Origin of the sequence: Kordiimonas pumila (assembly GCF_015240255.1) — a bacterium.
GTDB lineage: Bacteria > Pseudomonadota > Alphaproteobacteria > Sphingomonadales > Kordiimonadaceae > Kordiimonas > Kordiimonas pumila.
This window is the reverse complement of sequence record NZ_CP061205.1, coordinates 2,406,272-2,463,942: the sequence shown is the minus strand read 5'-3', so window position 1 is coordinate 2,463,942 and position 57,671 is coordinate 2,406,272. Positions and strand designations below refer to the sequence as shown.

Sequence of the window (57,671 nt, the reverse complement as noted above, 5' to 3'; positions counted from 1 at the left end):
TTATACGCAATGGTATATGCTAGCCCATCTGGAAAACTTTTGGACAGTTTTTCCATAAGAGTGACTACATTGTTTGCTGTTTCTAGCGCGTTTGATCCTGGGCGCTGGAAAATCACGATAGGTAGGGCTTGATCAAGGCCTAAATAACCATTTGTAGAATAATCTTGAGCACCTAGCTCCACATGACCAACATCCCTAACTCGGGTGGTGCGCCCTTCAGAATCGGTTTTAATAACAATATTTTCAAACTCACTAGGGCTTGATAACCGCCCAAGAGTGCGAACACCTAGTTCAAAATCCCCTTGCTTAGGTACAGGCATCTGATCAATGACCCCCGAGGCAACTTGAAGGTTATTTTTCCTCAAAGCTTCCACAACCTCACCCGCGGTCATGTTATATAACGCTATTTTTTCTGGATTAAGCCATACACGCATTGAATAAGCGCGCTCTGCAATAATCCTTGCTTCTCCGATTCCATCAAGACGAGCCAGCTGATCTAGTATCTGCGTTTTTACATAGTTTGATATATAAAGCGCATCCCGGCTTTTGTCTGGTGAAAGCAAATGTACTACCATCATAAGGTCTGGCGAGTTTTTCTTGGTGGTTACACCTAAGCGCCTAACCGTTTCAGGAAGCCTTGGTTCGGCGATTGCAACTCGGTTTTGTACTAAAACCTGAGCCTCATCTAAATCTGTTCCAAGAGCAAAAGTTATAGTTAAGGACAAACGACCATCACCAGTAGACTGTGAAAGCATATATAACATGCCTTCAACACCATTAATTTCCTGTTCAATAGGTGTTGCAACTGTATTTGCAACAATTTCAGCAGATGCACCTGGATAAGAAGCACTCACCTGTATTGTGGGAGGTGCAATCTCTGGATACTGAGCCACAGGCAATTCAAAATAACTGATAGCCCCAATTAAAACGATCAAAATCGATATCACTGTAGCAAAGATTGGCCGATCAATAAATGTATGGGTAAATCGCATTTTTATACTCCAAATACAGCCAATTACTCAGCACTAATAATGACAGTGTTAGGCTTCACCTTCACACCGGGGCGAACACGCAGCAATCCATTTACAATGATGTTATCATTAGCATTAATGCCCGTTCTTATGACACGCAGGCCGTCAATGACAGGCCCAAGCTCAACTTCTGTTACCTTTACAGAGCCATCGGCCAATACAACATAGACAGTTTTGCGACCCTGATCCGAGACAATGGCCCGGTCTGGCAACATAAACACAGAATGAGGGCCAAAAGCAGGGAGCTGTAACCTGCCAAAATAGCCGGGCAGGAGCAGGTTTTCAGTGTTTTCAAGATAAGCCCGTGCCCGAATTGTCCCCGCATTTGTATCAATTTTACTGTCTAGAAAATCTAAAACTCCTTCATGTGGCCAACCATCTTCATCGCTAAGCTGTACCTGCACGGGCTTAACTTCATAGCGAGCAGATTTTCGCTCGCCTGCACGGTCCATACGAATGAAATGTAAATAATCAGCTTCAGGGGCATCAAAATAAAAGTAAATTGGGCCTGTGCTCACAATCGTTGTCAGTATTGTTGACTGCTCACTACCACCAGAAACAAGCGTTCCTACATCAACCTGCCGGTCACTTAATCTACCATCGAACGGCGCTTTAACTTCAGTAAACTCAAGATCTAATAAAGCAAGTTGCAGGCTTGCTTCTGCACTTTCCACAGTTGCGTCGGCGCCGATAACATCGGCCCTCCGTTTATCAACTTCATCTGTTGAAATATTCCCCCTCGACAACAAGCTTTCCCCGCGCTGCACTTCAAGTTTTGCGAGTGCGAGTGCTGATTGTGCATGCTTAAGGTTTGCTTCTGCCTGCTTTACAGCTGCTATATAAGGGCGCTTGTCGATGATAAATAAGGTATCACCTTTTTTGACATCCTGACCGTCTTTGAAGCTAATTTCTTTTAGGTACCCAGAAACACGGGCTCTTAGTTCAACTTCCTGCGTTGCCCTAAAGCGGCCCGTATATTCATAATATTCCGTAATTTCTTTGGTTATTGGTATGGCAATATCAACCTCTGGGGTGTCCATATGCTGTGCATTGGCGGTCCCGGAAACAGAGATCACCCCTGCAAGCAATGACAGGATTATGTAAAAAAATCGTGAATTAACCATTTGAAACCCCTTCGGCAACGGCACACAAGAAAGTCATAAATTTTCATACTAAAATAAGCCAGCAGATGACGGGCTGGCTTACTGTTATATATTCAACCATGTTTAGGAATTCTCCAACAAAGAAGTTTTAACCTTTGACATTAGTACAAATGATACAGGCCTATAATCTTCGTAAACTGGCTATGTAATAATGATGCTATGGAGGATATGAAATATTCTCGTAAAATAACTTTTAATATTTCCCATAATATAAATTATGCGAATCAATTGACTCCTTTGTTCACGGTACATTTGATTTAAAACATTATTGTTGATAATGAAGTAGGCACTTTGAGTAAAAGTGCCTACTTAGAGCAGCTTAGCTACTATTTATTGAACAGATAAAGTGCCGAATCTGTTAGTGTCTCTACACCCGTTTTAATGGTTGGTTTTGGCATTGGTGCAAAATATGCGGAATGAAGTGACGGTAGCGCAGCGCCACTCTTTTGCGCCTTGTCATATGTATCAGGGGCAACGGCACCAAGCCACATAAAGACGCTTGGAATAGCAGGTTCTACACGCCCATATTCAGAAAAATCTTCGCCAGCCATTACTGGATCAATTTTCAAGAGATGCTGTTCACCAAGCTCGCCCTCCAGCATAGCAATCACACCTGCAGTGACTTCTGGGGTATTATAAACAGCCGGAGTTCTTTCTTTACTAATTTTCACAATCGGCATTTTATCTTCAGGCAAACCCATTGAGACGGCCTGCCCTTTAGCAATACGCTCTATACCCCTTAATAAGGTTTCCCTTGCCTTATCGGAATAAGATCGCACAGTAAGCTGAAGATCAACCTGCCCTGAGATAATGTTATGTTTTGTACCGCCGTGTATTGAGCCAACAGTGACAACACCGGGGTCTGTAGGGTTAAGCTCGCGTGAAACCAGCGTTTGCAGAGAAGTTACTACTTGAGCTGCTAAAACAACCGGGTCTTTTGTGGTATGCGGTGCTGCACCGTGCCCGCCAATACCAAACAAAGTAATATCAACCGTATCTACATTGGCCATGGCATAGCCTGGCGTATATCCGATCACACCTGCAGGCAACCCTGCACTAACATGCAAGCCAAGAGCATAATCAGGGCGAGGAAAACGCTCATAAAGACTATCGGAAAGCATCGCTCTTGCACCAGAGCCACGTTCTTCAGCTGGCTGAGCAATAAGCACTAAAGTGCCTTTCCACTTATCTTTTTTTGCAGCAAGCAGGCGCGCAGTACCGGTAAATACCGTCATATGCATATCGTGACCGCATGCGTGCATCACTGAAACTGTTTTGCCTACATCATCAATTGTTTTAACTGTGCTACTATAAGGAACGCCTGTTTTTTCATCTACAGGCAATGCATCCATATCAGTACGGACCAAAATAGTTGGTCCTTCACCATTTTTTAGCACACCAACAACGCCGTAACCGCCCACCTTTTCTGTGACTGTGTAACCTGCATTACGGAGCTCTTCTGCCATCCTAACCGATGTTTTATCTTCTTTAAAAGAAAGCTCCGGAGTTTGGTGGAGATGTTTATAAAGGTTTTCCAGATAATCATAATCTGCATCTATATCTTTACTGATAGATGTTTCTGCTGCCACTGTTCCAGACAGACATAGCCCACCAATAAGACCTATAACCAAACCCTTCATTGAATGCTCCCTAAAATAATATTAATCAGCTTTGCTATTAGCACAGGCTATTGCATAACCACACAAGACACTGGTCTAATCGTTACTTTTTTCTAAATCCCATTTCTGTAAGGCACTCTGTACACAGTCTTCGTCCTGCACTTCTGTGCTACCACTTGCCGCAAACCCACCGATAACATCATCCCCATCCATTATGGGAAGCCCTCCCCGTATCATAATCATATCCGGAATTGTTAGATAGCTGAGTTTACCGTTATCCACCAGCTCCTGAAGCGCTGCACTTGGAACTCCTAAAAGCGCCGCAGTTTTGGCTTTGCCGGTTGCAACCTCGAGTGTTTTATAACTGGCGCCATCCATGCGCTTTATCATCACCGGATTTCCTGTATAATCTACTACACTCAATGACATACTGAGCTTTTTTGATCTTGCAGCTATTTCACATGCCGTTATCAACCTTTCGGCAAGTTTAAGACTGACAGTTTTTGTAGTAACAACCTGTGCCCATGATTTCTGACTAATAAACGCCGCTCCTGTCAAGACAAGCAAAAGGGTCAAAACCACAGTAATTGGCTTAAAAGCCTTTAGAGCTACCATGTTATTGCTCCTCAATCTCTTTTGGCTGGTGTGGCTTCGCCTCATTGCTCGAACTTTCATAGGTGCTCCACGCAAGATCTATAAGGTACATGTGGATTGCTTCCACTTCTTCTGGTGTGAGCAGCTCGCTAAAGTTCCCCATGCCCTGCTCTTCACGTATACCTTTAAGAAGAATATCAGTGAACTCGCCGTGCACCTGTTCGGTCATTCGGCGCAGATCAGGAATGCCTGAACCGCTGTCAGCGTCATTCATATGGCACTTGCTACAATTGCGCTCAAATAGTTCGCCGCCATTTTTTACCTGAAATGGCGCACCGCGCCGCATAACAGGCGGCATAGGGAAGCCATCCGGCTGGTCATACTGTTTTTCAGGCCGCAGTGGCACAAGACCACCATTCAACTTAAAGGCAACAATACGCCCTTTGTTTCCATATTTATAAGCTGCCGTACCTGGCAGATAACTTTGGCCAATCGCACCACCAAGACCTGCCATAACAGCAACATACTGCTCTCCGTCTATCTTATATGTCATAGGCGCTGCCATTATGCTTGTACCCACATTAATACTGGCAAGTTCAGCCCCTGTTTTGGCATCGAGCATAACAAGATCACCCGTTGCACGGCCCTGAAACACAAGGTCACTCGCCGTTGTCATCACACCGCCACCATTCCAGATAGCAAAGATATGCCCGCGCCATACATCCGAGGTCTCGACCTCCCACGCCACTTTATTCTGCACAGGGTCCCATGCGCGTAAATAGCCACGGATAACAGGATCTGGTTGGCCTTTCGCCAGCTCTGTAAGCGGCGGCAGACCTTTTGCACCTTCACTGTCCAACCCCCAACTGCCTGCACTTGGAAAAAAATACTGAGACGTCGTATTGAGGCCGCCTTTTTGATATACAAATGGCTCTTTAGGCATTCGCCAAACGGCACTTGCTTCAAGTACAGGAATATAGACAAGCCCAGTTTCACGATTGAAAGCCATTGGCTGCCAGTTGTGCCCGCCAGCTGGGCTAGGAAACACCAGCTTTGGCTCGTCAAAATACTCCCCCTGCCCGGTTTCAACCGGCTTTCCTGTAGCAAGGTCAACGTGGGACGCCCAGTTCACGGGCACATAAGGTTCTGCAGATAATAATTCGCCACTTTGCCGGTCAAGCACATAGAAAAAGCCATTTTTTGGTGCCTGCATCAACACCTTACGTTCAGAACCATTGATAGTGAGATCTGCCAAAATGAGTTTCTGGGTTGAAGTAAAATCCCAGTTATCAGCCGGAGTTGTCTGATAGTACCAAACCAAACGGCCTGTATCAGGATTAATTGCCAGAATAGAAGACAGAAACAGATTATCGCCGCCACTTGGGCTACGCAGCTTTCGCGGGTAAGGAGCCGCATTACCAGTGCCAATATAAAGCAGGTTTAATGCCGGATCATAGGCCATGGCATCCCACACTGTACCGCCAAGGCCCACTTCCCACAGACTGTTCTGGTCCCAGGTTTTTGCGGCCATTTCAAGTTCGGGGTTTTCTTGCACACCGTCATAGCTTTTCGGCACTGTATAAAAGCGCCAAGCTTGTTTACCTGTCTTGGTATCATACGCCGTTACATAACCACGTGCATCCAGCTCAGCACCACTATTACCAATAACGACAATATCCTTCGCAACATACGGGGCACCTGTAATGGTATAACCACGGTCACGCTCTGTTATTGTATCCTGCTGCCACAGCACATCACCAGTTGCGGCATCAAGCGCATATAAATAACCATCAAGAGAGGCAACAAAAACACTGCCTTCCCACACAGAAATGCCGCGATTGATCATGCCGCAGCAAACCTTACGCACTATATTTGGGTCTATCTCGGGCTCGAACATCCATTTTTCAGCACCGGTTTTGGCATCAACCGCATACACAGCCCCCTTGGGGCCGCTACTATACATAACACCATCAACAACGATGGGGGTGGCCTCAAAACCATGCGTGGTATCAATTTCATATTGCCATGCAAAACCCAGCTCACTGGCATTACCCTTGTTAATATCAGTGAGTGGCGAAAAGTAGCTTTGCTGGTAATCACGTCCACCAGTAAGCCAAGAACCAGGCTCATTCTCTATATTGAGTAAACGCTCTGTCGTAATGTTGCCAGAGACTGTGCTCACCATCTCTGTCGTATTGATAGTTGTATCACCGGCATTTTCGCCGCAACCCGCGATACTTAAAGTGCCGATAATAGACAGTAACTTTAAGTGATTATTGATTCTGGAACGCATGATTTTTCCCCGAGAAAATATTTTAAAGGCTTATTTTGTACCCCAATATGGCAGAGGGCAAACCACTAGCCTGCCCTCTGAAGCGCTTAGAATCTGGTACTAATATCAATACCAATGGTGCGAGGCCGCAGTGTTGTAGCGTTCAACGCATCATTTAACCCATAATCCAGATAAGGCGTGCTATTGAAAATATTTTTAACATACAAACGATAGTCCCAAAGATCATTACTGAACAGAACGTAAGCGTTTGCTACATCGTAGGAATCCTGCACCTGCGCAATATTCGCTACCTGAATAGCCGTACCATTTAGAGAGGTAGTATGCAGGGCATCAAATGACCTGTAATTTGATCCATGATATTGATAGTCAGCCTGTATCGTCATTGTCCATTCACTGGATATTGACGCTGTGTAGGTAGAGCTTAGATTAAACATCCACTCTGGTACATCAAGCACATTCTGGCCGCTTTGTGCCGAAACACCGACGTTACTTTCAGTGATTTTGGCATCTGTATATGTGAGAGAGCCTGTAAGTAAAAGGCTATCAAGTGGCCTTAACTGAGCCTCAAGTTCAAGGCCTTTAATTTCAGCAGAGCCTACATTACCCGTGAAGTTAAACCCACAGCCTGTCAATTCTACAGTTTGCTGAATTTGCGACCACTCTGTCAGAAAAACCGAACCGTTAAGTGTTACTTTGCCATCAGCAAGTCGGTTTTTACTACCCAGTTCATAACTCCAGATAGAATCTGAATCAAACCCTTCAGGCGCATCATCAATCCCTAGCCTATCCAGGTCTGCGCGGCACAGGTCAGGGTCAAACTGAAACCTGTTAGGGCCACCCTGACGGAACCCTTTTGATGCTGTTGCATATGCCATACTGTCTTCTGTTACACGGTACACCAATGAAAATTTAGGGTTCAGACCAGATTCAGTCCTCTTCTGATTTTCAACCATTGTTTGGCCACCGTTTAAGACACCGTCATATAAGGCGTCAACTGTTTGCTCAACACCAAATGCTCTCAAGCCCACGACAGCATCAAAGTCTGGTGTGATCGAATAGGTAACCTCACCAAATGCCGCATATTCATCTGTTTTTGTGTCTGTATCACCCACATAAACTATATCTGTACCGGTGCCAAAAAAGGTACCTGCACCAGAAGTGTCTACAGCTTGATAAAGATTGTCTTTCTGGTGGGAATAAAACAACCCTATGGTCCAATGCCAAGCACTATCTGTATAGCCGGAATCAAGCCTAAGTTCCTGTGTCAAGTTTTTGGTAGAACTATTGGACACGTTATAGCTGTCAGAACTATATAGCGGAGATACAAGGCTTCCAATAAAGAAAGAATAGTCTCTGTCCCAACCAACACTACGATCAACGTACCCTGTTAAAGAGGTAAGCTCCAAATCACCAAAGTTTTTGGTGATGGAAAGGCTAAACACATCAAGTTTATCCTCACTAGGCTCTTCATAACGCTTAGATGTCTGTAGGCCTGGCAGGTTAGGATAAAAACTACTCGTATTATCTAGCTCATACCGCTGAATAAATAGAGATGGCAAAATGGTTAAGCTATCATCTGGTGTCCAAAGCGCCGAAAAACGCGCTACATACATGGTAGCATCATTATGGTTTTTCTCACTTTTCGTGCCGAGCGACGTTTTGGTGGACGGTGTAAAATCATCCGCTGAAGTACCTGTACTATAGCGCCAATCAACTATTTCACCGTCCGGCACTTGATCAATGTATCCACCTAACTCGCGGTACAAAAACCCTGTCCTAATGGCAAGTTTGTCTTCAACTACGTTATAATTCAAAACAGCCTGACCTTCATAAGAAACATCACCACCCTTTGTAGTGGACAAGCCGGCAGATGTAGAAACTTCTGTTTCATTCATATTCGGTTTGCGGCTCACATACTTAATAGCGCCGCCCATAGCGTTACCACCATATAGAGTACCTTGAGGGCCTTTTAGAACTTCCAATCGTTCAAAATCAAAGAATATCGGGTCAGTTGCACCGTTAAAGTTGGTTGCAATGGTCAGGAGTGAAATATCATCCAAGTAAACCCCAACGGTTGGGCTTGTCGATGTGGTACTAACGCCGCGTATATTATACTTACTTTGGCCTAGTTCCACGCCTGAAAAAGACACACCAGGTATCCTGCGCAGCACATCCTTAAAATCAGACGCTCCCAACTTTTGGAGCTGCGATCCTGTCATGGCACTAACTGCAACCGGTACATCCTGCAAAAGTGCTGACCGTTTCTGTGCGGTGACCGTAATTTCTTCAAATTGGTGATTTTTTACTTCGTCAATGCTCTCATCATCGGATGAAACGGCAATGCCGCTCATATAGTTGTATCCTGTTGCATAAGAGATATTTTGAGCACCACTCACGCCCAGCGGTACAATCGCTATTGTACTTTCATCGATTTGACTAAACGTAAGGTTTGTGCCCAGTAACAATGCCTCAAGTGCTTCACGGTGAGTGTAAGTGCCTGCTTTAAGACTTGCTTGCACACCGCGCACATCATCTGACTGGATAAGCAACTGCAAACCCAACTTTTGGGCAAGCACATTCAGTGCTCGGTCCAGGCGCTGTTCGCCAATTTGAATATTATAGGTTTTTGGTTGAGAAACTTGCATCGCTTGAACAGGTGCCCATGCCAAACATGTAGAAAGAGCAAGTGCACTAATGGTGGCTGTATATTTCATTTGTTTTCCCTGTGCCTCTATATGGAATTCTGGGAATATTCCTCCCGGCCGCATCGGTGCGGTTAGAGGTAAAGACTTGAGCCACGTAATAATGTGTATATTTTTTTACACTCACTTCAAGTGAGACTTCTGCTATAGATAATTTTATAGAAAATATCATACACATTTTGGCATAAAATCAGTCTTTAGTAGAACGGCCCTATTGATGGTGAAAAAGGCACAAGACATTGAAGGTAAAAGACCGGCCACATAATATGACTAACTTGCAAAAGGTGATCGATAATTATCGACCGCATCTGCATCGATATTTAAGGTCTAAGCTACAAAACCCTGAGGATGTTGAAGACATTGCGCAAGAATCGTATCTGCGACTTTTACGTGTTGAGTTCCCGGAATTGATAAAACGACCACAAGATTATCTTTTTCGAATTGCCTCAAACGTTGTGCACGACTTTTATCTAAAAAAAAGCAAGCAGCCCGATTTTATTGACTATGACAATATTGTTGATACCGGCAACGATAAAGACCAACATGACCTACAAGATGATATTGAACGGCGGTCTTCCATCAAGCACCTGGAAACATTTATTAAGGATTTGCCTTCAACACAAAAAGCGGCGTTCCTTTTAAAAAAACGAGATGGCCTCAGCCATGAAGAAATTGCAGAAAAGCTTGGTATTTCTGAGCACTCATCCCGTGCTTATGTCAGCCGAACTGTGGCTCATTGCCGATTAATGTACGAAGAATGAAAACATGAGCAATATACCAATTAAAAATTCCAGCATTGTAGAACAAGCTGCATATTGGGCAACATGCCTAGATGACGGCGACCTAAATGCGCATGAAAGAGATGAGCTAGCACGCTGGTTGAATAAGTCGCCCGAGCATGTCAAAGAGCTACTCCTTGCTCAAGCCATTCTTGTTGACGCTGCTTATATAGACGCTGAAAAACAGATTTCTATTGAAACATTACTCGAACAACCAGAAGACAATATTGTCGACATTCACACAGCTACTAAAACCAAAAAGAATGAAAGCAACCACGCAAAACCAACCTTTTGGCGCCACTTTAACACACCAGCGCGAGCAGTCATGGCCTTGTGTGCTTGTCTTATAATTGCCATCCTATCCATGAGCATAATGCCTTCTCCTTCTGGCAAAGATAAAGGACTGTATACTACTGATATTGGTGAGCAACGCAGTTTTTCCCTGTCTGATGGCTCTGTAATACATCTCAACACTCAATCTGAGGTACGTGTCCAGTATGAAAAAAATGAGCGTGCAATATATCTCCTTAAGGGGGAAGCAATGTTTACTGTTGCTCATAATATAAACCGCCCCTTTAGAGTTCATGCAGGCCCCACTGTGGCTCAGGCTCTTGGCACAAGCTTCAATGTATACCTGAAAGACAGAGACACTGAAGTAGCGGTACTCGAAGGAACAGTAGCTGTCAGTAACGACCCTGAAAATACAGAAAGTGATACAAAAACAAGCCAGCAAACCACACCTCTTGCCACCCTTACAAAAGGGCAAAAAGCCTCTGTCACTTCAGACGGAACTGTTGTTACGACAATGGTCGCTGATGTACAAAAGATAGCATTTTGGAGACAGCGAAAGCTGGTTTTTGAAGACGCACCGGTTAGTGAAATCATTAGCGAGTTTAACCGCTATAATGAAATACAGATAATAATTGAAAATATAGGCCTGCAAGAACCACAATTCTCAGGTGTATTTGACGTAAATAACCCGAACGCCTTTATTAAAACCCTTGAAGTGTCAGGCGCCAATGTTAGGAGGCCTGCCGGACAGAAAAGAGTTATAATTAACTTCGCCGCCTTTAATTCAAATGGAACTGCACGCCGCAATATATAGCAAACATTAACCAGTCTACTATAGTAGTGAAACTGTATGAAAAACCATACATGGGTACAAAGTCTTTTTATTATAAAGTAAAGTCGCTAGAGTACCCTTAAAATATAATATATTCAGGGTGGGTTGCTGTGCAAAAAGGATGGGTAAAACTTCCATTCCTACTTTTACATCTGGTTATTTGGGGTACTGCCAGCGTTCAATCTTCAGACCAAATAAAGTGGACTGAAGAGAAGGTAGGCTATTACGCTGTAAAAGCTGATCAGGCAGCAAGCCAAAAGCATTGGTCAAAAGCAATTGAGTACGGTGAACATATGCTGAGAGGCAGTTCATTTCTGTATAAAGAAGATGATATTGAATATTTGAATCGCCTCAAAACACTGAATAGATATTACGACAAAGCTGGAAAGTTAGGAGAAGTTGCCGATAGAGTACAAAAAGCTTACGAGCTTTCCTATGCAACCTTAGGGCCTCGTCATCACATCTCTGAGTTAAGCCGCCTTTTATATTATAAATTGCTTATAGCCGAAAAGAATTACAGGACAGCAATCCCCCTTGTGCAAGAAAATATTAAAAACCTCTCCCTGAGCAAAGATGATGCTTTTCAAAGGCTCCATTATCTGGAGCAATTATTCTCACTTTATGGATTAACCGGTCAATTAGAAGAGGAAGCCCAAACAATTCTTAGGTTTTTAGCTCTTGATAGGCAGCTTGTAGCTAGTCCTTTGGAAGAAAACTTGCCTATCATTATCACTTTGGCCAAAAACTATTGTCAGCGCAAAAAAATTGCATTATTTCAAGAACTTATGCAAACTTATGGACTAGAATACGAGTGTGAGACCAAATAAATACTCAACCTCGCTGTCTCAAAATATCTCTCAACAACAAATTACATCAGTCGTTTACTGATCATGTCATCAAATGCCTTTGATGCAGCGATCAATGTTGGGCGAGTATACGGAAATGCTCCCGCATGGTCAAAGTTATGGCGCATCGCAGCATTACATTCAAAAATATAAGGCCTACCGTCCGGCAAAAGGGTGAAATCCACACCAAAAAAATCGAGCTTCATAACATCTTTCAATGCGTTAAAAGCGTTTAGCGCTGTTGCTCCAAGAAAAGCAGGCATATCAGCCAAAAAGCGTTTTTCCATATCCTGTAAAAACAGGTTTTTATCCATAACACTATATCGATCACCTGAATGGACATTCCACTCATTGTGCATCAAATGAGCGATCGGATAATATCGACCATCAATGCATAATATTCTGATTTTGTTATAAAGGCCCCGTTCGTCAGCATGATCATGCCACTGAATCCCGTAAAAATGGATGGATTTATGATTTTGATACAAATATTCAACAAGCTCATCAAAGGAACGCACCAACGCCATGCCACTGCCTGTGTGAGTAAATTGTGGCCGCATAATTATAGGCAATGTCAAACCTGCCCCTAAAATATTTTCTTGAGCTTGTACCTCAATTTTGTTGCGATCAATTGTCACTGCAATCGTTTTTGGGAATACAAGTGCATCCAAATCTTTTAAACGTTCATAATTACCTACACGAGAAGCGGCTATTACATGCTTGGGGTGGTTAATTACTGGGATATTGTTATATTTTTTTACCAAAACATCAATGGCTTGCAGGCTTTCTTTCATGCGATCTCCACATGAAACGGTATTTAATATCAAATCAATAGTGGGCAGCTTTTTTGTCTCCTGTATAGTTTCATCATAACCATTATGTTGAATACAATTATACCGCCTATCATCAAGAAGGCTGGATAGAGAGAAATGGCCCCGCTGTAAGCTTTCATGATAATAGCCCTTGCTACCTTTCTGGAGGCTATACTTTATATTTTTTAAGCTTCTAACTCGTAATATAGTTTTTCGGCCGCTATTCTGTTTACCAATAGGCACAAAAGGGTGTTGCTCAGCAATAATCCGCCTGCGTTCCTCTGCCATTGCCAGCATACCTAATTTGTATTCTAGTGCCGACATAGCTAACAAGCATCTATAATCCTCAGGTTCATGTTCTAATGCGCCCTTATAGGCCGCCATTGCTTCCTTAAACCTGCCTACCTTTACAAGCTTTTTTCCCTCAGCTACACACTCTTTAAATCCGACGGAAAGCTTGCCAGAGTTGACATCAGGCGCCAGCGTTGGCTCTGCATTGCTTTCTTCACTAACAAGCTCCTTTGAGCGGGACAATAGGAAGCCGAAGATACCTTTTTTAGCAGGAGAAAATGTTTCAAGATTTAAGTGATGACGAATTCGGTAAATCAAGCGATCACTTGTTTCTGTAAAGCCTGTGCGTCCATGCATAACCCGTTTATTATTCATCATAACGGCCTCTCCAGCGAGAAGCTTGAAATGAAATGCATTACTCGGTTCAGCTAATATTGCGTCAAGTTCCTTCAGGGCTTCACACGCGCTAGCATTTAACGTACTGCCATCTCGCTCCATAACATGGCTCAATTGCTCACGATAATATCGTATTTCATAATAGGTGTTTTTTGTTTTACCAATAGTGCCCTTGGTATCTAAAATGGCATGTATATTTCTACCAAAATTAAATTGGCTTTCCTCAAGGACGCTGCGGCTTTTAGTACTAAGCCTACTTATCACTGTGTCCACAGGGACTAGAAAAGTCTCCCCGCCGTTCGTATCATGCTGTTCACACTGAAATGTAACAAGGTCATGCGGATTTGGCATATAGCTTGAGTCAGTATGCGCGGGCAGAGCCAAATGTGTCCTGCTATATGCAGTAACCACACGATCACGGTTTGCTTGATCCGGATTTATGCGTACTTTTGTAAAGGAAACTGGTTTTTTATTGCTCGAATTTGTCTCTACCGCCAACCGCTCCACAATTGAAATCAAGGGTAAAGCCTCATGATTTAAGGGGAAGCCCGTTAACCGAATGAAATACGGAAATGTGACAAGTGATTTTAAAATTTGTTGCGTCAAGCGTTCCGGTAACACGCCAGAATTCCATGACAGATACTCTATATCTAAAATGGGGTATTGCACTCAGCCCCGCCCTTATGCCCGCCTAACTATTACAGCAAGCTATCCCCCATATGTACAAAAATCAATCATACACAGCAGCATAGTCACACAAGCGTTTGCTATCTATGTCTGAATAGTAATATGGAGTGTGTCCCGAAGCGCGAGTATTTTTTCAACTTGTAAAAAGTCACTGCGGGAATCAACGTCAATTGCAGCTTCTGCAAATGGCAGCCTAATAGCACGCGCATCAACGCCAAGCCTGTTAGAAGCACGCTCAAAGGCTTCATCAACAGTACACCGTTTACAAATAAGCGCGGCAAGGTTAGACCACCCAAACGCCGAGAATAGCTTCCACGGCTTTTTTCTTTCTTTTTCAATACTTTGCCAAAACCTTATCGCTTTAAAAGAGGTAGGTCCCATGAAAGCAAAAAGATTAGCCCCGGATAACTTAGACCCCTTAAATGGTAAATAAGTACGTTTTGACTGGGGGTGTTCCCGGTCCAGATACTTTTTCTCGACCAAACCAACAGCCATATCACTTTTGAGCCACAAAGCTTTTTGGCAAAACTCATCAACCATTGCCGGGGTTAAAAGCGCATGATCCGCTGTAGTAACCAGATAAGGCCACATATCATCTGCAGCCTGTAACGCGCTTGTCAAACTCTCACAAATAGATTTGGCACATGGCACAACTTTAATATCAATTGTGCCAGAGTATTCTTTCAACTCTGGGCAGCTTTCATAGAGTGAGACTGGACAATCAAAAACAATAACAATGCGTTTAATGTATGGCGATTGACGGAGCGCGCCAACTACACGCGAGATCATTGCTTGGCCATAAATAGGCACTAAAGCTTTGTACTGATGTCCAAAAACTGATGCAACGGGGTCATTGTTACAACGTGTACCGGCTAAAATGACTGCAGTGAAGGGAGATGTTACCTGCTTAAGCTCTGGAGAAACTGTTGGAAGATAATCTACCACAGATGTGGCGTAATCAAATGGCCTGACTTCACACTCGTTCATTACTAACCCTTTTATAGAATAGGCTCGAGGATGTTGTCATTGCCTTTCATGCCCCCACACGATTAGCTAATCCCCTTGTCCATCTCTGCTCTATAACCCAGAACAGCGACCCTCACCTATTCATCAATACTCTACAAATGTTAGCAAAGCAATCACCACAAAGAATAGGAAATAATGCAAGTCATTAGTGATTTAGTGTTTTTTGAACAAATGAATACATTAATACCAGCCATAACGCAGCAATACCCCAACCTGCTATAACATCCGTAGGCCAGTGTACCCCAAGGTAAACACGACTAAACCCAATCAAGCCAACCAATAGGCAAGCAATTGTAAAATATACATTTTTACCTTTGTATTTAGCGCTTAAAATCATCGCTATAACAAAATAAACAACAGCAGACCTTAAAGCATGGCCGCTGGGGAAACTTGCACTACTGGCATGAGCCAAATGCTCAATAATATTGGGCCTGTCTCTGCCAAAAATTACTTTTAATAATGGTGCAAGGATAAAAACACCTACATAAACTGCCAAAACTGCCTTTGCAGACCTTTTTTCGCCTCGCCAATAAAGCCAAGCAACAGAGAGCAAAGCCAATGGTATCAAAGTAAGAGACCCACCTATGTTGGTGATAAAAATCATTATAGCCGGCAGTATTGCAGGACCAATAGGTACAGCAGATTCATGACCCACAGTCACCTCACCTCGCATAGCCACAAGGATATCAGTATCAAATGAACTTAAATATCCAGAGAATGTCAAAAAGCTCCATAATATCAAAGCAAGAAGCAATATGATTACTAACAAAGTCTTCTTATTTAGGAGCATGACATACTTTCATGTTTCATAGTTTCAGTTTGATTGTTTTAGATAATTAGGGGCTTTTATAAACATAAATATGTTAGGCGGAAAAAGATATTTCCTGATTTGCTCTTGCACCACCTGATAGCGGTCTGTTGCTATAATATCAACACCCTGATTATATAGCTCAACATAACCATCTTCATCACTGGACAGCATAAACTGGCTATCCAAGGAGATGCCCTCCTGCCCTAGTGTTCCCATGATCACACGCCATCCTTCCATATGAACTTGGCGGTAAAACTCAGAAGAAAGCCTCTTTAGACCAGTCCATGCAATAATTAAGTGAGAAGGAATACCACTATTTTTAACAGCTTCTATATCTTGCTCATTTGACATGCTAATCGTCAAAGGCATATTGGGTGCAATTTCATGATAAGCTTGCGCCTGTTTTACACTGTACGTTATTGCAACCACATAATCTTGCACACCTGCATCCATTACTTCTGCCGCAACATTAGTAAACGAAACGCCCCGCTTTATATCAAGTGTTAGGACAGCCCTGTTTTTTGTCCATAACAATGCCTGCTTTAGAGTTGGCACTTTGTATTTGGTAACCATTCCAGTTTCATCACGGAGATAGAGCCGCTTAATATCATCAACTTTTAATGATGCAAGCTTTCCAGTTCCCGTTGTTGTCCGGTCAAGACTATCATCGTGCATTAAAATCAATGTGCCATCTGAGAGCTGGGCAACATCAACTTCCATCAGACCAGGGCCATATTTCAGTGCATGGTCCATCGTTTCTATAGCATTTTCAGGAAAGCCGGGCACAGGTCCACCACGATGATGGCTTACAAGAGGGATGCGCGCAGGGTGCCATTTAAAAAAGTCTGCCAGCCTGCCCGGCTGAATATGTAATTCATACTGAGGAGTTGAAACATTGTCCGCGGGAGCAATTGCAAAGCAATTCGTGCCTATTGAAATATATAAAGAAATTAAGATACTGAGCATTCTAATCATTTTATACCTTTCATAGCTTGACGCCCGGATTTCACCCCATACAGTTACAGTATACAGTAAGGTCAGGTGCAGGTGTATGACATTAAATAGCTTAAACAAAAAATATGACATCCAAGACTTGCTCAAAATCATGGCACAATTACGCAGTCCTGATGAAGGCTGCCCTTGGGATATTGAGCAAACATTTGAAACCATAGCCCCCTACACGATTGAAGAGGCCTATGAAGTGGATGATGCAATTCGCAAAAAAGATATGCCAGCCCTAAACGATGAATTGGGTGATCTATTGTTACAGGTTGTCTTTCATAGCCAAATCGCAGCAGAAAAGAATCTTTTTAACTTTGACAATGTGGTCTCTGCCATCTGTGACAAAATGATCAGAAGACACCCCCATGTCTTTGCAGATGCTCATTACCGCAGCGCAGAAGAACAAACCAGCGCTTGGGAAGCACAAAAAGCCGTTGAACGCAGCACCAAGGCTGATCACGTACCATCTGCCCTGGATGGGGTACCTACAAACCTTCCTGCCCTCCTAAGGGCATTCAAGCTACAAAAGCGAGCGGCCAGAGTTGGGTTCGATTGGCCTGAAACCATTCAAGTGCTTGATAAAATTCAGGAAGAGTCTATCGAACTTGTTGAGGAGTACCAAAAAGGTACTAACCGCGCCGCCTTAAAAGAAGAATTTGGAGATCTGCTTTTTGTCATGGCGAATTTAGGTCGACACATGAAGCTTGACCCAGAAGAATGCCTTCGCAGTGCAAATATAAAGTTTGAAAGGCGCTTCAAAGAAGTCGAATCCAAACTCCAAGAAAAAGGCATAAAACCAGAAAATTCAAACTTAGCTGAAATGGACGCCTTATGGAATATCGTTAAAGCTGAAGAAAAACAAGATGTTATAGCCGAAAATTAATCTTATATATTATGTTTTGAGTATTTACTCCAAACAACTGGGTCAACTGAAAAGCGATAGTAAATACCATCTTCCATATGCTTTTCTTCAAGTATTTTAGTATTGGCGTGTAGCCACGCTTGCTTACTACCGTCACTATAAGAAACAGTGATTTCACCGCGATAATCTTGCTCACCCAATAAAGTATCAATTGTTTTGATAAGGGTATCGCAGCCCTCACCTGTAAGGCCAGATAAAACAACGGAGCGCTCTGTTCTACTTGCAATACCCCTTAAGGTATCAGCTCGTTCTTCAGGCACCATGTCAATTTTATTGTAAACATCAAGTATTGGCGCACCATCATCTTCCTGATTGATATCAATACCTAACTCTGCCAATACCTCCAGTACATCCTGCTTTTGCACTTCACTATCTTTATGGGCTGCATCTCTAACATGTAATATAATATCAGCTTCAAGCACTTCCTCGAGAGTTGCTCTAAAGGCAGCAACAAGCATCGTCGGTAGTTCCGATATAAAGCCAACCGTGTCTGACAAAATAACTTTTCTGGTACTTGGTAGTTCAATAGCACGCAGTGTAGGGTCCAGTGTAGCAAAAAGCATGTCTTCCGCTAATACATCAGCCTTTGTTAACTGATTGAAAAGCGTAGATTTTCCAGCGTTTGTATAGCCCACCAGCGCTATCACTGAATAGGGTGTCTTTTGGCGCCGCGCACGGTGCAATGTACGCGTTCTTGTAACGCTCTCAAGTTGCTTACGAATACGACTAATGCGATCAGAAATTATTCTTCGGTCAGATTCGATCTGGGTTTCACCAGGTCCGCCCATAAAGCCAGAACCGCCTCGTTGTCTCTCAAGGTGGGTCCAAGAACGTACCAACCGGCTTTTCTGGTAGGTTAAATGGGCAAGCTCCACCTGTAGCTCACCCTCTTTCGTGCTAGCCCGAGCACCAAAAATCTCTAAAATGAGCGCCGTTCGGTCAATAACCTTTACCTTTAAAGTACGCTCAAGATTTCGTTGTTGTCCGGGACTTAGCTCACAGTCAAAAACGACAAGGTCAATTTCCTGATCTTCCGTAAACTGCTTTAATTCTAGAAGTTTTCCTTCACCAAGAAACGTTTTAGGCTTGATAGCTCTAAGGGGAATACATTCACCACCAACAATCTCGACATCGATTGCTTCAGCAAGCCCCATAGCTTCCTCTAGGCGCGCCTCAGGGCTACGCACAAGCCTGACACTGCTATACGAATCAGATAGATAAGGGTGAACAACAAAAACCCGCTGGCGGATATTATCCTGCAGGTATCCATGACCATCAGCAGACCAGCCATCACCCGGCTGGACCGCCGGACCTGAGTGGTCAGTGCGATCTTCCAATTCTATTCCTCGAGGCCTTCTTTTTCAGGCTCAAATAATTGCACAGGGCCCGCAGGCATCACTGTTGAAATTGCATGCTTGTAAACAAGCTGTGACTGCCCATCACGGCGCAGTAGCACACAAAAATTATCAAACCAGGTAATAACACCCTGTAATTTTACACCATTAACAAGAAAAACTGTTACTGGTGTTTTTGTTTTGCGAACGGCATTTAAAAAGACGTCCTGTAGGTTTTGATTTTTATCTGACATCGACTGTTCGTACTTTTCTATTTTTTCTATTTACTATTATTATATAGGCCAATTTTCGGCCCTTTTCATGCACCAAGCCATAGTGAAACCAGTTTACCCGTCTCGTGGCACATGTATGCACTATATGTCAGAGGTTCAGGCCTTTGGTCAACATGCTTTTATCTTTATCCACGCCAAAGTGCACGTGAAAATAGCGCTAAGAAGATAGATGCTTCAATACGGCCTATAAGCATAAGGACACAAAGCGTAATGTAATCACTGTTTTGCAAGCCAGCATAACCAGGGAAATATGGGTCTGTTAGAGAAACTAAAGGCCCAGAAAGTGTCATGGCAGAAAAGGCCATTGAGAGGGCATCCTGAAAATGAACGCCAAAAATAGCTAACACTAACGCGCCTATCGCCATAACAAGTATGAAACTTCCAAGTAACAACCAAACGGCCTCTACGTCATTTTTTCGTATATTAACGCCCTGAAAATGTAATCCTGCAACAGCATGTGGGTGCGCGAGCCTTTCAAGCTCTGCCTTGCCGGTTTTGTAAATAACGAGTGAACGAAGCTGCTTTAAACCGCCTGTCGTGCTTATTGTTGCACCACCTATACTCGCCATAATCATTAGAATTATGGCAAGGGTAAGCGGCGTGGATGTTTTATCAAGCATACCTTCCGGGCTTATTCCTGATGTTGCTGCTGCTGAAATAATCGAAAATATGCTATTCCATATAAATTGTGCGTTAAACCCACCATCAATAAACACCACAAGAATAATAGCCGTGACTATCCCGATCAGGAAAAGTCTGTATTCATAGTCATACCCAGCTTGGAACGATCGCTTTTTAAAGCGCATATAATGCAAGTCCCAGTTAGCAATGCTAATCATGAAAAAGACCGCAATAATAAGCTGAGGCCCCATATGGTTGAGCGCGTCTCCATAAGTTGATGTAAGGCCCGTTGTGCTTATGGTTGCCATTGCCATTTGTATGCAGTCCATAAAACTGCCTGCTCCGGCAAACCACAAAAGCACGGCACACGCTGCCGTTATCATCATGTATACGGGGTATAAAGCCTTTGTTGTTGCCTTAAGCCGAGCATACCCTACTTCACTATCTCCAAATGGCATTGGCGATACATGTAACTGTAACCCCCCAATATTCATGGCTGACATTATGGAAAGAGCCAAGCAAATAGCAAGATAACCACCAGCCCATGCCGCCATGGCCCGCCACAAGACAATCGCGTCATGATCCTCAAGCATAGTACCATAAGCACTTGTGCCTGATGTGGTGATTAACGACATGCCTTCAAACAGTGCGGGTAAAGCACCCTCGTCTGGAAAAAGAAAGAAAAACGGTAATCCACTAGCCACAGCCATGGCCGTAATGCCAAACACAGGTAAAAGAACAGTCAACTTACGTACACGCGCTTTCTCTGTCCCTCTAAACCCAAGGAACAGCGAGCCTCCTATCAGCCCAATTGCTAGAACAGAGGAAAAGAGGCTCTGGAAAGACGCTTTCTCACCAATAAGTACCGCATAAAAAAGCGGTGCTAGTTGCAGGCAGCCTATTGTTAGAAGCCAGCACCCCATAAGGTAATAGAGCCGTGGTTTCCACATCAAAGATTCCTAGAAAATATCTGCGCGAGCAGAAAATAGCTGTTCTACTTTTTTAACGGCATCTCTTGTTGAGAGCATCACAACTCTGTCGCCGCTCGTTAGAACTGTTTCAGAGTCAGGGACAAGGGTTTCGTCATCCCGCACAATCATGCCAAATTTCACCTCACCGTGCAGGCGAAGCTCACCCAAGGCCTTACCAACAGCTCCTGATCCTTCCAGCACTTCGGCTTCAATAATTTCAGCCTGCCCGTCAAACAGACTGTAAAGATCGCGAATACGCCCGCGCCTGATATGCCGTACAATAGATGAAACAGTCGTTTCTCGCGGGTCCAAGGATACATCAATGCCAATGGAACCAACCAGCTCACCGTAGATAGGGTTATTCATCAAAGTAATAGCTTTCACACAGCCAAGCTGCTTAGCGAGAAGTGAGGAAAGAATATTAACTTCATCATCATCCGCCACAGACACTATTGTATCTGTTTCGGATATGTTTGCTTCTGTCAAAATTTCACGGTCAAGCGCATCACCGTTGATAACAACTGTGTGCTGCAATCTTTCTGCCAGCCAATTGGCGCGCTCTACATTCTGCTCAATAATCTTGATATTTGTTGCGCTTTTGCTTTTTTCAAGCAACTTGGCGAGCGAATAACCAATATTTCCGCCTCCAACAATAACAATACGGTGCGCGGCGTCTTCTTCATGCCCAAACACAGCCATTGCACGTTCTGTCGTACTGGCTTCTACCGCAATGTATATTGTGTCACCAACCTGAAGCTGGTCGTCACTGCGCGGCACAAAAAGTTTATTGTTTCGGTAAACAGCCATGACAATTGTTTGCAGTTTGGGGAATAGCTCTGTTAATTGCCGCAGCGGGGTATCAACAACCGGGCAATCTTCATCCAGTGTTAGGCCAATCATCCTAACCTTCCCATCAATAAACGGGATCATATTAAAAGCGCCTGGCACTTCTAATCTACGCAGTAAGGCCTGTGCAACTTCAAGCTCAGGCGAGATAATCACATCGATCGGCATGTTATCACGTGAAAAAAGATCACGCCAACCCGGCTTCAAGTAGGCCTGATTTCTAATTCGAGCAACCTTTGTTGGTACACTAAAAAGCGAATGGGCCACTTGGCAGGCAACCATATTCACTTCATCGGACTGTGTAACAGCAATCAAAAGGTCTGCATCAGCCGCCGCCGCTTTATTCAGCATGTCAGGGTCGGAGGCATAGCCAACGATAGCTTTAACATCCAAAGAATCGCTGATTTTTCTAATCAGTTCCCTTGACGTATCAATGACAGTCACATCATTATTCTGGCCAGCCAAGTGTTTAGCTATATTAAAGCCAACCTGACCCGCACCACAGACAATTACTTTCATAAATTTACCGCATTATTATATCAGAATTACTTACTCTATAGAATCTGACAGTTTTCCACTGGAAATACCGAGCGACTTAAGCTTTCGGTGTAACGCAGAACGTTCCATGCCAATAAAAGCAGCAGTCCGTGAAATATTTCCACTAAACCTGTTAATCTGAATTTTCAGATATTCCCTTTCGAACGCCTCCCTTGCCTCTCTTAAGGGTGTGCTCATAATGGCGTTATCACCGTCTGAGTGCAACAACTCGTTTGAGTCCATGCGAATTTCAGCTGGCAAAAGGCTGGCCGATATCTCGCCGTCAATATCATCTGACCCCATAATGACCACGCGTTCCATTATGTTTTTCAACTGCCGAACATTGCCGGGCCAATCATATGCTTGCAGAGCAGCAACAGCATCATCTGCCAGCTTTAATGTATGCCGGCCTGCTGCACTTGATAAACTATCCAGAAAGTTCTGCGCTAACACGGGTATGTCTTCCCGCCGATCAGAAAGCGCCGCCATCTTCAGGGGTACAACATTCAAACGGTGATACAAGTCCTCCCTAAAGCGCCCTTCTGAAATTTCTAAAAGAAGGTTTTTGCTCGTGGCTGATATAACGCGTACATCAACCTTAACACCGGTATTACCACCAACACGTTCAAAAGCTTGGTCAGTTAAAACCCGCAAAATCTTTGCCTGTGTAGGCAAAGGCATATCCCCGACTTCGTCAATAAACAACGTGCCGCCGTGGGCGCGCTCAAAAAGGCCGGTTTTTACAACACCGCCATTTTGCTCAACACCAAACAGTTCCTGTTCCATTCTGTGTGGCTCCATAGCCGCTGCATTTACCACAACAAACGAACTGGTGTTTCTGTGTGAACGAGCATGGATTTGACGGGCAGCAACCTCTTTACCTGATCCGGAAGGGCCACTAATTAAGATGCGGCTATTCGTTCCAGCGACCTTTTCGATGCTTTGCCTCAGCGTATTTATAGCAGCAGACTTGCCTGTAATATCAATCGTGATTGCCGCCCGACGCCTCAAGTCTTCGTTTTCGCGGCGCAAGCGCTCAGCCTCTGTTGCACGCTGAACCGTCAATAAAAGGTGCTCAGCCTCAAAAGGTTTCTCTAGAAAATCGTACGCGCCCTTTTTAATAGCAGCCACAGCTGTCTCAATATTGCCATGACCTGAAATCACAACAACAGGCAGATCTTTATGTCTTGATTTAACAAGTTCAAGAATTTCAAGCCCGTCAAGCTTGCTACCTTGTAGCCAAATATCCAAAATCATTAAGGATGGCAGCCTCGCCTCAATTTCAGCAAGCCCGCTATCACTGTCATGGGCACAGCGTGTTGCATAACCTTCATCTTCAAGGATTCCTGAAACTAGTTCCCTAATATCGGCTTCATCATCAACAATGAGTATATCCAGAGCCATATTTGGCACTCTCCCACTTTATTGGACAGCAGTTGCTGCCTCATCTGCATTTTTTGTAGTTGCGCGTATTGCCCGTTTTTGAAGGGCGCTGTGTGAAAACATGAGAACGGCGCGTGCACCGATTGGGCTTCTATCCACAATCCGCACTGTGCCACCGTGTTCTTCCATAATTCGTCGAACGATAGCAAGTCCAAGACCCGTACCTTTAGAGCGTGTTGTTACATAAGGCTCCATCAATCTATCTTTTTGGTCTTGAGGGAGGCCAAGCCCGTTATCCTCAACATTTATGACCGTCCGGTCCGCATCCTGCTTAGCTGTCAAGCGCACAAAACCTGGTTCAATAGTATCTGCACCAGATTGCTCGTCACGTTCAATCCGTGCAGTTACAGACTCAACCGCATTCTTTAAAATATTTGTTAGGGCCTGCCCTACAAGACGACCATCACATAAAATCGTACCGACAGATGTTTCAAAGGTAGCTGTAAACTGAACCTTAGGTGTAGCAACGTCCTGAAGAAAAACAGACTGTTTTATAACATCTTTAATATCTGTATCTTTAAAAAGTGGCGCTGGCATGCGTGCAAAGGATGAAAATTCATCCACCATTCTACGTAAATCACCAACCTGACGAATAATAGTATCTGTGCATTGGCTAAAAATGCCTGAATCGCTCTCGATCTGTTTTAGATATTTTCGCTTTAGTCGCTCTGCAGATAATTGAATTGGTGTCAGGGGGTTTTTAATTTCATGAGCTATTCGTCTTGCAACATCAGCCCATGCTGCCGTTCGTTGATCAGCCAATTGTTCTGTAAGGTCATCAAAGGTTACAACATAACCTTTGATAGCATTATCATCTTCACGTTCCACAAATGCACGCACCATAAGAATGCGAATTTCGCCTTTAACCTCAAGTTGAATTTGCCCTTTAGCTTCACCGATGCCTGATTCTTCCGACTGTCTTAATATCTCTGAGAAAGCAGGAACAACCTCTTCAAGTCGGTTTGTGACCAGATCGTCATACTCAATCCCCAGCAAGTTTATAGCTGACCGGTTTGGTAGAAAGATTGTGCCGTCTTGTTGAAGACCAATCACACCAGCGGATACACCCTCCAGAACTTCCTCAAGAAAACGCCTTCGTTGATCCAGTTCCGCATTAGCGGCAATCAAATCACGCTGGTGCCGGGCTAACTGGTCTGTCATTCGGTTAAACGCACGGCTAAGAGTGCCCACCTCATCGCTTGTAGGCACACTTGGCACGCGCACATCCAAATCACCTTGGCCAACGCGCTCAGCAGCATCCACAAGGTTTGATAGCGGTGTTACGAGCCTGCTGGAAAACCATAGTCCTAACCAGATAGCCGCTAGAAGAATGAGCAATGCAATAATAATAAATACAACATTGAACTGTAGCTGAATATCACTGCGCTGACCTTCAAGGTTTTCGTAATCTGCAACCGCGGACTGTGTTGCACTTAAGTATCCCAACACGTTGGGGCTCAAATCTCGTGAAATATAAAGATATGTAGGCTGAAAGTATGCCGACAATCGAATAATGCCAATTACCGAATTGTTCTGCGCATCAGACATCACAACACTTTGACCTGACCTTACGCGGTCAATAATAGCATTATCAAGCTGTGGCGTTCTGAGTTCCAGCCTATCGCTTGCTCTTGCCAGTACCTCACCTGCCCCGTCTTTATCTTCAATCACCATAATTTCGTTAAGCAAACGGGTTGTTAAGGCTGTATCTGCAACACGCTGCAATGCAAGTTGGTCGCGCTGTTGAAAGCTATTTAGTCGGCTATAAGCCTGTGCAATGGCCAGCATATCCTTTTCAATATTTGCTCTATGCTCAAGCATGTATGTTTCAGCGACTTCAAGCGAATTATTGAGAGTGAATCTGATTTTTTCGCTAAACCATGACTGAATACCAAATTCCAGAAAGAGAGCTGAAAATACAGTCATGATAATGGGAGGAACAATCGCGATCGCAATGAAAAAACCAGTTACTTTCGTGTGTAACCGTGAGCCAGCAGCCATACCTTTTCGGGAGAGCCATATCCTTACAAACCAGCGCCCAATAGCCACACCAAGGGCTAATAGAAGCGCCAAGTTTATCCCAAGAAATGCACGCATCGTACGCCCAGATGTAACATCAAACGGCGCTGATTTCTGCGACATGGCAATATAAGTAGCAATAGCCGAGACAACGGCTAAAATAGCAAGTACCAGCTCAATACGCCCAGCAAGCTTTAAACGCCTAGCCCATAGAATAAAGCGAACCCATTTGCGGTTTGGTAGCTTAGGTACCCCGCTCATCATACTGCGCTTAGATGGTTTCTGTGCCTTTGTCATTGCGCATATGATGCACATTTACAACAATTGTTCCAGATATATCACACATGAATCTGGAGAAAATGTTGCTAATTTGCTTTTATAGGCACCGATATCTCTAATTCGCGTATTTTTTTTCTCAGCGTATTGCGGTTTAAGCCCAGCATTTCTGATGCTTTCACTTGATTACCGTTCGTAACCGTCAGCACTTTTTGAATAAGGGGGCGTTCTATTTCACGCAAAATACGCTGATGAAGACCGGGCGGCGGCAGTCCATCTTCGTGATAATCAAAATATTGGTCAAGATGCTGCCGTACAGTTTGCGATAGATTACCACCTGTAACATTGGCCATAATACTCATAGGCCCACCAGCAAGCTCTGAGGTAGACCTGTCAAACTCCTCCTTAACAGCATCGCCAGATATCTGATTGCCCGGGTGAAGCGCGCAAATACGATTCAAAAGGTTCTCAAGTTCGCGCACGTTACCGGGCCAGTCAAAAGAGCAAAGAACCTTTTTGGCACTTTCAGTCAGTATCTTATAAGGCAAGCCAGCTTCCGCAGCTTTTTCAAGGAAATGCTCAGCAAGCGCTGGCACGTCCTCTGTCCGGTCACGCAGCGGCGGAATATTCAAGGGAACAACATTTAACCGAAAGAATAGATCTTCCCTAAAATCACCACTTTTAACCATGTTTCGTAAATTTTTATTGGTAGCCGCAATAATCCGCACATTTGATTTAATATTAACTTGCCCACCAACTGTCCGGTACTCGCCTTCCTGCAAAACCCGTAATAACCGTGTTTGTGCCTCAAGGGGCATATCGCCAATTTCATCCAGAAATAAAGTCCCCCCCTTAGCTTGACCAAAGCGACCAAGCGTGCGGGTTTCGGCGCCGGTAAAAGCCCCTCTTTCATGGCCAAACAGCTCACTTTCAATAAGGTCTTTGGGGATAGCCGCCATGTTAACCGGTACAAAAGGGTTATCTTTACGGTTACTGTGCGTATGAACTGCCCGAGCAACAAGCTCTTTACCAGTACCACTTTCTCCGATGATAAGAACGGTAAGGTCAGTTTGCACAACACGTGCCATAGCTCTGTATATATCCTGCATCGCTGAAGACCGGCCAATCAGGATATTTTGGTCTGGCTCTTTGCGCACAACAGCAGGGGCAGCTACTTTCTTAAGTGCTTTCTTAACAACAGATACTAACTCATCGATATCAAAAGGTTTTGGTAGATAATCAAATGCTCCAAGATTAGCGGCAGACATAGCTGTAGACAGTGTATTTTGGGCGCTCATAATAATAACAGGTAAGTCTGGTCGTTTCTCAAGCATACGCGGTAAAGCCTCAAGCCCGTTACCTCCCGGCATCAGCACATCAGATACAACCACGTCGCCTTGGCCTCCTGCGACCAGTCGTTCAAGCTCAGGCAAATCTTCCGCTTCAATGATTAGCCAACCTTCTTGCCGAAGGGCTTCCCCTACAACAACCCTAATAGCAAGGTCATCATCAGCCACAATGATGCTTGGTTTTTTACTGCTCATGTTTAAAGTCCTCATAGAGCGCTAATTGGACCTTAAATACGGCCCCCCCTTGCGGATGGTTATCGCACACAACCGTGCCCCCCATTTCGCTAACAAATCTGGCAACAAGTGCCAGCCCCAAACCCGTTCCACCGTCTTTTCCACTCACAAAGGGATCAAACAAGTGCCCTTTTAAATGTTCCGGAATCCCGGGGCCATTATCCCTTACAGTAACTTCAATAGGCAACCGACGCTTTCTACCCTGCGCACCACGCAACCAAATACCATGGCGATACGCTGTTGTGACGGTAATCTGGGCACCCGGCCCTGATGCCTCGATTGCATTTTTGATAAGGTTTAAAAAAACCTGAATAAGCCGGTCGTAATGGCCGTAAACACCCGGTAAGGAAGGGTCAAACCGCGGCATAAATGAAGCTTGCGCACCAAATCCTGCAACTGCCACATTCAGTACATGATCTAATACTTCGTGAATATTAACAGACTCATGCAATTTTTCCGTTGGGTTTGTAAAAGTCTCAAGTTCATCCACCAGAGCCTTGATACGGTCCACTTCCTTACAAATTAATTCTGTTAACCTGGCGTGTTTATCATCAATAGCGCGCCCCATAAGCTGCGCTGCACCGCGAATACCCGATAAAGGATTTTTAATCTCATGCGCTAGCATTGAAGCAAGGCCACTTACAGACCGAGCCGCCGCTTCCATCTCATTACGCTTCTCCAGAAATGCAGAAATACGACGCGGCTGCACAGTGAGCAAAATATCCTCCCCTTCACCAAAAGGGTGCGCATGTAAGTCTACCAGTTCAATATCACCGATTGGAGGCAAACACGACACATCATAGCTATTAAGGGGGCTAAAATCACGGCGAGAGCGCTGAACAAGGTCTTTTACAGCATAGCCAATACCACGCAGGTTATCGATATCTAGCCCAATCATAGACTCGCGGCTTTGTTCAAAAACCGCTTCACTATGCGCAAAAACATTTATAACTTTATCATCTGGTCCGATTAGAACAATTGCCTGATAGAGGCTATGCAGCACTTCAATTGCCAATTCAGGTGTGTCGGCTTTTTTTATAGTAGACTTTTTGGGGAAAATAGCCACTGGCGCTAAGCTGCCATTTGGTCACAAAGTGGCAGATAAAACTCTTTCAAAGCCTCTTTAACCTCAGCAGGATTTTCTAAACGGTTAACATAATTTCTAAACTCGGCAGAACCATGCAGGCCTTTTGTATACCAGCCCATATGCTTCCGTGCCATTTTTATACCCGTCTCAACACCGTGATGGTGCAACATCTCGTCGTAGTGGCCCAAAACAACGCCCAATTGGTCAGCTAGTTCTGGTTCAGGTAAGTGATTGCCAGAACGCAAATATTCAATAACCTGTGCTAGAAACCAAGGTTTGCCATATGTACCGCGACCAATCATAACACCGTCAGCACCAGAATCAGCGAGTGCCTGCTCCACATCATCTAAAGTGTTAATATCACCGTTTACAATAACCGGCACCTTTACAGCGTCCTTAACCCAGCCAACTTTTTTCCAGTCTGCATGGCCCCTGTACATTTGGCAGCGCGTACGGCCGTGTACAACAATCATTTTCACGCCAGCCTGCTCAGCAATTTTAGCAAGCTCAGGCGCGTTAATGCTGTCATCATCCCACCCCAGCCGCATTTTAAGCGTAACAGGCAGCGCAACAGCATTAACTGTCGCATGGATAAGTTCGCCTGCCGTATCAAGATCCCGCATTAGACTAGAGCCCGCATGGCCATTCACCACCTTTTTAACCGGACAGCCCATATTGATATCAATGATGGCCGCCCCCCTATCTTCATTCAGTTTGGCCGCCTCAGCCATTTTAGCGCCTTCGCACCCAGCCAGTTGCACGGACATCGGAAACTCTTCTGCGCAATTTGTCGACATTTTTCGACATTTACGCGACGCTCGTATCATAGCTTCTGATGCTATCATTTCTGATACAACAAGCCCTGCCCCATAACTTTTTACAAGACGCCGAAACGGCATATCTGTTACACCACACATGGGCGCGAGCAATACTGGGTCTTTGATTTCTACTGGACCAATGCTAAGAGCCATACTGAATATCCAACAAACATTAAACTGCTTAATAATTAGGCACTGCTTATGCCAGATAAGAAACAAAAAAGCCAGACCCTGTTTTCACATGAGAAACGAACAAATATGGCCTATATTATTGTTGCTGCAGGCAAAGGACAGCGTGCTGGCACAGTTGTGCCAAAACAATACTGCCTAATTGCAGGAAAAATGCTTTTAACCCATACAGTCAAAGCCTTACGCCAAGCGAACCCAGATGCTTTATTCGTAGTTGTGATTAATGAAGATGATCACGACCTTGCAACAAAGGCACTCGCAGGAGCTAAGAACATTATAACTGTTACTGGCGGTGCAACCAGACAAGAAAGTGTCTATGCGGGTTTAACTGCCCTAAAAGCTGAGGCCCCCGAATTTGTATTTGTTCACGATGCAGCTAGGCCCTTTGTTTCAAGCGTACTTATCGTAAATATCGAAAGCGATCTTCAAAAGGGCGCTGATGCGGTTATCCCTGCTCTGGCTATAACAGACACACTAAAACGAGCCACTAACGGTATGATCACAGACACAATTGACCGAGCAGGTCTTTATGCTGTGCAAACACCCCAAGCATTTAACTATAGCAAGCTACTTTCAGCCCATGAAACAGCACCACATAATGATTTTACAGACGATGCTGCCGTTTTTGAGTATGCTGGTGGCACAATTCATATCTGTGCAGGCGATGAAGGAAATTTCAAAGTGACCCATCCGGCAGACTTTGCCAAAGCTGAAGCACAGATGATGCTAGCCTGTAGTGATATTCGTGTTGGGCACGGTTTTGATGTTCATGCGTTTGAAACCGGGGATCACGTTACCCTCTGCGGTGTTGATGTTCCTTTCACTAAAAAGCTAAAAGGACACTCTGATGCAGATGTTGGGTTACACGCTTTAACAGATGCCATTCTTTCTGCCATTGCAGCAGGTGATATTGGCACACACTTCCCACCCTCAGATGAAAAATGGCGCGGGGTTGAAAGCCATGTGTTTTTAGCTCATGCCGCACAGCTGGTTGCAAAAAAGCAAGGTATTGTAAGCCATATAACGGTTTTATTAATCTGTGAGCAGCCTAAAATTGGCCCTCATGTTCAAGCGATGCGACAAGCAATAGCTGGCATTTTAAGCATATCTATAGACCGTGTAAGCGTGCAGGCTACCACAACAGAAAAACTGGGCTTTACAGGCCGCAAAGAAGGTATTGCTGCAGAAGCAACCGCCACAATTCGCCTGCCTTTTGGGGTGCCCTATGAGTAAAAGGCCTATTTCTGACTGGAACGAACGATACCGGCATATAAGCTTTTGGTGGGCAACCGTTTTTGGTGCAGGGTTATTAAAGCCCGCGCCTGGAACATGGGGCTCGCTAGTTGCGGTGATAGCAGGATACTATCTTATCAACACTGGTATTTCATTTACCCTGTTATCCAGCTTGATTGTTGCCATTACAGTTCTTTCAGCTTTTGCCATTGACCATATTGAAAAGGTGTCTGGCATCCATGATGCCCCAGAAATTGTGATCGATGAGGTCGCAGGTCAGTGGATAGCCTTGCTACCGTTTTATTTTTTCACCCCTATGCTGTATGATTATATGGTGGCTTTCTTACTGTTCCGACTATTTGATATTTGGAAACCTTGGCCTATTGGGCTGATCGACCGCAAGGTCACTGGTGGTTGTGGGGTGATGGTCGATGATCTTGTCGCAGGCCTGTTTGCAGCAGTCGTTATCTTAGCTGGGCACGTTTTATTATTCTAATTTACCTTGCATAAGATGATAGCTGCCCCATACACTTAGTGCATGGATTTTGATAAAGACATAATCACGCTAGCAACAAGCCTTCTTGAGGCGGCGCGGCAACGATCCTTGCAGATCGTGACGGCAGAATCATGCACAGGCGGCTTGGTTTCAAGCGCCCTAACAAGCATATCTGGCTCATCCGATGTATTTGACAGAGGTTTTGTTACCTATACAAATGAAGCAAAACACCAGATGCTGGATGTAAGCACCAATTCTCTTGAAAAATACGGTGCGGTTTCTGAGGCCGTTGCCAAAGAAATGGCGTACGGCGCCCTTGTCAATTCTATGGCGGATATTGCCGTCTCTATTACAGGCATTGCCGGCCCCACTGGTGGCAGCGAAGAAAAACCCGTTGGCACCGTTTACTTTGGGCTTTGTTTTATGGGTGATGCGCCCCAGTGCTTTAAAAAGAGCTTTGAGAATGCTGATAGAAATGAAGTACGGCGCCTAAGCATTATATATGCTTTATCAATCATGCTGGAAATGATCGCGTCTTAATCTGTTCCGTATAAAACTTGAGCGCGACCTTCAAAAGCAGCTACCATTTTTTCGCATGCCTTGCCAAAAAGCCCACCTATCATGTCATTCAAGAGCTTGCTATTGAATTCAAAATCAACCTCAAACTCAACCAAACATCCCCCCTCAACACTTTGGAAATGCCAGTGATTATAGAGCTGCTTCATGGGGCCCTTAATATAATCCACATCCACGCGTTCATCTTGAATGAGGCTGACACGCGACGTGAATTTTTCCCGAAACATTTTAAAGCCAATAATTACATCAGCATCAAAACATGCGGGTTGTCGATTATAGACACGCGCACCTATACACCACGGCAAAAACTCAGGGTACTTTTGCACATCGGATACAAGCGCAAAAACCTGTTCGCGTGAATAAGGCAAAACTTTCTGTTCTGAAAATTTTGGCATTCGTTACCAGCCTGACTATTTACTCTGCCGCTGAAGCCAGTTTTGCTTCCCGAGCCGCACGAAGTTTTATAAAATCATCACCAGCATGATAACTTGAGCGTGTAAGCGGTGTTGCTGAAACCTGAAGGAAGCCTTTACCTTTTGCCATACGCTCATACGCTTTAAACTCATCAGGTGTCACAAAACGGTCTACCCGCGCGTGTCGCGGTGTAGGCTGTAGATACTGCCCAATTGTCATAAAATCGATGTCAGCCATGCGCATGTCATCCATAACCTGACTAACCTCAAGGCGCTCTTCACCTAGCCCTACCATAATGCCTGATTTTGTGAAGATAGCAGGGTTAACCTGCTTCACCGTATCCAGCAGCCTTAAAGAGTGGTAAAACCGAGCACCCGGGCGAATTTTGGGGTAAAGGCGCGGTACTGTCTCTAAATTATGGTTGAACACGTCAGGTGCAGCTTCAGCTACTCTCTCAATAGAACCCGGCTTATTTCTAAAATCAGGCGTCAATATCTCAATGGTTGTACTGGGGCTCATGTCCCGAATGGCTTTAATAACCTTGATAAACTGGTCCGCTCCGCCGTCTGGCAAATCATCGCGGTCAACAGATGTAATAACAATATGAGATAGCCCCATGCTGGCACATGCTTCTGCTGTGTGCAGTGGCTCCATTGGGTCAACTGCCATTGGGCGGCCCGTTTTAATATTACAAAACGCACATGCACGGGTGCAAGTATCACCAAGAATCATAACAGTCGCATGCTTTTTGGACCAACATTCGCCGATATTTGGACAAGCGGCCTCCTCGCACACCGTATGCAGTTTTTTATCACGCATTAGCTTGCGGGTTTCCGCATACTCCTTACTGGTAGGGGCTTTTACCCGTATCCATGAAGGTTTGCGTTGAAACTGTTTTGGTTCTTCTGGTTTTGTCATTCTCGCTATCCAGTTAGGCATACATTATTGGCGCCTAGATACCCCAAATACACTGCTGTGGCTACACCTAGATATGCAACGCCCTGCCATAAGCCGCAAGAACGCTCTCATGCATCATTTCAGAAAGCGTTGGGTGCGGGAACACAGTATGCATCAATTCTGCTTCTGTTGTTTCAAGCGTGCGCCCAATAGCATAGCCCTGTATAAGTTCGGTTACCTCAGCGCCAATCATATGAGCACCGAGAAGTTCGCCCGTTTTACTATCAAATATGGTTTTTACCATGCCCTCAGCTTCCCCGAGCGCAACAGCTTTACCGTTGCCTACAAACGGAAAGTTACCAACTTTAACAGCGTAACCAGCTTCTTTTGCCTTAGCTTCCGTCATACCAACAGAGGCCACTTGGGGCCGGCAGTATGTACAGCCCGGTATATTGCCCTTATTAATAGGATGAAGGCCTTTTTCACCGGCAATTTTTTCAGCGACAATAACACCTTCGTGTGAGGCCTTATGGGCAAGCCACGGCGCACCGGTTACATCGCCAATCGCCCAAACACCATCCACACCCGTAAAGCCCCATTCATCTGCAACAATATGGCCCCGGTCTGTTTTAACGCCGATATCATCAAGCCCAAGGTTCTCAATATTACCCGCAATACCAATCGCAATAATAACCCGGTCAACGGTAATTTCTTCTTTTTTACCACCAGTTTCAACAACACAGGTTACTGTATCTTTTGCTTTTTTAAGCTCTGTAACCGAGGCTTTTGTTTTGATGTTCATACCTTGCTTTTTAAAGGCCTTTTCCGCAAACTTTGAAATATCAGCATCTTCCACAGGCAGAACACGGTCCATCATTTCGACAACCGTTACCTCAGAGCCAAGCTCGTTAAAAAAGCTCGCAAACTCAATCCCTATCGCACCAGACCCTATCACCAAAAGGCGTTTCGGCATTACATCAGGCTGCAAGGCATGCCGGTATGTCCACACTAGCTTACCGTCAGCTTTCAGGTGTGGCAGCTCGCGTGCCCTTGCCCCTGTCGCAATAATAGTATTTTTTGCGGTAAGCTCCGTCACTTTGCCGTCTTTATCTTTTACAGCAACCTTACCTTTTGGTTTAAGCGAAGCTTCGCCTTCAATATGAGTGACCTTATTTTTCTTAAAGAGCATACCAATGCCTTTATTCATTTGGCCCGCCACACCGCGACTTCGTTTCACGATGGCATCGAGATCAAACTCAACCTTATCTATTTTCAGGCCGTAATCTTTGGCATTTTTAGCAAGGTGAAACACCTCAGCAGAACGGAGCAATGCCTTGGTTGGAATACAGCCCCAATTAAGGCAAATACCACCAAGGTTTTCACGTTCAACGCACGCAACATTCATCCCAAGCTGGGCTGCACGAATTGCTGCCACATAGCCACCGGGGCCCCCACCAATTACAACAAGATCATATGCTTGTGTCATGTTATCAAATCCGATCGTGTTTATCTTTTCTGCGCGGGTCATCCACACCGCCTGTGTGGGCCGTGCCTTTATTTTCTATCAGAAGTACACAGCACTCCTCCGGCGCAAAAGGTTTATGTTCCACACCTTTAGACACCACAATCATTTCGCCTTTTTCAAGCCAAACCTGCCTGTCGCGAAAATCCATACGGAGCCTGCCCTCAACGACCAGGAACATTTCATCCTGATTGTCATGGGCATGAAAAACAAAATCACCTTCAAGCTTGGCAAGGCACACCATATTATCGTCCAGATCAGCAATAATCTTCGGTGTCCATTGCTCGCTGAAAAGGCTCAATTTTTGTTTTAGGTTCACAGAATCCATACTAATTTAAGCCATCATTGTAATAGGGTTGGTAAGGAAACCTTTGAAAGCTGCAAGAAATTCTGCACCCACTGCACCGTCAATAGCCCTGTGATCACACGAAAGCGTACAGCTCATCACCGTTGCCACACCCAGCGCACCGTTCTTAACAACGGCGCGCTGTTCACCAGCCCCTACAGCTAAAATCGCACCTTGCGGCGGGTTAATAACGGCAGAGAATTCCTTAATACCAAACATGCCCAAGTTCGATATTGAGAATGTACCACCAGCATATTCTTCTGGCATCAATTTACCGTCACGAGCTTTTGTCGCCAGTTCTTTCACTTCAGTGGCAATGGCAGAAAGGCTTTTCGTGCACGCACCGCGCACAACCGGCGTAACCAAGCCACCCTCAATCGCGACAGCGACAGAAATATCAGCGCGTTCATACCAGTACATTTTATCACCAGCGTACTGCACGTTGGCTGCGGGCACCTTTTTCAGAGCCATAGCAACCGCCTTGATAACAAAATCATTCACAGACAGCTTCACACCGTCTGCTTCCAAATGCTCATTAAGCTGTTTGCGTGCGGCAAGAAGATCATCAAGCTCGACATCAATTGTAAGGTAAAAATGCGGTACAGTTTGCTTTGATTCTGTAAGGCGCTTTGCAATAACCTTGCGCATACCAGAGAGGCGTTCTTCCCGGAACGGTGTATCCGCCGCAGGGCCGTACTCTGTTGCAGCAATAGCCGTAGCAGTTCCTGCTTTTGTAACTGTCGGAGCTGCTTTCGCGCTTTCAACATCTTTCTTCACAATGCGACCATGTGGCCCCGTGCCAGAAACAGTAGAAAGGTCTACCCCCGCCTCTTTCGCCAAACGCTTTGCCAGAGGCGAAACTTTTACCCTGCCCCCAGTTTCTGTTTTTTGTACTGGTTCAGGATCTGCCTCTTTTTTCTCAGCAGGCTTAGCTTTTTCAGCTTTTGCTGGTTCTGGTGCTGCAGCCTGTGGCTTTTCCTTGGTTTCGTCTGCTTTTTTATCGGATGGCATTTGAATCTCAGCCACGTCTTCATCTTCTTCGGCAAGAATGGCTATTATTTCACCAACGGGTACATCTTCACTGCCTTCCGCCACCAGAATTTTGGCCACAGTACCATCATCAATGCTTTCCACTTCCATCGTCGCCTTATCGGTTTCAATTTCTGCGATCACATCACCGCTTTCAACTGTGTCGCCCTCTTTCACCAGCCATTTGGCAAGAGTACCCTTTTCCATAGTGGGCGAGAGAGCTGGCATAAAAATTTCGATAGACATAATTTGTCCCTATCATTTTCAAGTTGGGTCACACCCGGAAAGAATTGCAGAGAGAACAAGAAAGCCAAACAAAATGATTACCCCTAGCCAGACCCTATTTTCCAAACTGTCAGACGAGCCTTTTGTGCCCATACTTGGGTCACGATAATCCAGTTTAATTTTTGCGCTTTGGTACATCGCTTTCAAGCCTTTGCGATTAATTATCCTGCGCCACTTTCTGCTTCTGATGCAAATCTCTCCTCATTAATCCAGATAGCAAACCGCTTTTACGGCCTCTATAATATTGCTGGCTTTCACCACTGCGGCTTTCTCTAGGTTGTTGGCATATGGCAGCGGTACATCTACACTATTAACGCGCGTTACCGGTGCATCGAGCCAATCAAATGCTTTTTCCATGAGCTGAGCAGACACTTCGCTTGCTATAGAACACTGCGGCCAACCTTCTTCTGCAATAACGCAGCGGTTGGTTTTCTTCACACTCTCAATAATGGTTTCCATATCAAGCGGGCGAATTGTCCGAAGGTCAATAACCTCAACACTAATACCCTGTTCTGCCAGCTCTTCTGCCGCTTTCAGCGCCTGACCAACTGTAATGGAATAGGAAATAAGCGTTACATCACTCCCTTCCTTGTAAACCCGTGCCTTGCCAATTGGCAGGGTGTAATCATCCAGTTTTGGTACCTCAAAGCTTTCGCCGTACATCAGTTCGTTCTCAAGGAACACAACCGGGTTCGGGTCTTGAATTGCGGCCTTCAGCAAGCCTTTACAGTCTGCGGCATCATACGGTGCTATCACCTTAAGGCCCGGTACATGGGCATACCATGCGGCGTAGTTTTGGCTATGCTGCGCCCCCACACGGGATGCAGCACCGTTTGGCCCCCTAAATACAACAGGACACTCCACCAAACCACCAGACATGTAGCGGGTTTTTGCGGCAGAGTTAATAATATGGTCTATTGCCTGCATCGCAAAGTTAAAGGTCATGAATTCAATAACCGGCTTTAGCCCTGTGAAAGCCGCGCCAACACCAAGACCTGCAAACCCATGTTCTGTAATAGGTGTGTCGATCACACGCTCTGGTCCAAATTCATCTAGCAGGCCCTGCGTTACCTTATAGGCGCCTTGGTATTCAGCAACTTCCTCGCCCATAACAAAAACATTTGTGTCTTTGCGCATTTCCTCGGCCATCGCATCACGCAGTGCTTCCCGCACCGTTTGTGATACCATTTCAGTACCTTCTGGAATTGTTGGGTCTGGCGCAATTTCTGCTACATTTGGGGCAGCTAGCCCTTCTGCTGCGTCATCTTCACCTTCATCATCACCCTCAGTTGGTTGCTCTTTTGCAGGCTCAACCGCTTTAGTCTGTTTTTTAGGTGCATCAACAGCAGATGCGTCTTCGCCTTCCTCAGCCAGAATGGCAATCAGTTCGCCGACAGGCACGTCTTCACTGCCTTCAGCAACCAGAATTTTGGCAACCACACCGTCATCAATACTTTCAACTTCCATTGTTGCCTTGTCGGTTTCAATTTCTGCCAGCACATCGCCGCTCTCAACTGTATCGCCTTCTTTTACAAGCCACTTGGCCAGTGTGCCCTTTTCCATGGTTGGGGAAAGTGCAGGCATCGTAATTTCAATAGCCATCTTCAAATCCCCTTAGGCTAGAACGTCAGTATAAAGTTCAGATAGGTCAGGTTCCGGACACTCCTGAGCAAAAGATGCAGCATCTGCAACAAGTGCTTTTACTTCCTTGTCCATATCTTTCAAGGCAGCCTCATCCATAATAGCACTATCCAGAAGTATTTTTTTCACCTGCTCAAGCGCATCATGTTCCGCGCGCATTTTTTGCACTTCTTCTTTTGAGCGGTATTTTGCGGGGTCAGACATAGAATGGCCCCGGTAACGGTATGTTTTCATTTCCAAAATGAAAGGGCCGTTCCCATCGCGGCAATGCTTTACGGCATCATCCATCGCAGCCCGTACAGCAAGCACGTTCATACCGTCTACCTGTTTACCTGGAATACGGAAGCTTTCACCCCGGCGGAACAGCTCAATTTCTGAGGAAGAACGATTAACACTGGTCCCCATGGCATATTGGTTATTTTCGATAATATAAACCACCGGCAAATTCCAGAGCCGCGCCATATTAAAGCTTTCGTAAACTTGGCCCTGATTAGCTGCGCCGTCACCAAAATATGCAACAGAGATATTGTCTGTTTTTCTGTATTTGGCAGCAAATGCGAGGCCGGTACCAAGTGAAACCTGCGCCCCTACAATACCGTGCCCACCGTAAAAACCTTTTTCAGGGTCAAACATGTGCATAGACCCGCCTTTACCGCGCGAACAGCCACCACTACGGCCAGTAAGCTCTGCCATGATAGACTTCGCATCACAGCCTGCCGCCAGCATATGGCCGTGTTCACGGTAACCGGTAATCATGCTGTCGCCCTCTTTCAGGGCAGACTGAATACCAACAACAACAGCCTCCTGACCAATATAGAGGTGGCAAAAACCACCAATAAGGCCCATGCCATACATTTGGCCCGCTTTTTCTTCAAACCGGCGAATCAAAAGCATAGTGCGATAGAAGCTGATAAGTTCCTCATTAGAGGCATCATAAATAGCTGGCTTCGTCACCCTGCGCTTTGAAGCAGCAGCTGACTTAGCTGGTGTTTTTTTCGTAGTCATAACGACCTTTCCCCAAAGGACGGGATCCAAATACCCAATTACTTACCTTACACTATGGATACAGCCTATTTTGATAAATTGCAATACATGTTAACACACTGTATTTATTGTGTATTTTTAAATTAACTTATATTTAGTTAATAAATTTTTGCATAAAATAATTGCCCATTTATAATGCACATAACGATAACATTCTTATGATGAAGCAATGTCAGTTAGCAATAACCACAGCCCCCCAAGGCACACTGAGCAGGCACACGTGCAAGCATGCAAAAGCTGAGTACACAGCCGAATCCATACAGCAGGACCATTAGACAGGGATTATTTTAACAAAAGGATAACTTCGTCAGGATGGGTAAATCCAAGCCGAACACGAACCTGTTCTTCCAAGATATCAGGGTCAACCACTTTACCGCCCAGTAACTCGGTCCGGTGTGTAAGCCGTTCACGCTGCAAAGCAACATCATCAGCTTCCGCTTTTAAGAGAACAGCCTGTTTTTCAAGCTCTTTCAAAGCTGATAAACTATTATCGCCCTGAAAGGCATGAACTGCAAAATAGGCGATAAGGAAGAACCACAGCCCCGTAAGCCATGCTTGCCCTAAACCTCTTGATATGCGTCCGACTCGTTCCATGATTCGAATCATCTACCAATCGAATCGAATTTTCAAGTTAAATTGTTGTAATGTTATAAAAAAACAGCTTTCAAGGCCGATTCCCTAAAAGCTGTATTCTGAGTCTGAATAAATCTTATTTTAGAATGCTAGTGCCCGCATAAACCGCACTGGCACCCAGTTGCTCTTCGATCCGAATAAGCTGGTTATACTTTGCAAGCCTATCAGAGCGCGCCAGTGATCCAGTTTTAATCTGGCCGCAGTTCATAGCAACCGCAAGATCAGCAATCGTCGCATCTTCTGTTTCACCAGACCGGTGAGACATAACAGATGTAAAGCGTGCACGATGCGCCATGTCTACAGCTTTCATGGTTTCACTAAGCGTACCAATCTGGTTAACTTTAACGAGAATAGAGTTAGCAACGCCCCCGCTAATACCTTCAGCAAGTCTCTCAGGGTTTGTCACAAACAAATCATCCCCAACCAGTTGGCATTTATCACCAATTGCATCTGTCAGCAGCTTCCAGCCATCCCAGTCGTCTTCAGCCATACCGTCTTCGATGGATATGATGGGATAACGATTAACCAAATCAGCCCAGTACTCCGTAAGCTCTGCACTGGAAAGCTTTTTACCCTCGCCTTTCAGGTTGTAAATGCCGCCTTCATAGAACTCGGTCGAAGCAGCATCCATAGCAAGGTAAACATCACTACCTGGCTCGTAACCCGCACTTTCAATAGCAGCCATAATGAATTTGATAGCTTCTTCTGTACCTGCCAGATTTGGTGCAAAGCCACCCTCATCACCAACTGCTGTGTTATGTCCTGCCGCATGCAGCTTTTCTTTAAGCTCATGAAAGATTTCAGCCCCGATACGAATGGCCTCACTGCAGCTTTCAGCTTTCACAGGCATAATCATGAATTCTTGCACATCAATTGGATTGTCAGCATGTTCACCGCCATTAATAATATTCATCATCGGAACAGGTAAAACATGAGCATTTGGTCCACCAATATAACGGTAGAGTGGTACACCAAGGCTGTCAGCAGAAGCTTTAGCAATAGCAAGCGATACACCGAGAATGGCATTAGCCCCAAGACGGGACTTATTCTCTGTGCCGTCCAAATCGCGCATAATCTGATCAATCGCAAGCTGCTCTTCACTATCCAGCCCGACAAGAGCATCAAAAAGCTCACCATTAACAGCCTCAACAGCTTTTAAAACACCTTTGCCACGATAACGGCTTTTATCGCCGTCACGTAGCTCAACCGCTTCATGTGCACCGGTTGAGGCGCCAGAAGGCACTGCTGCGCGGCCAAAACCACCATCTTCAAGAATAACATCAACTTCAACAGTTGGGTTACCACGGCTGTCTAAAATTTCGCGGGCAATAATATCAATAATCGCACTCATGAGAATTCCTTATAAATCCAAAGGCTGAAGGGAAATATTTGATGCGTTACATACCGGCATATGGGCGCTGGTGCAAGACTTCGTGTTAAGGAAACTCAGTTGATCATTAATTAAACCAATTGTTAGTTTATTTTAAAGTGAAAGCTAGAGCTCCCACCGATCCTCTAGTACATAAAAGAGCGACCTGAGACGGGCTAGCTGTGCCGGAGGGATAGCACCGCCCATGCCCTTTTCCGAAAGCTCAATATTTGCTTTCAATTCAGCAAGGTCTGTGCGTTTTTCGGGTACATCGGGCTGCAATTCCACTCTGATTTCTGCTTCACCAAGCAATGCGTCAAGCCGCGGAATTGTCCAGAGCGCAAATTGCTCAGAATATTTTCTAAGATCCGAAAGCGCATCTCTTAAGGGTCGCCAGTCCATGGCTACCCCGATTGACTTTAGCTCATGTAGCCGCATGTAGAGTTGCGCTTTATCTGCATTGCTGCTGTCTAATATCGCCAACGTACGCGCCAGCGAATAATATTTTCCTGCGCTTTTATAATCCTGTGCCTGTGTTGAAGCATTTGCTGCTTCAAGATACAAACTAATCCGCTGAGCAGGCACAATAGACGGTGGCAGACCCTGCACAGCATCGTTCCATGCCGGTACAATTTTGCTTTTTATATTAGACGCAGTAACACTTCGTGCCCGAACAAGAGCTAGGTCATGAGCCATAGGATGCTCCCTACCCTGATAGGCCAAAAAACTTTGCCAGGCACCCTCAATAACGGGCTCACCCTTTACCAGCTCGCTTTTATCATCTTTAACAGGACCATAATAACTTAGAACCTGACTGGCTAATTGCAAAGATGCTATAGAGTTGCGTGCAAATCTTTCCTCGTCAGATTCGGCAAAAACAGCTTTTCCAGCCATGATGGCAAGCAATAAAGCTACTGATACAGATATTTTCAGCATCGACGATTCCCTGTTCAGTGCGGTAAATTTTACCTTACCACAAAAGTTGCACAGCAGGCCATGCAAAGACAGTGCCGATTACTATTTTTTGTTTAAACTAGCCTGCTTTGGCGCACAGCAGCTTCAACAAAGCTTGCAAATAATGGATGTGGATCAAATGGTTTTGACTTTAATTCAGGGTGAAATTGTACGCCAACGAACCATGGGTGGTCAGGCAGCTCAATAATTTCAGGTAAATCACCCGTTGGCGACATACCTGAGAATACAACTCCCGCAGATTCAAGCTTCTTTACATAGCCGATATTAACTTCATACCGATGACGGTGACGCTCTGATATCTCAGAACAACCATATATGCCCGCAACCTTTGATCCTTCTTTCAGAACCGCAGGATAGGCACCAAGACGCATGGTGCCGCCAAGATCGGTATCTTCTGTGCGTTGTTCGATGCTACCATCTTCTCGCACCCACTCTGTGATCAGGCCAACAACGGGGTTTTCATTTGGCGCAAATTCAGTCGAGCCAGCATCACGAATACCTGCCAGATTTCTTGCCGCTTCAATTGTCGCCATCTGCATACCCAAGCAAATACCAAAATAAGGTACGCCGCGTTCACGTGCAAACCGAACTGCTGCTATTTTGCCCTCTGTACCGCGTTTACCAAACCCGCCGGGCACCAAAATAGCATGAACACCCTCAAGCCTGCTGATAGCGTCTTCGCTTTCAAATATTTCAGATTCAAACCATTCGATATTGACCTTAACTCTATTAGCAATGCCACCGTGTACGAGCGCTTCCGTCAACGATTTATAGGCATCTTTAAGGCCAGTATATTTACCTACCACCGCAATAGTAACCTCACCTTCAGGGTTATTGATGCGGTCTGCTATATCTTCCCAGCGCGTAAGATTAGGTCTCGGTGCACCCTGTATTCTAAACGCTTTTAGAACTTCGTCGTCAAGGCCTTCGTTATGATAGGCTATTGGCACTTCATATATGCTTTTCGCATCAAGAGCAGGAATAACCGCACTTTCACGTACGTTGCAATAAAGAGCCATTTTCTTTCTATCAGAATCAGGAATCGGATGTTCTGAACGGCATACAAGAACATCAGGCTGAATACCAATTGACCGTAAATCACGCACACTATGCTGCGTAGGTTTGGTTTTCAATTCACCCGCGGCAGCCAAATAAGGCACAAGCGTAAGGTGCACAAAAATGGCCCTATCCCGTTCGAGTTCAATGGAGAGCTGGCGAATAGCCTCCATAAAAGGCATTGCCTCAATATCACCCGCCGTGCCCCCAATCTCGCAGAGCATAAAATCAATGCCGTCTTGATCAGCTAGCGCAAACTCTTTAATCGCATCCGTTACATGGGGTATTACCTGCACTGTACCGCCGAGATAATCACCCCGACGTTCGCGCTGAATAATTTGCTGATATATACGACCAGATGTAATATTATCGCTTTGGCGTGACGATACAGCTGTGAAGCGCTCATAATGACCAAGGTCAAGGTCTGTTTCTGCACCGTCGTCTGTTACAAAAACCTCTCCATGCTGGTAAGGGCTCATAGTACCCGGATCAACATTCAGATACGGGTCTAGCTTACGCAGCCGAACAGAATATCCACGGGCTTGCAGCAACGCGCCGAGTGAAGCAGAAAGTAGCCCCTTACCCAGTGAACTAACTACCCCACCCGTAATGAAAATATAGCGTGTCATAAAGCCTCTCAATATAAACCTAGCCCAGCGTCTCGTAACGCCTTCGAGAAAATACAGTCTCTATATAAAGAGAAACGGGGGCCTGTGCCCCCGTTTTCAGTGTCTCTTTTCTACCTACCTTCAGGAAGGCTTGGTATTTCTGGTAACTGGTTATCCTGCTTTTCAACAGGGGCCTTTATCGGCTCGGACAATACTTCATCAAAAGCATCTTTCCTGTTCGCAGCCAGCCAGCCCAGCGCCAAAGAGTTGGCAAGGAAAATAATCGCCAGCCATTTTGTTGTCTTAGACAGCAAATTGCCTGCCCCACGCGCAGACATAAAGCCGCCGCCACCGCCGCCACCGATTCCGAGTGCGCCGCCCTCAGACCGCTGCAAAAGAATCGTGATAACCATGGCAAGAGCCACCATTATATGAATTGTCAGCAAAACTGCTTCCATGAGCCTATCCTGTACCTATATAGGGTATATAATCTGCAATAACTGATATGATTGCAAGTCTCTGGGCGCTATCTAGCCCAGATGTTGCTCAGATGCAAAACATTATTTACTTTCTATATGCCTCAATAATTCCATTAAAGTCGCTTGCTTTTAGGCTTGCACCGCCAACGAGCGCACCATTAACATTTTTTGCTGTCATCAGTTCTTTTGCATTTGAGGGCTTAACCGAGCCACCATAAAGCAGTGAAAAACCAGCACCGACATCTCCGAATCGGTTAATCAAAGCTTTCCTTATTGCTGTATGAATTTCTGCAACATCTTCCACCGTTGGCGTCTTTCCTGTACCTATGGCCCACACTGGCTCATAAGCGATGACAGTATTCTCTGGCGTTGCATCATCCGGCACACTCTCTTTAAGTTGCCCTAGCACAACCTCTTCCGTTTGGTTGTTATCACGCTCAGCCTCTGTTTCACCTATACAGATAATGGCTTTCAACCCTTCAATATAGATAGCAGTTGCCTTGGCGTGGACTAAAGCACTGGTTTCGCCGTGATCAGCGCGGCGCTCTGAATGACCAACAATAATATGACTGGCGCCAGCATCCTTGAGCATAAGCGCAGATATATCACCAGTATGCGCACCTGATACCGCAACGTGACAGTCCTGCGCGCCAACTAGTATCTTTTGTTTTTTCATCGCAGCTAAAGAGCATACAAGTGTATAGGGCGGACAGACTATAACATCACAATCAGCAGCGGCAGACGTATCAATAAGTGTGGCAAGCGCTTCTATTTCTTCAAGGCTGGCGACCAGCCCGTTCATTTTCCAGTTTCCGGCTACAATATTTTTTGCTGATTTCATTGGGGAATATACCTTTTTAGTCTTATATTTTATAATTACAGCCAGTTGAATACCAAATTCGCGCCCCTCCTGCCAGCCTCGGAAACAATATTTATAAGCTATAAGGCAATTTCTTATGTTGCGACTACAGGGAAGCATGCTTATGATGCGCGCCCTACAGGGGTAAAAGGCCTACTAGGCTTGGAGCCATATAGAAACCAATAGTATAATTACGACAGGAGCTGGAGCGCATGCTGCTCAAACTTCGCGGAGGACTGGATTCCTTTTTTGTTACCGTTTTGCTTGGCTTGCTTATTGGCGCTTTTGCCATTTGGGGCATTGGGCCAAATATGCTGTCCAGTTCAGGCCAGAACATAGCCACCGTTGGGGATACGGAAGTATCTACCAATCGCTACTATGCACAAGTACAAAGTCGTGCGCAGCAAATTCAGCTGCAGACAGGCGGCCAGCTTAGCACACCAGAAATCATCAAAATGCTTCGGCTCGATGAGCAGGTTTTGCAGCAGATGATTGTTGTTGCAGCTGTTACCGAGCATATGTCGAGCCTTGGCTTGCGTGCAGGTAATGACCTGATAAAAAAAGAGCTTGCCTCATACGAAGGCTTTATGTTGCCAGATGGTACGATCAGTAAAGAGATGATTGAGCAGGCACTACAATCTAACAATATTTCACGTAAAGAATTTATGGATGACATTCGCCGTAGCATAGGTCTTGAGCACTTGTTGGGCAGTTTCACAACGGATAGTGCCCTATCACGTGATTATGCCGAGGCACTCTATACATGGCAGAATGAACGCCGCAGGGCTTCCATGATCAACATCCAAGCTTCTAATATTGCCATAGAAAATCCAAGCGAAGAAACGCTCACTACATTCTTTGAAGACAACAAAAATGCTTATAAAGCACCTGAGCGTCGCTCCTATAGTTACCTCATGGTAACCCCCGCAATGTTTGAAGCTGAAGTTACAGTACCTGAAGAAGACATCGTCGCAGTATATGAGAGCCGAGCAGACACCTATAATGTACCTGAAACACGTGATCTTCTTCAAGCCAGCTTCAAAGACAAAGATGCAGCTGAGGCCTTCATTGCGGCCGTTAACGCAGGGTCAGATTTTAGTGAAGCTGCGGCAAGTGTAACCGAATTCACAGAAGACGAAATCAAGCTTGGTAATTTCTCCAAAAAAGCGATTCAGCAAGAGACCGACGAAGATATAGCAACTGCAATATTCTCAACACCTGCAGGCGATATGACAGAGCCCCTAAAAGCTTTTTCAGGCTGGAATGTTTATAAAGTTGATTCTGTTACAGCTGCCACACATACTAGCCTAGAAAGTGTGCGCAGTGATATTACTGCTGAACTAAAAGCAGAAGAAGCTATCAACCAGATGTATGACTTTCTGCCACGCATGGAAGATGCGCTTGCAAATGATCCGTCTTTGTCAGCTGTAGCTAAAGAACTCTCTCTTAACTTAGCGACAGTAAGCGCGGTAGATGCGCGCGGCAAAACCACGGCCGGCACAGTTGCGGTTACATCACAAGAGGAAGCCCGTGTGCTGGCTGATGCCTTCCAAAAAGAGAAAGGTGTAGAGCCTGAACTGACAGACCTTGACCCTTCCGATTCTGAAAAAGGCGTTTATTTGCTGGAAGTTACTGATATTGCACCAAGCTATGAACAAAGCCTCGACGATGTTCGTGTCTCTGTTGTATCAGCATGGAAAGCACAGCAAAAACAAGCAAAGGCTGGAGAAATTGCAGAAGATGCAAGAACACAGCTTGCGGCTGGCGGTAACCCTGAAGAAATTTCAGAAACACTGGGTGGCACCTCTTTTGACGCTAAAAATATTGCGCGAACAGGTGATGAGAACAGTAACCTATCTCCAACAATTCGCAGCCTGATATTTGATTTGCCTCTCGGTGAAACAGGCTCTGAAAAAGCGGCAGATGGTAATGGATATATTGTTGTCAGAGTGAATGACATTACCCCCGGCAATCCTGCTTCCAATAAAGCGGATGTTGATGCATTGCTCGCAAGCCTCAATGGCGGTTTTAAGGATGAACTACTGGCACAGTATCAAAGCTATCTGCTTGAAAAATATAAACCCGTTGTAAACCGTCAGCAGCAACAGCAGCTTTTCAGTTCTGAAACAGCACAGTAAAAAGCTGCAAACCAGATGGATACATTTCTAAAGACCTATGATGAAGGCAGGCCACAAGTGGTGTTTACCACCCTTGTGGCTGATCTTGACACACCGGTTTCCAGCTATCTGAAACTATCGAATGGAGAGACTTATAGTTTCCTGCTCGAATCTGTTGAGGGTGGTGAAATTCGGGGGCGTTATTCCATCATTGGCCTTAGACCTGATATTATCTGGCGCAACAATGGTACCCAAACTGAAATCTGCACAAACGCCCAAAGCACAGAGCCTTTAATCTATCAAAGCGATGCAAGGCCTCCCTTAGAAAGTCTTCGTGCATTGCTTGCAGAAAGTAGAATTGACCTGCCCGAACACCTCCCCCCAATGGCTGCAGGTATGGTTGGCTATATGGGGTATGACATGGTTCGGCAAATGGAGAGCTTGGCACCCGCAAAACATGACCCGCTAGACCTTGCGACTTCTATTTTCATCCGCCCTACCATTATGGCGATTTTTGACGGTGTCAAAAACCTGATTACGCTTGTTACCCCTGTACGACCTGAAGTGGGCATTGAAGCAAAAGACGCCTATGCTAACGCAGAAAAGCGACTGGATGCTATGCTGGAACGGCTAGATGCACCACTGCCTCTCAGCCCGTCCACCGCAATGCCAACTATGCAAGAAGCGGTTTCAAACACGGGCAAAAGCCAGTATCACAGCATGGTCAAAAAAGCGCAGGAATATATCCTGGCTGGAGATATTTTTCAGGTCGTTCTTAGCCAGCGCTTCTCAATGCCCTTTGAACTGCCACCTTTTTCGCTATACAGAGCATTAAGGCGCACAAATCCATCGCCTTTCATGTATCACTTGGCGTTTGATGATTTTGCAATCATTGGTTCTAGCCCAGAGATTCTAGTACGCCTGAGAGACAATGAAGTAACCATTCGACCAATTGCAGGCACCCGAAAGCGCGGCGCAACACCCGATGAAGATAAAATACTCGCGAACGACCTACTTTCAGACCAGAAAGAACTATCAGAGCATCTTATGTTACTTGATTTAGGCCGCAATGATGTGGGTAGAGTTGCAAAACCTGGTACGGTGACCGTAACAGCTAGAAATACAATAGAACTTTATTCCCATGTTATGCATATTGTATCGAACGTTGTCGGGGAAATTGATCCAAAATATGATGCGATAGATGCTCTTTCTGCAGGTTTTCCCGCAGGCACGGTCTCTGGAGCCCCCAAAGTGCGGGCTATGGAAATCATTGATGAGCTGGAAGTTGATGCGCGGGGGCCTTATGCTGGCAGCGTAGGCTATTTTAGCGCTGGCGGCAGTATGGATACAGCTATTGTACTTAGAACAGCCGTAGTAAAAAATGGAATGATGCATGTACAAGCTGGGGCAGGTATCGTGGCCGACAGCAACCCGGAATCAGAACAGCAAGAATGTGAAAACAAAGCCCGTGCGGTTATTGTTGCAGCTAAAGAAGCCCTTAGATTTGCACATTCAAATCGTGGTTAACTTTCAAGCTAGTTATGTCCCTGATGAGCTGCATGCTTTTCTACTTTGGCCAATTCCTCTGCATATATCTCGCTGATAGGTACAAGGTTAATATTTTTAGCTTTCAGCCCTGCCCGCCAAAACTCCAGTGCTTTTAATGTTTCATCATAAGGATGGCCAATAGCAATCGCATAACCGCGCTCTTGTGCAATGCGTTCAGTTTTTACTAATTGCTCCAGAATTGCTTGCATAGTTCGTTCATTATCAAGGAATATATCACGTGATAATACTGGTACGCCTGTTGCCAAAGCCGCGCGTTCTGCAACACTATCTGGCGACGTAAGGCTATCGAGAAATACAAAGCCTCCTTTACTCAGATGTACCATAAGTCGAACCATAGGCGCAGCCTGCTCGGTCATGAGGCTTCCCATATGATTATTGACCCCAACAAACCCCTCAAATCGAGATAAATTCCAGTCCACACGTTGTTCAAACTCAGAAGGTGTCAACGTAACAAGCAGTGCATGGGGCCCGGGGTCAGCGTCTGTTTTAGGCTCCATCGGCATATGAACGAATAGTTCATGTCCGGCCTTTTTCACCAGATGTGTCTGCTTCTCAAGGTGCTCTGCATACGGTAGGAACGAAAGTGTATAGGGCCCCTCCATCTCAGCAAGAGCAAAGCTAGCATCCTCAGCAAGCCCTAAATCATCAATCACAATGGCAATTTTAGGCCCTGCGGCTTTGTCCCAGTGAGCAGCGTTTTTTTGCCATGTGCTCATAACTGGCTGCACATGATTAGTTTGCTGCTCAGATTCGTCAAGATGTTCAGGGCGTTTAATTGCAACAGAGGGGGTTCCTTGAATGCGCTGTACCTGTTCCTGTAGTTCCAGATCACTCACAACGGGATCAGTCGGTGCTATTGGCAACTCAACTGACGCATACTCATCTGTCTCTAGAATGTAGAACAGAGCCCCCCCAATAATGATGATCAAACTACTATATATTATAATGGCTGCCTTGATCAGGCTGGATTTCCGCATATACTTTCCAAATAACACATACTCTTATAATAATACCTGTGAGGCATCATATTTCAGAGCATTTTACGCTTCTATTATTGACAATGCGTGGGAAAAACGCATTGTCCAACCATATCCTTAAACTAACAGGCGCGGCCAATGTATATCCTCATCGATAATTACGATAGCTTTACCTACAATTTGTACCATTATCTTGTCGAACTTGGGGCAGAGGTCAAAGTTTACAGAAATGACCAGGTTTCTGTGCAAGAAGTACTTGATATGACCCCTGAGGGAATCATCATAAGCCCCGGCCCTTGCACACCTGATGATGCCGGTATTTGCCTTTCTCTTATTGAAGCAGCAAAAGGCAGAGTCCCTCTTCTCGGCGTATGCCTCGGGCACCAATCCCTCGGTCAGGTTTTTGGCGGCAAGGTCATTCGTGCCCCCTATGTTATGCACGGTAAAACCAGTATGGTGCAACATATAGGCACAGGCATTTTTAATTCCATACCCAGCCCTTATGAAGCAACACGCTACCATTCCCTTATTGTGGAACGCAGTAGTCTACCAGAATGCCTGACCATTACCGCGGAAACCGATGACGGTCTTATAATGGGGCTTGAACATAAAAACTATGCCCTATACGGCGTACAGTTTCACCCTGAAAGCATCGCATCTGAGCATGGTCACGACCTGTTAAAAAACTTTCTTGAAATTTGCACAAAAAACCGCACCAAAGAAGCAGCATGACAGATTTTATCTCCATTTTAGCAAAAATGGCTGAAGGTAAAACCCTTCCAGTCAAAGAAGCTGAGGCCGCATTTGATATCATCATGCGGGGAGAAGCTGACACAAGCCAAATGGCCGCTTTTTTAACAGCGCTTCGCGTGCGCGGTGAAACAGTTGATGAAATTATCGGTGGTACTCAAATTATGCGGCGCCATGCCGACACCATAAAAGCGCCACCAAATGCTATTGATATTGTTGGCACCGGAGGCTCCGGCCTAAGCACCTATAATGTTTCAACAGCTGCCTGTTTTATTGTTGCTGCAGCAGGCATCCCTGTCGCCAAACACGGCAACCGTGCGGCCTCATCAAAGTCTGGATCTGCTGATGTTCTTGAGGCTCTTGGCGGCTCACTTGATATTGGCATGCAAAAGGTTCAGCAAGCTCTTGATACAACGGGTTTCACTTTTTTGTTTGCACGGGCACACCATAAAGCAATGCGCCATGTGGCACCTGTTCGAGCCTCGTTAAAGTTTAAAACCATATTCAACCTACTGGGGCCTCTTTCAAGCCCTGCGCGTGCAGAATATCAGCTTCTTGGTGTTTTTGACAAAAAATGGCTACTCCCCCTCGCCGAAGTTTTAAAGGAACTGGGAAGCAAGCATGTTATGATTGTCCACGGCTCAGATGGCATGGATGAAATAACAACATCAGGCCTAACCCATGTTGCCGAGTTAAAAGACGGTATTATTAACCAATATACAATTAGCCCCGCAGATGCTGGGCTGGAAACAGTAGCACTGGAGCAGCTTCTCGGCGGCGATGCAACCTTCAACGCACAAGCAATACATTCTGTTATGAACGGTGAAAAATCACCTCTTCGGGATATTGTTCTAATGAATGCAGGTGCGGCCTTAAAGATTGCAGGTAAGGCAACCACTCTCAAACAGGCTGTTTCTTACGCTGCGGAAATTCTGGATACAGGGAAAGCCAGAGAAACAATGAATAATTGGATTATGTTTACAAAAGAATGCGAGAAAAAGGCATGAGAGATATTCTCGCTGAAATCTGCGATAAAAAAAGAGAACACGTAGCAGACATGAAAAAGGTTTTTAGCCTTCCCGATCTAGAAGCAAAAGCAAAAGCCGCCTCACCTGCTCGTAGCTTCATTTCTGCGCTCAAAACAAAGATCTCGGCCGGGCACTATGGTTTTATCTGTGAGATAAAGAAAGCAAGCCCTTCAAAGGGCCTTATCAGACCACAGGATTTTGAGCCTGCCGCGCTTGCCGCTGCTTATGAACGCGGCGGGGCAGCTTGTTTATCTGTGCTAACAGACATACCATATTTTCAAGGTAATGATGGCTACCTCGTGGAAGCGCGTAGTGCAGTATCTATTCCTGTTCTGAGAAAAGATTTTATGGTTGATCCATATCAGGTTGTTGAAGCCAGAGCACTTGGAGCTGACTGTATCTTACTAATAATGGCTGCACTAGACGATAGTCTTGCAGCCGAGCTCGAGGATAGCGCCCACCACTACGGCATGGATGTGCTTATTGAAGTACACAATCAGGAAGAGCTAAACCGCGCACTGAAGCTTAAATCGCCCCTTGTCGGCGTTAATAATCGCAACCTGAAAACAATGCATGTTTCGCTTGAAAACACATTGTCGCTTGTACCACAAATGCCCGAAGGTAAAATCGCAGTTGCAGAATCAGGCCTTGCCTCCGTATCTGACCTGGAACAGTGCGAAGCGGCTGGTGCAAATTGCTTTTTAATAGGCGAAACTTTTATGCGCCAGAGTGATGTGGAACAAGCTGTTAAAAACTTTCAAAAGGGATAATATGTCTAAGCTTAGCCATATAGACGAAGCAGGCGCCGCCCACATGGTGGATGTAGGCAGTAAAGCCGACACGGAACGCCTTGCTGTTGCAGAAACCACCGTCCTCATGCAACAGGAAACCCTAACACTCATCATAGCAGGCGACCTACCAAAAGGTGATGTGCTGGCGGCCTGCCGCATTGCAGGTGTTATGGCTGCAAAAAAAACCAGTGACCTTATTCCTCTTTGTCACCCTCTTGCACTTACAAGCGTAAAAATTGAAATCAACCCTATCAGCGACTGTGAAATAAAAATCATTGCCCGCGTTAAAACACGTGGCCAAACAGGTGTTGAAATGGAAGCTTTAACTGCGGCTTCTGTGGCCGCCCTCACCCTTTATGATATGGCAAAGGCTGTTGATAAGGGCATGATTATTCAAAATACACGCCTGATTTTAAAAGAAGGTGGTAAATCAGGCAGGTACGAGGCAGAAAAATGATCACCGTTGAAGAAGCTTTCAAAAAAATAGTAGGCACAGCAAATCCGTTGGATACTGAAAGCTTACCACTTCATGTTGCCTCTGGCCGTGTTCTGGCCGCACCCATCAAGGCGCGTAGATCACAGCCCGGCTGCGACATGTCTGCCATGGATGGCTATGCCGTTCGAAGCAATGATTTAACAGGTGGGGAAATATCCTTTACCGTTATAGGTGAAAGCGCTGCCGGCAACCCTTTTCAAGGAACAGTAAAATCAGGCGAAGCTGTCCGCATATATACAGGGGCAGCTATTCCGAGCGGTGCAGACCAAGTCGTTATTCAGGAAAACACAGGCCCAAGTGACGTGGGCATTTTTACCGACGAACCAGCACAGCCTTTTGCCAATATCCGATCTGCAGGGTATGACTTTACGGAAAAGCAAACCCTTCTTGAAGCTGGCAGCTTTTTATCACCCCGTTCATTTGGCATGATAGCAAGCGGCGGCCACGGGCAGGTTATGGTGCACCGCGCCCCCAAGGTGGCTATTCTCGCAACGGGGGATGAACTAGTTCGTGCTGACCAGCCAACATTTCTGCCACACCAAACAGTAAGCAGCACAACAAGCCAGCTTATGGCACTGATAAGTGACTGCGGGGCAACTCCCATTGATCTTGGTCAGGCTGGTGACACATTGCCCGCCTTAAAAAAGGCGCTCTTACTCGCACAAGATGCAGATATTCTACTTACTATTGGCGGCGCTTCAGTAGGTGATAAAGATCTAATTCAAGAAGCCTTAAACAATAAGGGCATGACCTTAAACTTTTGGAAAGTTGCCATGCGCCCCGGCAAGCCACTTATTTTTGGCACACATAGTAAACAATATATCATGGGTCTTCCCGGTAATCCTGCCTCTGCTTTTGTTTGTGCTCTTGTATTCCTGCGCCCGCTTATTGATAAAATGATGGGCCGCCCTGCTCCTTTACCAACCGGTGTTGCCTTACCTGTAGCAACAAACCTGCCAGAAAACGGCCCGCGCCAGCATTATATGCGGGCCCGGCTTATTGGTACCCCCGGTGCACGGCAGGTAGACCCTGCCGTATCGCAAGACAGTGGCCACTTAAGTGTGCTTGCCATGAGCGACGGCCTTATCATTCGCCCACCTCATGCCCCAGCAGTGCAAGCAGGCACAATGGTACCCTTCCTTCCGTTTTAGATAATGTTGTGTCTCAACACTCTAGCATCGCATCCACACTTGACAATTGCCCAAAAGGTGAACTAAAAGAGAACATATGGAAAACAAGTGCGGAGAATACCATGCTTACGGCAAAACAGCATCAGCTCCTTTTATTCATTAGAGACCGCCTGCAAACGAGTGGCGTGTCGCCTTCGTTTGATGAAATGAAAGATGCGCTTGGATTAAAATCCAAATCTGGGGTTCACCGCCTGATCAGCGCGCTTGAAGAACGTGGTTTTATCAGAAAACTGCCAAACCGCGCCCGTGCCCTTGAAGTGTTGAAGGTGCCAGAGACAGATACAGCCCCCGCGCCGTTAAACAATGTTGTCTCCGGTGACTTTGGCACCAAACCTAAGCTTGTGGAAACACAAACACCCAGGTTTTCTCCCGAATTTGCCGAAGTGCCACTTCATGGCCGTATAGCGGCAGGCACGCCAATTGCCGCCCTTGAAAACCATGATAGTTTTGTTTCTGTGCCCATAGGGATGATGGGGCGCGGTAAATGCTATGCCCTTGAAATTTCTGGCGACTCAATGGTTGAACTCGGCATTTTAGATGGTGACACCGTACTGATTGAAAGCTGCGACACAGCCCGTGACGGTGAAGTGGTGGTTGCCCTTATAGACCACGAAGAAGCAACACTCAAAACATTGCAACGTAAAGGTCAGCATGTGGCTCTGGTTCCAGCAAATCGCACCTACGAGACACAGATTTATGAAGCAAACAGGGTTCAGGTGCAGGGTAAATTGATTGGCTTGATGCGCCAATATCACTAAGCATTAATACTATTAAAAGTGGCCTTTCATAGCTGCTTTAAGTGCCCTTTGTGCTTTATTTATTGGACCATTCTATTTTTACCGGTCCTGATAGATATAGCGCCGCAGGCCCGTGGTCATCTAAATCTTCCTGTGTGATAACAAGACGTGCATCTCTACAGTAGCGCCTATATTTTTGCGCGATAATAACTATATCCCCAACACTACAGGCAGACCTAACGCCGTCGATTGTTTTCGCATACGTCACAGGTACGTGGGTTGCATAACGACAAGCATCCACATCGCATAGGCGTTCAAGCCTGTTCCAATTTGTCGTTGAAGGCTTAGCCCAATACCCATTCCATATTCGATGCCTAAAAGATCCCGTCCTTGTGCCGTAAGCATAAATTTGATCATCTCTTATTTCAGCAATACTTTTTCCTGTCTCAGAAATCAGAATATGAGCAACAGGCTTTTGCCCAAACCATAACGCAAAACAGAATATACATATCAAACACAGTACCACATGCACTTTTCGAATAAGTAAAACTGCAATGAATGCGGCAACGGCAACAAAGAATGCCCACGTTTCAAGAGGGTTAGTATAAAGAGCAGAAAACTCACATGATGCGAGACTGTGTGCGATCCAGAGAACAAACCCAAGAGATTTCTCAATCAACATACCAACAAAAACATATCCACCAAACGGTGAAATCACCAAACCAATCACCAAAAGCGGCATAACCAAAAAAGAGATTAATGGGAAAACCAATATGTTCGAAACAACGCCGATCATTGAGAGGGATTGAAAATGATAGAGCGCAAATGGCGCGACTGAAAGCTGTGCGACAATACAGGTACAGGCAGTGGCTACACTATATTTCGCTATTTTATGTATTATATTATTACTGGATGTCACAGAGATGCGCTTTGCCCACACTTCATAAAAAGCAATCAAACCCGATGTTGCAGCAAATGACATTTGAAACCCTATAGTCAAAATGCTTTCGGGCCAAAAAAACAGCATAATGATGGCGGCAAGAGCCACACTTCTAAGTGACAAAACTTTTCGGTCTGTCAAGACCGCAAGTAACGCAACTGAAACCATTATAAAAGCACGGGTAGCGGAAACACTGTTACCCGAGACAAACAAATATAAAAGACCAGCAACCCAAGCTGGCATCACAGCAAGCTTCTTCGGTAAAACTCTAAGCCCAATTGCTGGTATTAATGCGAATATAAATTCAAAGACAAAAAATACGATACCTGTGACGAGCCCCATATGTAAGCCCGATATAGCAAGTAAATGTGAAAGCCCAGACAGGCGCATAGCTTCAGTTGTATCTGCGCTTATATGGCTTCTATTACCAACTACAAGGGCGGTAGCAACCGCACCCTCCTGCCCGGTTACCGTTTGTAAAATATTAGTTTCTATATCTTTTCGAAGTACATTAACTTTACTTATTAATGTATTATTTTTATTGTATTTAATTGATTCGTAAGAAACAACATAGCCACTTGCTCCGACGCCTTCGAAATATGCGCTTTTCGCAAAATTATAGCCGTCAGGCACAAGCGGGCCCTTTGGTTTATCAATCACAGCATAAAGAGTAATATGTGCCCCTGAAATAAGCTCCGAAGCATTGTGCACTCTTGAAATAAGCCTTATACGGTCTGGTATATTGACGGTTTCATCGCCTATGCGTTGCGGGTTTACAAACAACGTTGTGGAACCATCAGGGTTTAGCTCCGAAGTTTCTATAAAACCATCAATATGCACATAGCGTTCCGTCTTTACATAAGGCTCTTGAAGCTCAATTATTCGCTTACTAGCAAGCGTTGAACCTAAGCAAAAAGCCAAAAACACCAAGAAGAGCATATTGTAGCGATATTTTTTGTTTAGGATGCAGACTGTTAGGCCAATCAAAATAAAAAAAGCGCCTATTAAAACATGCAAAATTGGATTTAAAGGCAACCAATGTAAAAACAGCAATATTCCAACAGCAAACGAAACAGACCAGACCAGTAAACGCCATTCACTGTGCAGCCAAAGCGTCTGATAATGGTTGTTTCTTACGTAATTTTCAGCCATGCAACCATGGCTCCAGCGCATGCTGACACTGCCTTCGGGACATTTTGATGCATTGCATATTTGTGTTCTGGCAAAACATATGATAAAAGCCTTCCGGAACCTTTCATGGTGGTTAGTTTTTCATACCACTAACCAATATTTTTGTACTTAAAAACGGGGATTAAAGCCTGAGCATGACAAGTCACATGCCCAACATTGTAACGCGTTTTGCGCCTTCGCCAACAGGATTTCTGCATATTGGCGGTGCAAGAACTGCACTTTATAACTGGTTATTTGCCCGTCATCACGGCGGTAAGTTTCTACTTCGCATAGAGGATACAGATAGAAAACGCTCTACAGACGAAGCCAT

The 57,671-nt window shown here is 45.2% G+C and carries 50 protein-coding genes (2 of these 50 running past the window's edge); 16 read left to right on the top strand and 34 right to left on the bottom strand.

Annotation, left to right across the window (positions count from 1 at the left end):
- The 6 genes from ICL80_RS10785 to ICL80_RS10760 form a co-directional block, all read right to left on the bottom strand.
- On the bottom strand, window positions 1-992 hold the beginning of the coding sequence (locus tag ICL80_RS10785) for an efflux RND transporter permease subunit (RefSeq protein ID WP_194212132.1). It extends 2,143 nt beyond the left edge of the window; 992 of the gene's 3,135 nt are visible here — the first part of the coding sequence; it begins with the start codon at window positions 990-992; its stop codon lies beyond the left edge, outside the window.
- 23 nt (window positions 993-1,015) lie between these two features.
- Window positions 1,016-2,155: an efflux RND transporter periplasmic adaptor subunit gene (locus ICL80_RS10780; RefSeq protein WP_194212131.1), complete on the bottom strand. Its 1,140-nt coding sequence runs from the start codon at window positions 2,153-2,155 to the stop codon at window positions 1,016-1,018.
- 365 nt (window positions 2,156-2,520) lie between these two features.
- Entirely contained in the window at window positions 2,521-3,834 is a 1,314-nt protein-coding gene (locus ICL80_RS10775; RefSeq protein ID WP_194212130.1) for an amidohydrolase, read from the bottom strand.
- A 75-nt stretch (window positions 3,835-3,909) separates the two neighbouring features.
- Window positions 3,910-4,428: a GlcG/HbpS family heme-binding protein gene (locus ICL80_RS10770; RefSeq protein WP_194212129.1), complete on the bottom strand. Its 519-nt coding sequence runs from the start codon at window positions 4,426-4,428 to the stop codon at window positions 3,910-3,912.
- Between the two features lies 1 nt (window position 4,429).
- Window positions 4,430-6,700 (bottom strand): PQQ-dependent dehydrogenase, methanol/ethanol family, encoded by a 2,271-nt coding sequence (locus ICL80_RS10765; protein ID WP_194212128.1) that lies wholly within the window; start codon window positions 6,698-6,700, stop codon window positions 4,430-4,432.
- A gap of 86 nt (window positions 6,701-6,786) precedes the next feature.
- Complete coding sequence (locus ICL80_RS10760) at window positions 6,787-9,414, bottom strand: TonB-dependent receptor domain-containing protein (RefSeq protein ID WP_194212127.1); 2,628 nt, start codon at window positions 9,412-9,414, stop codon at window positions 6,787-6,789.
- A gap of 254 nt (window positions 9,415-9,668) precedes the next feature.
- Here ICL80_RS10760 and ICL80_RS10755 point away from each other — a divergent pair, with 254 nt between their 5' ends.
- The 3 genes from ICL80_RS10755 to ICL80_RS10745 all read left to right on the top strand — a co-directional run bounded on the left by ICL80_RS10755 (window position 9,669) and on the right by ICL80_RS10745 (window position 12,131).
- Complete coding sequence (locus tag ICL80_RS10755) at window positions 9,669-10,163, top strand: RNA polymerase sigma factor (protein WP_194212126.1); 495 nt, start codon at window positions 9,669-9,671, stop codon at window positions 10,161-10,163.
- Between the two features lie 4 nt (window positions 10,164-10,167).
- Complete coding sequence (locus ICL80_RS10750; protein ID WP_194212125.1) at window positions 10,168-11,286, top strand: FecR family protein; 1,119 nt, start codon at window positions 10,168-10,170, stop codon at window positions 11,284-11,286.
- A gap of 128 nt (window positions 11,287-11,414) precedes the next feature.
- Complete coding sequence (locus ICL80_RS10745; RefSeq protein ID WP_194212123.1) at window positions 11,415-12,131, top strand: hypothetical protein; 717 nt, start codon at window positions 11,415-11,417, stop codon at window positions 12,129-12,131.
- A gap of 41 nt (window positions 12,132-12,172) precedes the next feature.
- Here ICL80_RS10745 and ICL80_RS10740 read toward each other — a convergent pair whose 3' ends face one another.
- The 4 genes from ICL80_RS10740 to ICL80_RS10725 form a co-directional block, all read right to left on the bottom strand.
- Entirely contained in the window at window positions 12,173-14,317 is a 2,145-nt protein-coding gene (locus tag ICL80_RS10740) for a TauD/TfdA family dioxygenase (protein WP_194212121.1), read from the bottom strand.
- Between the two features lie 102 nt (window positions 14,318-14,419).
- Entirely contained in the window at window positions 14,420-15,322 is a 903-nt protein-coding gene (locus tag ICL80_RS10735; protein ID WP_194212117.1) for a nucleotidyltransferase family protein, read from the bottom strand.
- A gap of 184 nt (window positions 15,323-15,506) precedes the next feature.
- Window positions 15,507-16,151, bottom strand: a complete 645-nt coding sequence (locus ICL80_RS10730) for a phosphatase PAP2 family protein (protein WP_194212116.1) — start codon at window positions 16,149-16,151, stop codon at window positions 15,507-15,509.
- Between the two features lie 24 nt (window positions 16,152-16,175).
- The gene (locus ICL80_RS10725; RefSeq protein WP_194212115.1) at window positions 16,176-17,147 is read right to left on the bottom strand and encodes a glycerophosphodiester phosphodiesterase family protein; all 972 of its coding nucleotides are present in this window, start codon (window positions 17,145-17,147) and stop codon (window positions 16,176-16,178) included.
- Window positions 17,148-17,223: 76 nt separating this feature from the next.
- On the opposite strand from ICL80_RS10725, the gene mazG reads away from it, so the two are divergent.
- Window positions 17,224-18,057 (top strand): nucleoside triphosphate pyrophosphohydrolase, encoded by an 834-nt coding sequence (gene mazG / locus ICL80_RS10720; protein WP_194212114.1) that lies wholly within the window; start codon window positions 17,224-17,226, stop codon window positions 18,055-18,057.
- 2 nt (window positions 18,058-18,059) lie between these two features.
- On the opposite strand, the gene hflX is transcribed toward mazG, so the two are convergent.
- The 9 genes from hflX to dusB form a co-directional block, all read right to left on the bottom strand.
- Window positions 18,060-19,433, bottom strand: a complete 1,374-nt coding sequence (gene hflX, locus ICL80_RS10715; protein WP_194212113.1) for a GTPase HflX — start codon at window positions 19,431-19,433, stop codon at window positions 18,060-18,062.
- 2 nt (window positions 19,434-19,435) lie between these two features.
- On the bottom strand, window positions 19,436-19,684 hold the full coding sequence (hfq, locus tag ICL80_RS10710) for an RNA chaperone Hfq (protein ID WP_194212112.1): 249 nt from the start codon (window positions 19,682-19,684) through the stop codon (window positions 19,436-19,438).
- A gap of 164 nt (window positions 19,685-19,848) precedes the next feature.
- Entirely contained in the window at window positions 19,849-21,294 is a 1,446-nt protein-coding gene (locus tag ICL80_RS10705; RefSeq protein ID WP_194212108.1) for a TrkH family potassium uptake protein, read from the bottom strand.
- A 9-nt stretch (window positions 21,295-21,303) separates the two neighbouring features.
- On the bottom strand, window positions 21,304-22,680 hold the full coding sequence (trkA, locus tag ICL80_RS10700; RefSeq protein WP_194212106.1) for a Trk system potassium transporter TrkA: 1,377 nt from the start codon (window positions 22,678-22,680) through the stop codon (window positions 21,304-21,306).
- Between the two features lie 30 nt (window positions 22,681-22,710).
- The gene (gene ntrX / locus ICL80_RS10695) at window positions 22,711-24,102 is read right to left on the bottom strand and encodes a nitrogen assimilation response regulator NtrX (protein WP_194212104.1); all 1,392 of its coding nucleotides are present in this window, start codon (window positions 24,100-24,102) and stop codon (window positions 22,711-22,713) included.
- 18 nt (window positions 24,103-24,120) lie between these two features.
- Complete coding sequence (locus tag ICL80_RS10690; protein WP_194212102.1) at window positions 24,121-26,457, bottom strand: sensor histidine kinase NtrY-like; 2,337 nt, start codon at window positions 26,455-26,457, stop codon at window positions 24,121-24,123.
- Window positions 26,458-26,525: 68 nt separating this feature from the next.
- On the bottom strand, window positions 26,526-27,980 hold the full coding sequence (gene ntrC, locus ICL80_RS10685; RefSeq protein ID WP_194212099.1) for a nitrogen regulation protein NR(I): 1,455 nt from the start codon (window positions 27,978-27,980) through the stop codon (window positions 26,526-26,528).
- Window positions 27,970-29,085 (bottom strand): two-component system sensor histidine kinase NtrB, encoded by a 1,116-nt coding sequence (locus tag ICL80_RS10680; RefSeq protein WP_194212097.1) that lies wholly within the window; start codon window positions 29,083-29,085, stop codon window positions 27,970-27,972. Before ICL80_RS10680 ends, ntrC begins: the two co-directional genes overlap by 11 nt.
- A gap of 5 nt (window positions 29,086-29,090) precedes the next feature.
- A complete protein-coding gene (dusB, locus tag ICL80_RS10675) occupies window positions 29,091-30,077 on the bottom strand; it encodes a tRNA dihydrouridine synthase DusB (RefSeq protein WP_194212095.1) in 987 nt (328 codons plus the stop codon).
- 48 nt (window positions 30,078-30,125) lie between these two features.
- Between dusB and ICL80_RS10670 the strand changes: the two genes are divergently transcribed.
- Genes ICL80_RS10670 through ICL80_RS10660 form a run of 3 tightly spaced genes read left to right on the top strand, consistent with a single transcriptional unit; the run spans window position 30,126 to window position 32,382 of the window.
- Window positions 30,126-31,346 carry a bifunctional 2-C-methyl-D-erythritol 4-phosphate cytidylyltransferase/2-C-methyl-D-erythritol 2,4-cyclodiphosphate synthase gene (locus ICL80_RS10670; RefSeq protein ID WP_194212093.1) on the top strand — a complete coding sequence of 407 codons (1,221 nt, stop codon included), beginning with the start codon at window positions 30,126-30,128 and terminating at the stop codon, window positions 31,344-31,346.
- A complete protein-coding gene (locus ICL80_RS10665) occupies window positions 31,339-31,842 on the top strand; it encodes a phosphatidylglycerophosphatase A family protein (RefSeq protein ID WP_194212091.1) in 504 nt (167 codons plus the stop codon). Before ICL80_RS10670 ends, ICL80_RS10665 begins: the two co-directional genes overlap by 8 nt.
- 42 nt (window positions 31,843-31,884) lie before the next feature.
- The gene (locus ICL80_RS10660) at window positions 31,885-32,382 is read left to right on the top strand and encodes a CinA family protein (RefSeq protein WP_194212089.1); all 498 of its coding nucleotides are present in this window, start codon (window positions 31,885-31,887) and stop codon (window positions 32,380-32,382) included.
- On the opposite strand, the gene ICL80_RS10655 is transcribed toward ICL80_RS10660, so the two are convergent.
- The 13 genes from ICL80_RS10655 to tpiA all read right to left on the bottom strand — a co-directional run bounded on the left by ICL80_RS10655 (window position 32,379) and on the right by tpiA (window position 45,557).
- Window positions 32,379-32,813, bottom strand: coding sequence for a type II toxin-antitoxin system RatA family toxin (locus ICL80_RS10655; RefSeq protein ID WP_194212087.1), 435 nt, complete (start codon window positions 32,811-32,813; stop codon window positions 32,379-32,381). The genes ICL80_RS10660 and ICL80_RS10655 overlap by 4 nt on opposite strands.
- 19 nt (window positions 32,814-32,832) lie before the next feature.
- Window positions 32,833-33,750: a lipoyl synthase gene (gene lipA / locus ICL80_RS10650; RefSeq protein ID WP_194212085.1), complete on the bottom strand. Its 918-nt coding sequence runs from the start codon at window positions 33,748-33,750 to the stop codon at window positions 32,833-32,835.
- A gap of 67 nt (window positions 33,751-33,817) precedes the next feature.
- Window positions 33,818-35,215 carry a dihydrolipoyl dehydrogenase gene (gene lpdA, locus ICL80_RS10645; RefSeq protein WP_194215835.1) on the bottom strand — a complete coding sequence of 466 codons (1,398 nt, stop codon included), beginning with the start codon at window positions 35,213-35,215 and terminating at the stop codon, window positions 33,818-33,820.
- A 4-nt stretch (window positions 35,216-35,219) separates the two neighbouring features.
- Window positions 35,220-35,579, bottom strand: coding sequence for a cupin domain-containing protein (locus ICL80_RS10640; RefSeq protein ID WP_194212084.1), 360 nt, complete (start codon window positions 35,577-35,579; stop codon window positions 35,220-35,222).
- A gap of 6 nt (window positions 35,580-35,585) precedes the next feature.
- Window positions 35,586-36,872, bottom strand: coding sequence for a pyruvate dehydrogenase complex dihydrolipoamide acetyltransferase (locus ICL80_RS10635; protein WP_194212083.1), 1,287 nt, complete (start codon window positions 36,870-36,872; stop codon window positions 35,586-35,588).
- A gap of 243 nt (window positions 36,873-37,115) precedes the next feature.
- Complete coding sequence (locus tag ICL80_RS10630) at window positions 37,116-38,513, bottom strand: pyruvate dehydrogenase complex E1 component subunit beta (RefSeq protein WP_194212082.1); 1,398 nt, start codon at window positions 38,511-38,513, stop codon at window positions 37,116-37,118.
- 12 nt (window positions 38,514-38,525) lie between these two features.
- Window positions 38,526-39,557 (bottom strand): pyruvate dehydrogenase (acetyl-transferring) E1 component subunit alpha, encoded by a 1,032-nt coding sequence (gene pdhA / locus ICL80_RS10625; protein ID WP_194212081.1) that lies wholly within the window; start codon window positions 39,555-39,557, stop codon window positions 38,526-38,528.
- Between the two features lie 321 nt (window positions 39,558-39,878).
- The gene (locus ICL80_RS10620; RefSeq protein WP_194212080.1) at window positions 39,879-40,190 is read right to left on the bottom strand and encodes an FtsB family cell division protein; all 312 of its coding nucleotides are present in this window, start codon (window positions 40,188-40,190) and stop codon (window positions 39,879-39,881) included.
- A gap of 115 nt (window positions 40,191-40,305) precedes the next feature.
- Window positions 40,306-41,580: a phosphopyruvate hydratase gene (eno, locus tag ICL80_RS10615; RefSeq protein ID WP_194212079.1), complete on the bottom strand. Its 1,275-nt coding sequence runs from the start codon at window positions 41,578-41,580 to the stop codon at window positions 40,306-40,308.
- Between the two features lie 144 nt (window positions 41,581-41,724).
- Complete coding sequence (locus tag ICL80_RS10610) at window positions 41,725-42,534, bottom strand: hypothetical protein (RefSeq protein ID WP_194212078.1); 810 nt, start codon at window positions 42,532-42,534, stop codon at window positions 41,725-41,727.
- A gap of 92 nt (window positions 42,535-42,626) precedes the next feature.
- Window positions 42,627-44,258 (bottom strand): CTP synthase, encoded by a 1,632-nt coding sequence (locus tag ICL80_RS10605; protein ID WP_194212077.1) that lies wholly within the window; start codon window positions 44,256-44,258, stop codon window positions 42,627-42,629.
- Between the two features lie 110 nt (window positions 44,259-44,368).
- Window positions 44,369-44,695 (bottom strand): preprotein translocase subunit SecG, encoded by a 327-nt coding sequence (gene secG / locus ICL80_RS10600; protein WP_194212074.1) that lies wholly within the window; start codon window positions 44,693-44,695, stop codon window positions 44,369-44,371.
- Between the two features lie 106 nt (window positions 44,696-44,801).
- Window positions 44,802-45,557 carry a triose-phosphate isomerase gene (gene tpiA / locus ICL80_RS10595; RefSeq protein WP_194212072.1) on the bottom strand — a complete coding sequence of 252 codons (756 nt, stop codon included), beginning with the start codon at window positions 45,555-45,557 and terminating at the stop codon, window positions 44,802-44,804.
- 230 nt (window positions 45,558-45,787) lie between these two features.
- Here tpiA and ICL80_RS10590 point away from each other — a divergent pair, with 230 nt between their 5' ends.
- Entirely contained in the window at window positions 45,788-47,713 is a 1,926-nt protein-coding gene (locus ICL80_RS10590; protein WP_194212070.1) for a SurA N-terminal domain-containing protein, read from the top strand.
- Window positions 47,714-47,728: 15 nt separating this feature from the next.
- Window positions 47,729-49,219, top strand: coding sequence for an anthranilate synthase component I (gene trpE, locus ICL80_RS10585; RefSeq protein WP_194212068.1), 1,491 nt, complete (start codon window positions 47,729-47,731; stop codon window positions 49,217-49,219).
- Between the two features lie 8 nt (window positions 49,220-49,227).
- Here the strand turns inward: trpE and ICL80_RS10580 are convergent, their stop codons facing one another.
- A complete protein-coding gene (locus ICL80_RS10580) occupies window positions 49,228-50,238 on the bottom strand; it encodes a divergent polysaccharide deacetylase family protein (protein WP_194212065.1) in 1,011 nt (336 codons plus the stop codon).
- Window positions 50,239-50,376: 138 nt separating this feature from the next.
- On the opposite strand from ICL80_RS10580, the gene ICL80_RS10575 reads away from it, so the two are divergent.
- From ICL80_RS10575 to lexA, 6 genes are all read left to right on the top strand, one after another.
- A complete protein-coding gene (locus tag ICL80_RS10575; RefSeq protein WP_194212063.1) occupies window positions 50,377-50,970 on the top strand; it encodes an anthranilate synthase component II in 594 nt (197 codons plus the stop codon).
- The gene (trpD, locus tag ICL80_RS10570) at window positions 50,967-51,995 is read left to right on the top strand and encodes an anthranilate phosphoribosyltransferase (RefSeq protein WP_194212061.1); all 1,029 of its coding nucleotides are present in this window, start codon (window positions 50,967-50,969) and stop codon (window positions 51,993-51,995) included. Before ICL80_RS10575 ends, trpD begins: the two co-directional genes overlap by 4 nt.
- Window positions 51,992-52,786 (top strand): indole-3-glycerol phosphate synthase TrpC, encoded by a 795-nt coding sequence (gene trpC, locus ICL80_RS10565; RefSeq protein ID WP_194212060.1) that lies wholly within the window; start codon window positions 51,992-51,994, stop codon window positions 52,784-52,786. The genes trpD and trpC overlap by 4 nt, the downstream gene beginning before the upstream one ends.
- A gap of 1 nt (window position 52,787) precedes the next feature.
- Window positions 52,788-53,264 carry a cyclic pyranopterin monophosphate synthase MoaC gene (gene moaC / locus ICL80_RS10560; protein WP_194212057.1) on the top strand — a complete coding sequence of 159 codons (477 nt, stop codon included), beginning with the start codon at window positions 52,788-52,790 and terminating at the stop codon, window positions 53,262-53,264.
- The gene (locus tag ICL80_RS10555; protein WP_194212056.1) at window positions 53,261-54,454 is read left to right on the top strand and encodes a molybdopterin molybdotransferase MoeA; all 1,194 of its coding nucleotides are present in this window, start codon (window positions 53,261-53,263) and stop codon (window positions 54,452-54,454) included. Before moaC ends, ICL80_RS10555 begins: the two co-directional genes overlap by 4 nt.
- Window positions 54,455-54,555: 101 nt before the next feature.
- Window positions 54,556-55,251: a transcriptional repressor LexA gene (gene lexA / locus ICL80_RS10550; RefSeq protein WP_194212055.1), complete on the top strand. Its 696-nt coding sequence runs from the start codon at window positions 54,556-54,558 to the stop codon at window positions 55,249-55,251.
- A gap of 55 nt (window positions 55,252-55,306) precedes the next feature.
- Here the strand turns inward: lexA and ICL80_RS10545 are convergent, their stop codons facing one another.
- Complete coding sequence (locus ICL80_RS10545; protein WP_194212054.1) at window positions 55,307-57,322, bottom strand: ComEC/Rec2 family competence protein; 2,016 nt, start codon at window positions 57,320-57,322, stop codon at window positions 55,307-55,309.
- 185 nt (window positions 57,323-57,507) lie between these two features.
- Here ICL80_RS10545 and gltX point away from each other — a divergent pair, with 185 nt between their 5' ends.
- On the top strand, window positions 57,508-57,671 hold the 5' end (the start) of the coding sequence (gene gltX, locus ICL80_RS10540) for a glutamate--tRNA ligase (protein ID WP_194212053.1). 1,237 nt of this gene lie beyond the right edge of the window; the window shows 164 of its 1,401 coding nt (coding positions 1-164); its start codon is at window positions 57,508-57,510; the stop codon falls past the right edge of the window.

What these genes read in the sequence shown, in the direction of transcription:
- ICL80_RS10765 (WP_194212128.1), bottom strand. Translation starts at nt 6,700, where the DNA reads ATGCGTTCCAGAATCAATAATCACTTAAAGTTACTGTCTATTATCGGC.
- trpD (WP_194212061.1), top strand. Translation starts at nt 50,967, where the DNA reads ATGACAGATTTTATCTCCATTTTAGCAAAAATGGCTGAAGGTAAAACC.
- ICL80_RS10635 (WP_194212083.1), bottom strand. Translation starts at nt 36,872, where the DNA reads ATGTCTATCGAAATTTTTATGCCAGCTCTCTCGCCCACTATGGAAAAG.
- ICL80_RS10605 (WP_194212077.1), bottom strand. Translation starts at nt 44,258, where the DNA reads ATGACACGCTATATTTTCATTACGGGTGGGGTAGTTAGTTCACTGGGT.
- ICL80_RS10575 (WP_194212063.1), top strand. Translation starts at nt 50,377, where the DNA reads ATGTATATCCTCATCGATAATTACGATAGCTTTACCTACAATTTGTAC.
- ICL80_RS10630 (WP_194212082.1), bottom strand. Translation starts at nt 38,513, where the DNA reads ATGGCTATTGAAATTACGATGCCTGCACTTTCCCCAACCATGGAAAAG.
- trkA (WP_194212106.1), bottom strand. Translation starts at nt 22,680, where the DNA reads ATGAAAGTAATTGTCTGTGGTGCGGGTCAGGTTGGCTTTAATATAGCT.
- ICL80_RS10610 (WP_194212078.1), bottom strand. Translation starts at nt 42,534, where the DNA reads ATGCTGAAAATATCTGTATCAGTAGCTTTATTGCTTGCCATCATGGCT.
- ICL80_RS10670 (WP_194212093.1), top strand. Translation starts at nt 30,126, where the DNA reads ATGCCAGATAAGAAACAAAAAAGCCAGACCCTGTTTTCACATGAGAAA.
- ICL80_RS10545 (WP_194212054.1), bottom strand. Translation starts at nt 57,322, where the DNA reads ATGGCTGAAAATTACGTAAGAAACAACCATTATCAGACGCTTTGGCTG.
- lpdA (WP_194215835.1), bottom strand. Translation starts at nt 35,215, where the DNA reads ATGACACAAGCATATGATCTTGTTGTAATTGGTGGGGGCCCCGGTGGC.
- ntrC (WP_194212099.1), bottom strand. Translation starts at nt 27,980, where the DNA reads ATGAGCAGTAAAAAACCAAGCATCATTGTGGCTGATGATGACCTTGCT.
- ICL80_RS10760 (WP_194212127.1), bottom strand. Translation starts at nt 9,414, where the DNA reads ATGAAATATACAGCCACCATTAGTGCACTTGCTCTTTCTACATGTTTG.
- dusB (WP_194212095.1), bottom strand. Translation starts at nt 30,077, where the DNA reads ATGGCTCTTAGCATTGGTCCAGTAGAAATCAAAGACCCAGTATTGCTC.
- mazG (WP_194212114.1), top strand. Translation starts at nt 17,224, where the DNA reads ATGACATTAAATAGCTTAAACAAAAAATATGACATCCAAGACTTGCTC.
- ICL80_RS10780 (WP_194212131.1), bottom strand. Translation starts at nt 2,155, where the DNA reads ATGGTTAATTCACGATTTTTTTACATAATCCTGTCATTGCTTGCAGGG.
- trpC (WP_194212060.1), top strand. Translation starts at nt 51,992, where the DNA reads ATGAGAGATATTCTCGCTGAAATCTGCGATAAAAAAAGAGAACACGTA.
- ICL80_RS10690 (WP_194212102.1), bottom strand. Translation starts at nt 26,457, where the DNA reads ATGACAAAGGCACAGAAACCATCTAAGCGCAGTATGATGAGCGGGGTA.
- ICL80_RS10755 (WP_194212126.1), top strand. Translation starts at nt 9,669, where the DNA reads ATGACTAACTTGCAAAAGGTGATCGATAATTATCGACCGCATCTGCAT.
- ntrX (WP_194212104.1), bottom strand. Translation starts at nt 24,102, where the DNA reads ATGGCTCTGGATATACTCATTGTTGATGATGAAGCCGATATTAGGGAA.
- hfq (WP_194212112.1), bottom strand. Translation starts at nt 19,684, where the DNA reads ATGTCAGATAAAAATCAAAACCTACAGGACGTCTTTTTAAATGCCGTT.
- trpE (WP_194212068.1), top strand. Translation starts at nt 47,729, where the DNA reads ATGGATACATTTCTAAAGACCTATGATGAAGGCAGGCCACAAGTGGTG.
- ICL80_RS10580 (WP_194212065.1), bottom strand. Translation starts at nt 50,238, where the DNA reads ATGCGGAAATCCAGCCTGATCAAGGCAGCCATTATAATATATAGTAGT.
- ICL80_RS10775 (WP_194212130.1), bottom strand. Translation starts at nt 3,834, where the DNA reads ATGAAGGGTTTGGTTATAGGTCTTATTGGTGGGCTATGTCTGTCTGGA.
- moaC (WP_194212057.1), top strand. Translation starts at nt 52,788, where the DNA reads ATGTCTAAGCTTAGCCATATAGACGAAGCAGGCGCCGCCCACATGGTG.
- eno (WP_194212079.1), bottom strand. Translation starts at nt 41,580, where the DNA reads ATGAGTGCGATTATTGATATTATTGCCCGCGAAATTTTAGACAGCCGT.
- lexA (WP_194212055.1), top strand. Translation starts at nt 54,556, where the DNA reads ATGCTTACGGCAAAACAGCATCAGCTCCTTTTATTCATTAGAGACCGC.
- ICL80_RS10730 (WP_194212116.1), bottom strand. Translation starts at nt 16,151, where the DNA reads ATGCTCCTAAATAAGAAGACTTTGTTAGTAATCATATTGCTTCTTGCT.
- ICL80_RS10750 (WP_194212125.1), top strand. Translation starts at nt 10,168, where the DNA reads ATGAGCAATATACCAATTAAAAATTCCAGCATTGTAGAACAAGCTGCA.
- ICL80_RS10640 (WP_194212084.1), bottom strand. Translation starts at nt 35,579, where the DNA reads ATGGATTCTGTGAACCTAAAACAAAAATTGAGCCTTTTCAGCGAGCAA.
- ICL80_RS10660 (WP_194212089.1), top strand. Translation starts at nt 31,885, where the DNA reads ATGGATTTTGATAAAGACATAATCACGCTAGCAACAAGCCTTCTTGAG.
- ICL80_RS10735 (WP_194212117.1), bottom strand. Translation starts at nt 15,322, where the DNA reads ATGAACGAGTGTGAAGTCAGGCCATTTGATTACGCCACATCTGTGGTA.
- ICL80_RS10655 (WP_194212087.1), bottom strand. Translation starts at nt 32,813, where the DNA reads ATGCCAAAATTTTCAGAACAGAAAGTTTTGCCTTATTCACGCGAACAG.
- lipA (WP_194212085.1), bottom strand. Translation starts at nt 33,750, where the DNA reads ATGACAAAACCAGAAGAACCAAAACAGTTTCAACGCAAACCTTCATGG.
- ICL80_RS10555 (WP_194212056.1), top strand. Translation starts at nt 53,261, where the DNA reads ATGATCACCGTTGAAGAAGCTTTCAAAAAAATAGTAGGCACAGCAAAT.
- ICL80_RS10665 (WP_194212091.1), top strand. Translation starts at nt 31,339, where the DNA reads ATGAGTAAAAGGCCTATTTCTGACTGGAACGAACGATACCGGCATATA.
- ICL80_RS10705 (WP_194212108.1), bottom strand. Translation starts at nt 21,294, where the DNA reads ATGTGGAAACCACGGCTCTATTACCTTATGGGGTGCTGGCTTCTAACA.
- secG (WP_194212074.1), bottom strand. Translation starts at nt 44,695, where the DNA reads ATGGAAGCAGTTTTGCTGACAATTCATATAATGGTGGCTCTTGCCATG.
- ICL80_RS10770 (WP_194212129.1), bottom strand. Translation starts at nt 4,428, where the DNA reads ATGGTAGCTCTAAAGGCTTTTAAGCCAATTACTGTGGTTTTGACCCTT.
- pdhA (WP_194212081.1), bottom strand. Translation starts at nt 39,557, where the DNA reads ATGACTACGAAAAAAACACCAGCTAAGTCAGCTGCTGCTTCAAAGCGC.
- ICL80_RS10725 (WP_194212115.1), bottom strand. Translation starts at nt 17,147, where the DNA reads ATGATTAGAATGCTCAGTATCTTAATTTCTTTATATATTTCAATAGGC.
- tpiA (WP_194212072.1), bottom strand. Translation starts at nt 45,557, where the DNA reads ATGAAATCAGCAAAAAATATTGTAGCCGGAAACTGGAAAATGAACGGG.
- ICL80_RS10620 (WP_194212080.1), bottom strand. Translation starts at nt 40,190, where the DNA reads ATGGAACGAGTCGGACGCATATCAAGAGGTTTAGGGCAAGCATGGCTT.
- ICL80_RS10590 (WP_194212070.1), top strand. Translation starts at nt 45,788, where the DNA reads ATGCTGCTCAAACTTCGCGGAGGACTGGATTCCTTTTTTGTTACCGTT.